The 52573-nt window shown below is 58.9% G+C and carries 49 protein-coding genes and 2 pseudogenes; 37 read left to right on the forward strand and 14 right to left on the reverse strand.

Annotation, left to right across the window (positions count from 1 at the left end):
- Positions 1 to 165 precede the first annotated feature (165 nt).
- The gene (locus ACRC4F_RS27300) at positions 166 to 1008 is read left to right on the forward strand and encodes an NAD-dependent protein deacetylase (protein WP_438662150.1); all 843 of its coding nucleotides are present in this window, start codon (positions 166 to 168) and stop codon (positions 1006 to 1008) included.
- 118 nt (positions 1009 to 1126) lie between these two features.
- Here the strand turns inward: ACRC4F_RS27300 and ACRC4F_RS27305 are convergent, their stop codons facing one another.
- Positions 1127 to 2029: a LysR substrate-binding domain-containing protein gene (locus tag ACRC4F_RS27305; RefSeq protein WP_438662151.1), complete on the reverse strand. Its 903-nt coding sequence runs from the start codon at positions 2027 to 2029 to the stop codon at positions 1127 to 1129.
- A 151-nt stretch (positions 2030 to 2180) separates the two neighbouring features.
- On the opposite strand from ACRC4F_RS27305, the gene ACRC4F_RS27310 reads away from it, so the two are divergent.
- From ACRC4F_RS27310 to ACRC4F_RS27320, 3 genes are read left to right on the forward strand one after another with little or no spacing between them, the layout of a single operon-like run.
- Positions 2181 to 2879 carry a CoA transferase subunit A gene (locus tag ACRC4F_RS27310; protein WP_438662152.1) on the forward strand — a complete coding sequence of 233 codons (699 nt, stop codon included), beginning with the start codon at positions 2181 to 2183 and terminating at the stop codon, positions 2877 to 2879.
- A gap of 36 nt (positions 2880 to 2915) precedes the next feature.
- Entirely contained in the window at positions 2916 to 3581 is a 666-nt protein-coding gene (locus tag ACRC4F_RS27315; RefSeq protein ID WP_007975748.1) for a CoA transferase subunit B, read from the forward strand.
- 11 nt (positions 3582 to 3592) lie between these two features.
- Positions 3593 to 4774 (forward strand): acetyl-CoA C-acetyltransferase, encoded by a 1182-nt coding sequence (locus ACRC4F_RS27320; RefSeq protein ID WP_438662153.1) that lies wholly within the window; start codon positions 3593 to 3595, stop codon positions 4772 to 4774.
- Between the two features lie 241 nt (positions 4775 to 5015).
- Here ACRC4F_RS27320 and ACRC4F_RS27325 read toward each other — a convergent pair whose 3' ends face one another.
- Positions 5016 to 5618, reverse strand: a complete 603-nt coding sequence (locus ACRC4F_RS27325) for an NADPH-dependent F420 reductase (protein WP_438662154.1) — start codon at positions 5616 to 5618, stop codon at positions 5016 to 5018.
- A gap of 111 nt (positions 5619 to 5729) precedes the next feature.
- Here ACRC4F_RS27325 and ACRC4F_RS27330 point away from each other — a divergent pair, with 111 nt between their 5' ends.
- Positions 5730 to 6623, forward strand: a complete 894-nt coding sequence (locus ACRC4F_RS27330; RefSeq protein ID WP_438662155.1) for a LysR family transcriptional regulator — start codon at positions 5730 to 5732, stop codon at positions 6621 to 6623.
- Between the two features lie 132 nt (positions 6624 to 6755).
- Here the strand turns inward: ACRC4F_RS27330 and ACRC4F_RS27335 are convergent, their stop codons facing one another.
- Entirely contained in the window at positions 6756 to 8075 is a 1320-nt protein-coding gene (locus ACRC4F_RS27335) for an Nramp family divalent metal transporter (protein WP_438662156.1), read from the reverse strand.
- Between the two features lie 281 nt (positions 8076 to 8356).
- Here ACRC4F_RS27335 and ACRC4F_RS27340 point away from each other — a divergent pair.
- The 4 genes and pseudogenes from ACRC4F_RS27340 (at position 8357) to ACRC4F_RS27355 (ending at position 12227) form a co-directional block, all read left to right on the forward strand.
- Positions 8357 to 9145: pseudogene (locus tag ACRC4F_RS27340) on the forward strand (hypothetical protein).
- A gap of 521 nt (positions 9146 to 9666) precedes the next feature.
- Positions 9667 to 10602: an aromatic amino acid exporter YddG gene (yddG, locus tag ACRC4F_RS27345; protein WP_438662157.1), complete on the forward strand. Its 936-nt coding sequence runs from the start codon at positions 9667 to 9669 to the stop codon at positions 10600 to 10602.
- Between the two features lie 81 nt (positions 10603 to 10683).
- Positions 10684 to 11355, forward strand: a complete 672-nt coding sequence (locus ACRC4F_RS27350; protein WP_438662158.1) for a glutathione S-transferase family protein — start codon at positions 10684 to 10686, stop codon at positions 11353 to 11355.
- A gap of 284 nt (positions 11356 to 11639) precedes the next feature.
- Complete coding sequence (locus tag ACRC4F_RS27355; RefSeq protein ID WP_438662159.1) at positions 11640 to 12227, forward strand: hypothetical protein; 588 nt, start codon at positions 11640 to 11642, stop codon at positions 12225 to 12227.
- Positions 12228 to 12230: 3 nt separating this feature from the next.
- On the opposite strand, the gene ACRC4F_RS27360 is transcribed toward ACRC4F_RS27355, so the two are convergent.
- The 3 genes from ACRC4F_RS27360 to ACRC4F_RS27370 form a co-directional block, all read right to left on the reverse strand.
- Positions 12231 to 12947 (reverse strand): alpha/beta hydrolase, encoded by a 717-nt coding sequence (locus ACRC4F_RS27360; protein ID WP_438662160.1) that lies wholly within the window; start codon positions 12945 to 12947, stop codon positions 12231 to 12233.
- Positions 12948 to 13131: 184 nt separating this feature from the next.
- A complete protein-coding gene (locus tag ACRC4F_RS27365) occupies positions 13132 to 14244 on the reverse strand; it encodes a succinylglutamate desuccinylase/aspartoacylase family protein (RefSeq protein WP_438662161.1) in 1113 nt (370 codons plus the stop codon).
- Between the two features lie 203 nt (positions 14245 to 14447).
- The gene (locus tag ACRC4F_RS27370) at positions 14448 to 15227 is read right to left on the reverse strand and encodes an ABC transporter substrate-binding protein (protein ID WP_438662162.1); all 780 of its coding nucleotides are present in this window, start codon (positions 15225 to 15227) and stop codon (positions 14448 to 14450) included.
- Positions 15228 to 15472: 245 nt separating this feature from the next.
- On the opposite strand from ACRC4F_RS27370, the gene ACRC4F_RS27375 reads away from it, so the two are divergent.
- Complete coding sequence (locus tag ACRC4F_RS27375; RefSeq protein WP_438662163.1) at positions 15473 to 16117, forward strand: type 1 glutamine amidotransferase; 645 nt, start codon at positions 15473 to 15475, stop codon at positions 16115 to 16117.
- Between the two features lie 156 nt (positions 16118 to 16273).
- On the opposite strand, the gene ACRC4F_RS27380 is transcribed toward ACRC4F_RS27375, so the two are convergent.
- Positions 16274 to 16705, reverse strand: coding sequence for a rhodanese-like domain-containing protein (locus ACRC4F_RS27380; RefSeq protein WP_438662164.1), 432 nt, complete (start codon positions 16703 to 16705; stop codon positions 16274 to 16276).
- A 102-nt stretch (positions 16706 to 16807) separates the two neighbouring features.
- Between ACRC4F_RS27380 and ftrA the strand changes: the two genes are divergently transcribed.
- Complete coding sequence (gene ftrA, locus ACRC4F_RS27385) at positions 16808 to 17782, forward strand: transcriptional regulator FtrA (protein ID WP_438662165.1); 975 nt, start codon at positions 16808 to 16810, stop codon at positions 17780 to 17782.
- A gap of 136 nt (positions 17783 to 17918) precedes the next feature.
- Here the strand turns inward: ftrA and cobF are convergent, their stop codons facing one another.
- Positions 17919 to 18674, reverse strand: coding sequence for a precorrin-6A synthase (deacetylating) (gene cobF / locus ACRC4F_RS27390; protein WP_438662166.1), 756 nt, complete (start codon positions 18672 to 18674; stop codon positions 17919 to 17921).
- Entirely contained in the window at positions 18674 to 19234 is a 561-nt protein-coding gene (locus ACRC4F_RS27395) for a histidine phosphatase family protein (RefSeq protein ID WP_438662167.1), read from the reverse strand. Before ACRC4F_RS27395 ends, cobF begins: the two co-directional genes overlap by 1 nt.
- A gap of 341 nt (positions 19235 to 19575) precedes the next feature.
- On the opposite strand from ACRC4F_RS27395, the gene ACRC4F_RS27400 reads away from it, so the two are divergent.
- The 7 genes from ACRC4F_RS27400 (at position 19576) to astA (ending at position 26776) form a co-directional block, all read left to right on the forward strand.
- Entirely contained in the window at positions 19576 to 20430 is an 855-nt protein-coding gene (locus ACRC4F_RS27400; protein WP_438662168.1) for a MurR/RpiR family transcriptional regulator, read from the forward strand.
- A gap of 2 nt (positions 20431 to 20432) precedes the next feature.
- Entirely contained in the window at positions 20433 to 21077 is a 645-nt protein-coding gene (locus ACRC4F_RS27405; RefSeq protein ID WP_438662169.1) for an isochorismatase family cysteine hydrolase, read from the forward strand.
- Positions 21074 to 22405, forward strand: coding sequence for a glutamine synthetase family protein (locus ACRC4F_RS27410; RefSeq protein WP_438662170.1), 1332 nt, complete (start codon positions 21074 to 21076; stop codon positions 22403 to 22405). The genes ACRC4F_RS27405 and ACRC4F_RS27410 overlap by 4 nt, the downstream gene beginning before the upstream one ends.
- The gene (locus ACRC4F_RS27415; protein ID WP_438662171.1) at positions 22389 to 23141 is read left to right on the forward strand and encodes an N-formylglutamate amidohydrolase; all 753 of its coding nucleotides are present in this window, start codon (positions 22389 to 22391) and stop codon (positions 23139 to 23141) included. Before ACRC4F_RS27410 ends, ACRC4F_RS27415 begins: the two co-directional genes overlap by 17 nt.
- Positions 23142 to 23197: 56 nt before the next feature.
- On the forward strand, positions 23198 to 24547 hold the full coding sequence (locus tag ACRC4F_RS27420; protein WP_438662172.1) for an APC family permease: 1350 nt from the start codon (positions 23198 to 23200) through the stop codon (positions 24545 to 24547).
- A gap of 119 nt (positions 24548 to 24666) precedes the next feature.
- Positions 24667 to 25683 carry an arginine N-succinyltransferase gene (locus tag ACRC4F_RS27425; protein WP_438662173.1) on the forward strand — a complete coding sequence of 339 codons (1017 nt, stop codon included), beginning with the start codon at positions 24667 to 24669 and terminating at the stop codon, positions 25681 to 25683.
- A gap of 58 nt (positions 25684 to 25741) precedes the next feature.
- A complete protein-coding gene (gene astA, locus ACRC4F_RS27430) occupies positions 25742 to 26776 on the forward strand; it encodes an arginine N-succinyltransferase (protein WP_438662174.1) in 1035 nt (344 codons plus the stop codon).
- Positions 26777 to 27335: 559 nt separating this feature from the next.
- On the opposite strand, the gene ACRC4F_RS27435 is transcribed toward astA, so the two are convergent.
- Complete coding sequence (locus ACRC4F_RS27435) at positions 27336 to 27575, reverse strand: hypothetical protein (RefSeq protein ID WP_438662175.1); 240 nt, start codon at positions 27573 to 27575, stop codon at positions 27336 to 27338.
- Here ACRC4F_RS27435 and ACRC4F_RS27440 point away from each other — a divergent pair, their 5' ends adjacent.
- From ACRC4F_RS27440 to ACRC4F_RS27460, 5 genes are all read left to right on the forward strand, one after another.
- On the forward strand, positions 27576 to 28445 hold the full coding sequence (locus ACRC4F_RS27440; RefSeq protein ID WP_438662176.1) for an isocitrate lyase/PEP mutase family protein: 870 nt from the start codon (positions 27576 to 27578) through the stop codon (positions 28443 to 28445).
- A gap of 249 nt (positions 28446 to 28694) precedes the next feature.
- Positions 28695 to 28874, forward strand: coding sequence for a hypothetical protein (locus ACRC4F_RS27445; protein ID WP_438662177.1), 180 nt, complete (start codon positions 28695 to 28697; stop codon positions 28872 to 28874).
- Positions 28875 to 29001: 127 nt separating this feature from the next.
- Positions 29002 to 29775 carry a hypothetical protein gene (locus tag ACRC4F_RS27450; protein WP_438662178.1) on the forward strand — a complete coding sequence of 258 codons (774 nt, stop codon included), beginning with the start codon at positions 29002 to 29004 and terminating at the stop codon, positions 29773 to 29775.
- Positions 29772 to 30413: a transposase gene (locus ACRC4F_RS27455; RefSeq protein ID WP_438662179.1), complete on the forward strand. Its 642-nt coding sequence runs from the start codon at positions 29772 to 29774 to the stop codon at positions 30411 to 30413. The genes ACRC4F_RS27450 and ACRC4F_RS27455 overlap by 4 nt, the downstream gene beginning before the upstream one ends.
- A gap of 36 nt (positions 30414 to 30449) precedes the next feature.
- The gene (locus ACRC4F_RS27460) at positions 30450 to 30626 is read left to right on the forward strand and encodes a hypothetical protein (protein WP_438662180.1); all 177 of its coding nucleotides are present in this window, start codon (positions 30450 to 30452) and stop codon (positions 30624 to 30626) included.
- Positions 30627 to 30871: 245 nt separating this feature from the next.
- Here the strand turns inward: ACRC4F_RS27460 and ACRC4F_RS27465 are convergent, their stop codons facing one another.
- Positions 30872 to 32110 (reverse strand): M20/M25/M40 family metallo-hydrolase, encoded by a 1239-nt coding sequence (locus ACRC4F_RS27465; RefSeq protein WP_438662181.1) that lies wholly within the window; start codon positions 32108 to 32110, stop codon positions 30872 to 30874.
- A 148-nt stretch (positions 32111 to 32258) separates the two neighbouring features.
- Positions 32259 to 33332 (reverse strand): diguanylate cyclase, encoded by a 1074-nt coding sequence (locus ACRC4F_RS27470; RefSeq protein WP_438662182.1) that lies wholly within the window; start codon positions 33330 to 33332, stop codon positions 32259 to 32261.
- Between the two features lie 277 nt (positions 33333 to 33609).
- On the opposite strand from ACRC4F_RS27470, the gene ACRC4F_RS27475 reads away from it, so the two are divergent.
- The 3 genes from ACRC4F_RS27475 to hglS all read left to right on the forward strand — a co-directional run bounded on the left by ACRC4F_RS27475 (position 33610) and on the right by hglS (position 37589).
- The gene (locus ACRC4F_RS27475) at positions 33610 to 35064 is read left to right on the forward strand and encodes a flavin-containing monooxygenase (RefSeq protein WP_438662183.1); all 1455 of its coding nucleotides are present in this window, start codon (positions 33610 to 33612) and stop codon (positions 35062 to 35064) included.
- Positions 35065 to 35086: 22 nt separating this feature from the next.
- A complete protein-coding gene (locus ACRC4F_RS27480) occupies positions 35087 to 36034 on the forward strand; it encodes an alpha/beta fold hydrolase (protein WP_438662184.1) in 948 nt (315 codons plus the stop codon).
- Positions 36035 to 36203: 169 nt separating this feature from the next.
- Positions 36204 to 37589, forward strand: a complete 1386-nt coding sequence (hglS, locus tag ACRC4F_RS27485) for a 2-oxoadipate dioxygenase/decarboxylase HglS (protein WP_438662185.1) — start codon at positions 36204 to 36206, stop codon at positions 37587 to 37589.
- 78 nt (positions 37590 to 37667) lie between these two features.
- Here the strand turns inward: hglS and ACRC4F_RS27490 are convergent, their stop codons facing one another.
- Complete coding sequence (locus tag ACRC4F_RS27490) at positions 37668 to 38345, reverse strand: type 1 glutamine amidotransferase domain-containing protein (RefSeq protein ID WP_438662186.1); 678 nt, start codon at positions 38343 to 38345, stop codon at positions 37668 to 37670.
- A gap of 414 nt (positions 38346 to 38759) precedes the next feature.
- On the opposite strand from ACRC4F_RS27490, the gene ACRC4F_RS27495 reads away from it, so the two are divergent.
- The 6 genes from ACRC4F_RS27495 to ACRC4F_RS27520 all read left to right on the forward strand — a co-directional run bounded on the left by ACRC4F_RS27495 (position 38760) and on the right by ACRC4F_RS27520 (position 48800).
- The gene (locus tag ACRC4F_RS27495) at positions 38760 to 39275 is read left to right on the forward strand and encodes an Hcp family type VI secretion system effector (RefSeq protein ID WP_033058787.1); all 516 of its coding nucleotides are present in this window, start codon (positions 38760 to 38762) and stop codon (positions 39273 to 39275) included.
- Positions 39276 to 39406: 131 nt separating this feature from the next.
- Positions 39407 to 41449 (forward strand): type VI secretion system tip protein TssI/VgrG, encoded by a 2043-nt coding sequence (gene tssI, locus ACRC4F_RS27500; protein ID WP_438662187.1) that lies wholly within the window; start codon positions 39407 to 39409, stop codon positions 41447 to 41449.
- Positions 41439 to 42179, forward strand: a complete 741-nt coding sequence (locus ACRC4F_RS27505; RefSeq protein WP_438662188.1) for a DUF4123 domain-containing protein — start codon at positions 41439 to 41441, stop codon at positions 42177 to 42179. Before tssI ends, ACRC4F_RS27505 begins: the two co-directional genes overlap by 11 nt.
- Positions 42176 to 47071, forward strand: coding sequence for a polymorphic toxin type 46 domain-containing protein (locus tag ACRC4F_RS27510; RefSeq protein WP_438662189.1), 4896 nt, complete (start codon positions 42176 to 42178; stop codon positions 47069 to 47071). Before ACRC4F_RS27505 ends, ACRC4F_RS27510 begins: the two co-directional genes overlap by 4 nt.
- 31 nt (positions 47072 to 47102) lie before the next feature.
- Positions 47103 to 47375, forward strand: a complete 273-nt coding sequence (locus tag ACRC4F_RS27515; RefSeq protein WP_438662190.1) for a hypothetical protein — start codon at positions 47103 to 47105, stop codon at positions 47373 to 47375.
- 1062 nt (positions 47376 to 48437) lie between these two features.
- Entirely contained in the window at positions 48438 to 48800 is a 363-nt protein-coding gene (locus ACRC4F_RS27520) for a DUF6463 family protein (protein ID WP_438662191.1), read from the forward strand.
- A gap of 132 nt (positions 48801 to 48932) precedes the next feature.
- Here the strand turns inward: ACRC4F_RS27520 and ACRC4F_RS27525 are convergent, their stop codons facing one another.
- On the reverse strand, positions 48933 to 49622 hold the full coding sequence (locus tag ACRC4F_RS27525) for a winged helix-turn-helix transcriptional regulator (protein WP_438662192.1): 690 nt from the start codon (positions 49620 to 49622) through the stop codon (positions 48933 to 48935).
- A gap of 105 nt (positions 49623 to 49727) precedes the next feature.
- Between ACRC4F_RS27525 and ACRC4F_RS27530 the strand changes: the two genes are divergently transcribed.
- From ACRC4F_RS27530 to ACRC4F_RS27550, 5 genes and pseudogenes are all read left to right on the forward strand, one after another.
- Positions 49728 to 50669 carry a carbon-nitrogen hydrolase family protein gene (locus tag ACRC4F_RS27530; RefSeq protein WP_438662193.1) on the forward strand — a complete coding sequence of 314 codons (942 nt, stop codon included), beginning with the start codon at positions 49728 to 49730 and terminating at the stop codon, positions 50667 to 50669.
- 48 nt (positions 50670 to 50717) lie between these two features.
- Positions 50718 to 51152: a GFA family protein gene (locus tag ACRC4F_RS27535; RefSeq protein ID WP_438662194.1), complete on the forward strand. Its 435-nt coding sequence runs from the start codon at positions 50718 to 50720 to the stop codon at positions 51150 to 51152.
- A 96-nt stretch (positions 51153 to 51248) separates the two neighbouring features.
- Positions 51249 to 51653 carry an antitoxin Xre-like helix-turn-helix domain-containing protein gene (locus tag ACRC4F_RS27540; protein WP_438662195.1) on the forward strand — a complete coding sequence of 135 codons (405 nt, stop codon included), beginning with the start codon at positions 51249 to 51251 and terminating at the stop codon, positions 51651 to 51653.
- Positions 51647 to 52339, forward strand: coding sequence for an RES family NAD+ phosphorylase (locus ACRC4F_RS27545; protein ID WP_438662196.1), 693 nt, complete (start codon positions 51647 to 51649; stop codon positions 52337 to 52339). The genes ACRC4F_RS27540 and ACRC4F_RS27545 overlap by 7 nt, the downstream gene beginning before the upstream one ends.
- Before the next feature lie 132 nt (positions 52340 to 52471).
- Positions 52472 to 52573 (forward strand): annotated as a pseudogene (locus tag ACRC4F_RS27550) (phage infection protein); the annotation flags it as partial.

A 52573-nucleotide genomic window follows, 5' to 3' on the forward strand; every position in this document is an offset into this window, starting at 1 on the left:
GTGAAACGAGGCTGCGATCTTTTGACTTTGGTTTTTTAAAAACAAGATCAAAAGATTGCAGCCTCGTTTCACTCGACAGCTGCTACAGGGGATCGAGGGGATCGCGCTCGGGCAGGTTGGCAAGTGCTACCCTGCAAACACTCAAGGTCCACCGGAGTGTTGAACATGCTCGACCGCCGCATCCGCGAACAACTCGATCGGCTCCAGCAGCTGATGGCCGATCAACCGTTTGTGGTGCTGACCGGCGCTGGCATCAGCACTCCGTCGGGCATTCCGGACTACCGCGACAACCAGGGCGTGCGGCGTGGCCGGCAACCGATGATGTATCAGGAGTTTCTGTCGGCCCCGGAATCACGCCGACGCTACTGGGCGCGGGCGATGCTCGGCTGGCCGCGGGTGCGCCAGGCTCAGCCGAACGTGGCCCACGAAGCCCTGGCCAGTCTGCAAAGCGCCCGGCAGATCAGCGGGCTGATCACCCAGAACGTCGACACCCTGCACGATCAGGCCGGCAGCCGTGACGTGATCGAACTCCACGGCAGCCTGCACCGGGTGCTGTGCCTGGACTGCGGGCAGCGCAGCGAGCGCGATTCGATCCAGCAACTGATGGAAGCGCAGAATCCCTATCTAGCCGGAGTCGATGCGGTGCAGGCGCCGGATGGCGATACGTTGCTGGATGCGGCGTTCGAGGCACGCTTTCAAGTGCCGCAATGTCCCCATTGCGCGGGTGAGCGGATGAAGCCGGACGTGGTGTTTTTTGGCGAGAACGTCGCGCAAGTGACGGCGGCCAAGGCGATGGCTGCGGTGGAACAGGCTGCGGGGTTGTTGGTGGTGGGGTCATCGCTAATGGCGTACTCGGCGTTTCGCTTGTGCCGGGTGGTGGCGGATCAGGGGAAGCCGTTGATTGCGATTAATTTGGGGAAGACTCGGGCGGATGATTTGCTGGATATGAAGATTGAAGCTTCATGCGAACAGCTGTTGCCGTTGCTGACCCAGCGCCTCTCTTCCTGACCCACCGCAAATCCGTGGGAGCCAGCCTGCTGGCGATTTGGTCGGCACATCCAGCATTCATGGTGACTGACACACCGCTATCGCCAGCAGGCTGGCTCCCACATCAGGTGGACGGTGATCAATCCATGGAAACCTGTTGGCCCAGGTTTTCTTCCTTCAGAATATCGAACAACGCCTGCGCCGCCGCCGACAATTCAATCCCCGGCTTGGTCAACACGCCAATCGCCCGCTCCACCACCGGATCGCGCAACGTAATACACCGCGCACCCAACTCGCGCATCTGCCCCGCGCACAACGCAGGCACAGCGCTCACGCCCAATCCACTGGCGACCATCCGCCCCACCGTCGCCAACTGATGGCTCTCGAACTCCACCGGCAATTTCATTCCTCGCGCCTGCAAGTGCTCTTCGAGCATCACCCGCACCGTCGACGGACGCTGCAAGGTGATGAACGGTTCCTTGAGCAAGGTCTGCCAATCGATGTCTTCCAGTTCGGCCAAAGGCGAATCTTTCGGCACCACCACAACGAAACGGTCCATGTACAACGGCGTGAATGCCAGCGATGAACTCTGAGTCGGTTCAAACGCCACCCCCAGCTCAACCTGCCGGTCGCGCACCATTTCCAGCACCTGCTCGTTGATCACGTCGTTCACCGTGACGTTGACATTGGGATAGCGGGCGCGAAAGGTCTTGAGGATCGGCGGCAGCAGGTTGCCGGCAAATGAGGGCATCGCCGCCAGGGTCACGCGTCCCCGCTGCAGGGTGAAACGCTGGCGCAGTTCATCCTCGGCGTTGTCCCAGTCGGCAATCAACCGGCGAGCCAATGGCACCAGCGATTCGCCTTCGGCCGTCAATGCCACATTGCGCGTGTTGCGGGTGAACAGCCGGCCGCCCAGCCCCTCCTCCAAGGCCTTGATGGTCAAGCTCAAGGCCGATTGCGACAGGTGCAACCGCTCGCACGCCACGGCGAAACTCAGGCTCTGCGCGACGGCCAGGAAGGCGCGGATCTGCTTGACTGTCATGACCGCTGGCTCCAACGTAGTACAGATGATTGATTGGTGAGTTTTATCTATCAATCAACCTTAAAAATCAACTTAACAAATAAATCCTCCAGCGAGACACTCCCATCCCATACGGCTAGCCAGCCGCCCACAAAGAATAAAAGAGGTGCATATGGCAGGTTTCGACAAGCGCGTGAGTTCCTATGAGGAAGCTCTGGCAGGTCTTGAAGACGGCATGACTGTGATCGCTGGCGGCTTCGGCCTGTGCGGTATCCCGGAGAACCTGATCGCCGAGATCAAGCGCAAAGGCACCCGTGAACTGACCGTGGTTTCCAACAACTGCGGCGTCGATGGTTTCGGCCTTGGTGTACTGCTGGAAGACCGGCAGATCAAAAAAGTCGTGGCCTCGTACGTTGGCGAGAACAAACTGTTCGAAGACCAACTGCTGAAAGGCGAAATCGAAGTCGTCCTGACGCCGCAAGGCACCCTCGCCGAAAAAATGCGCGCAGGCGGTGCCGGCATCCCCGCTTTCTTCACCGCCACCGGCGTCGGTACGCCTGTTGCCGATGGCAAGGAAGTGCGTGAATTCCACGGTCGCAAGTACCTGATGGAAGAGTCCATCACCGGTGACTTCGCCATCGTCAAAGGCTGGAAAGCCGACCATTTCGGCAACGTCATCTATCGCCACACCGCTCAGAACTTCAACCCGCTGGCCGCCACTGCCGGCAAGATCACCGTGGTCGAAGTCGAAGAAATCGTCGAACCCGGCGAGCTGGACCCGGCGCAGATCCACACCCCTGGCATCTACGTCGACCGGGTCATTTGCGGCACGTTCGAGAAGCGCATCGAACAGCGCACCGTGCGTAAGTGATCCCCTGCCCCCGGACCGAATGAAGGAATAACAACAATGGCACTTTCCCGCGAACAAATGGCTCAACGCGTCGCCCGCGAAATGCAGGACGGCTTCTACGTGAACCTGGGCATCGGCATTCCGACCCTCGTCGCCAATTACATCCCTGAAGGCATGGAAGTCATGCTGCAGTCGGAAAACGGCTTGCTTGGCATGGGTCCCTTCCCTACTGAAGAAACCATCGATGCCGACATGATCAACGCCGGCAAGCAAACCGTGACTGCGCGTATCGGCGCGTCGATCTTTTCCTCGGCCGAGTCCTTCGCGATGATTCGCGGGGGCCATGTCGACCTGACCGTACTGGGTGCGTTCGAAGTCGACGTGCAAGGCAACATCGCCTCGTGGATGATCCCCGGCAAACTGGTCAAAGGCATGGGCGGCGCGATGGACCTGGTGGCCGGCGCAGACAACATCATCGTCATCATGACCCACGCGTCCAAGGACGGTGAGTCCAAGCTTCTGTCCCAATGCAGCCTGCCGCTGACCGGCGCCGGGTGCATCAAGCGCGTGCTGACCGACCTGGCTTATCTTGAAATCGAAAATGGCGCATTTGTCCTCAAGGAACGCGCACCTGGCGTCAGCGTCGAGGAGATTGTCGCCAAGACTGCCGGTAAACTGATCGTGCCGGATCACGTTCCGGAAATGCAGTTCGCTGCCCAGTGAGGAATCATTCCATGCAAGAAGTCGTCATTGTTGCCGCCACGCGTACCGCGATCGGCAGTTTCCAGGGTTCCCTGGCCAACGTTTCTGCCGTTGATCTCGGCGCTGCGGTAATCCGCCAGCTGCTGGCGCAAACCGGCCTGGACGTTGCCGAAGTCGATGAAGTGATCATGGGCCAGGTATTGACCGCCGGTGCCGGGCAAAACCCTGCGCGCCAGTCCGCGATCAAGGCCGGCCTGCCGTTTACCGTACCGGCGATGACCCTGAACAAGGTCTGCGGCTCGGGCCTGAAAGCGCTGCACCTGGCCACTCAGGCGATTCGCTGCGGTGATGCCGACGTGATCATTGCCGGCGGTCAGGAAAACATGAGCCTGTCCAACTACGTCATGCCCGGTGCCCGCACCGGCCTGCGCATGGGTCACGCGCAAATCGTCGACACCATGATCAGCGACGGCCTGTGGGATGCGTTCAACGATTACCACATGGGTATCACCGCCGAGAACCTGGCGGAGAAGTACAGCCTCACCCGCGAGCAACAGGACGCCTTCGCCGCGGCCTCGCAGCAGAAAGCCACGGCCGCCATCGAAGCCGGGCGTTTTGTCGATGAGATCACGCCGATCCTGATCCCTCAGCGCAAGGGCGATCCGCTGTCCTTCGCCACCGATGAGCAACCACGCGCCGGCACCACCGCTGAAGCGCTGGGCAAACTGAAACCGGCCTTCAAGAAGGACGGCTCGGTGACCGCCGGCAACGCTTCGTCGCTGAACGACGGTGCCGCCGCCGTGATCCTGATGAGCGCCGAAAAAGCCAAGGCCCTGGGCCTGCCAGTGCTGGCGAAAATCGCTGCCTACGCCAACGCGGGTGTCGACCCGGCGATCATGGGCATCGGCCCGGTTTCTGCTACGCGTCGTTGCCTGAGCAAGGCCGGCTGGTCGATCGAGCAACTGGACCTGATCGAAGCCAACGAAGCCTTCGCCGCGCAATCCCTGGCGGTGGCCAAGGACCTGGAATGGGACTTGAACAAGGTCAACGTCAACGGCGGCGCCATTGCCCTGGGCCATCCGATCGGTGCGTCGGGCTGCCGGGTGCTGGTGACCTTGCTGCACGAGATGATCAAGCGCGACGCCAAGAAAGGCCTCGCGACCTTGTGCATCGGTGGCGGTCAGGGTGTAGCGCTGGCGATCGAGCGGGCGTAAAGCGTTCAACAGACTGTGCGGGGACCCACGAAGAGCTGCGCGGTCTGGTAACACTCCCGGTGTTTCTGAGTTGATCAGATACTTTGGTGGCGAGGGGATTTATCCCCGTTGGGTTGCGTAGCAACCCCAAAAAATCTCGGCAATTGTCCAGATTTTGGGAGTGCTACGCACTCCAACGGGGATAAATCCCCCCGCCACAGAAGCATCTGATCATCTCAGGTGCATCGGTTTTTTCTGGCCTTCAGGCAAATTTCACCAGGTTCAGCGTGGGCAATGGTCCGCCCGGAAACTGCGCCAGTCGCGCGCCAACACTCAATTCCCCAAGATCAATCCCGAAGAAGCCCAATCGCTCGGTCAACCCGATCACTTGAGCTTTCGCCTCGGCATCGTCGCCGGACACAAACAGCACTCGCTGACCGCCCTCCGCCGCCGGATCACTCTCCAGCAAACGCGCCGCCAGATGATTGAACGCCTTGACCACGCGCGCTCCAGGCACCCACTCGGCAAACACCTCGCTCGACATCCGCCCATTCAGATCAACTGCCTTGAACAACGGCGCCTCGATCGAATTGTTGGCGTCGATGACGATCCGCCCGGCGAAATCCGGCAGACCAGCCAACGCGACCGGCAGTTTCGACCAGTTGACCGCCACCAGCACGATCGCTTGTGCGGCCGCTTCTTCACGGGTTCCTGCGCGAGCCGTTGGCCCGAGTTCTTCCACCAATGAAGCCAGCGTTTCGGGGCCACGACTGTTGGCGATCACCACTTCAATGCCTTTGCGCGAAAGGGCCCGGGCAAACGCTGCACCGATGGCGCCGGCGCCGATAATTCCAATTTTTTGCATGATTATTCACTCCAAGAGGTTGTTGTTGGCGTGAATACTGCGCTTGCCATTAAGGCTTGATTAGACGGTAATGCCTTGAATGATTTTCAAGCCTTGCTATCAGGTGCAGCCATGGAAACCCTCGCCAACCTTGAGTCTTTTGTGCGCAGCGCCGAGACCGGCAGCTTTTCTGCGGCGGCCCGTTTGCTCGCGCTGACACCCGCCGCCGTCAGCCGCAACGTGGCAATGCTCGAACGGAACATCGGCGTGCGGTTGTTCCAGCGCTCGACCCGCCACCTCTCGCTGACCGAGGCTGGCGAGCGTTTCCTCGCGAGCATCAGCGGTAATCTGCTGGCATTACAGACGGCGATCAGCGCTGTGAGCAACGATCAAGGCGAACCTGCCGGCGTGCTCAAAGTCAGCCTGGCGCCAACGTTTGGCATCAGTCATGTGCTGCCGTTGTTGCCGGAATTCCTCAAGCGATACCCGCTCGTCAAACCGGAATGGCACTTCGAAAACCGTCAGGTGGACCTGATTGCCGAGGGGTATGACGCAGCCATTGGCGGCGGTTTCGAGTTGACGCCCGGGGTCATCTCCCGAACCTTGGCGGCGGCGCACGTCGTGGCCGTGGCCTCACCGGGCTACCTTGAGCAACACAGCCTGCCCGACAGCCCGGCAGACCTGGCCCGATTGCATGGCATCGTGATGCGCGGCACACGTACCGGACGGATCAGGCAATGGGTCATGCAGGATGGTGCGGGCAATGAGGCGCAGGCGATTCTCAACGAGAACATCGTGCTCAACGACCCGGCCGCCATGCGTGAGGCGGCGGTCCTCGGCCTGGGCGTGTCGCTGCTGGTGTTGCCGGACGTGGCGGCGAATATCCAGCGGGGCGAACTGGTGCGCCTGTTGCCGGACTGGCATGCCGACGCGGGGCCGATTTCGTTGTACTACCCGAGCCGGACGTTGATGCCGGCCAAGACCCGGGTGTTTATTGATTTTGTGGTGGAGGCGTTTCAGAAGTAGACCGCGTTATCGTTCATCGCGGGCAAGTCGAATCGTCGCACCGCCGCTCCCACAGGGATTTTGTATGCACTGGAAATCCATTGTGGGAGCGAGCCTGCTCCGGGCGGCGATCCGACGATGAGGCCAGCCCAGTCACCCCAAAAACTGAAAGATCAACCAGCTATTCGCCCCACTGATCACCACAAACAACCCCCACGCCAACACCCGCGTCGGCCAGCGATTCACCAGCGCCCCCATCAACGTGTGATCGTTGGTCATGCGAATCAACGGATACAACGCAAACGGCAACTGCAGACTCAACACCACCTGACTCAACACCAGCAACTTGCCGATCGCGTTATCACCCATCAACCAGACGCCGATAAACGCCGGGATCAGCGCCAGCCCGCGGGTAATCAGCCGCCGCTGCCAGCAGGGAATCCGCAGGTTCAGATAGCCCTCCATGATCACCTGCCCGGCGATGGTCCCGGTAAACGTCGAACTCTGCCCCGAAGCGAGCAACGCGACTCCGAACAACACACTGGCCAAGGCGCCGCCCACCAGCGGATCGAGCAAGTGATAGGCATCCTGGATGTCCACCACATCGGTATGCCCGCTCTGGTGAAACGCCGCCGCGGCGAGGATCAGGATCGACGCATTGACCAGCAGCGCCAACGCCAGGGAGCCAATGGTATCGATCCGCGCCAGTTTGACCGCATCCTGCTTGCTGGCCAGGTCCTTGCCGATCATTCGGGTCTGGACGATCGAGGTGTGCAGGTACAAGTTATGCGGCATCACCGTGGCCCCGAGAATGCCGATAGCCAGATACAGCGGCGCGGCATCGCCAAGGGCTGACAGTGACGGCGTGAAACCACGGGCGACGTCCGGCCAGTAGGGCTTGATCAGCAGCAACTCGACGAAGAAACACACGCCGATGGTGCTAACCAGCACCAGCATGATCGCCTCCAGTCGGCGGAAACCGCGGTTTTGCAGGGCCAGCACCAGCAGCGTGTCAAACGCGGTCAGCGCGATGCCGACGGTCAGCGAACAGCCCAGCAGCAGATGGAAAGCCAGCGCACAACCGAGCACTTCCGCCAGGTCGGTGGCGATGATCGAGATTTCCGCCAGCACCCATTGAGTCCGCGCGGTGCGGGTGCTGTAGCGCTCCCGGGACAGTTGCGCCAGATCCCGGCCCGTGGCGATGCCCAGGCGCGAACACAGACACTGCACCACCATCCCCGCGAGACTCGCCAGCAGCACCACGAACAACAGGCTGTAACCAAACCGCGAACCCGCCTCGATAGCGGTCGCCCAATTGCCCGGGTCCATGTAGCCGATGGACACCAGCAGACCGGGACCGGCAAAGCGCAGGACCCGTTTGAAGAACGACGCGCGCGGGTCAACGGCAACGCTGCCGGCCACTTCCGGAGGGCAAAACGGCGCCGTGCCGACGTTGGGCAAAGTGAATTTCACGCAAAACATCCAGAAACAAATGAGAGGAAGGCAGCTTAGACGTTTCAGCCGTTTCGGTGTACACGCAAAACCCTTTAGGAGCTGTCGAGTGAAACGAGGCTGCGATCTTTTGACTTTGATTCGTTAAAAAACAAGATCAAAAGATCGCAGCCTCGTTTCACTCGACAGCTGCTACAGAGACTGTAGTGCGACCGGGTTGTATACAAAACAGGGAAATCTGTAGAGCAATCCACCGCCAGCAATGCTAACGTTGCGGCCTCACTCAGGTCGGAGACGCGTGCGTGTTGATGCTTAAACTGCTGGTGATTCCTGGTTTTCTGTTGCTGATTTCCCTTGCGGGCAAACGCTGGGGCCCGAGCGTGGCCGGTTGACTGTCGGGGTTGCCGGTGGTGGTGGGGCCGATTCTGTTCTTCCTCGCCATCGAGCAGGGTGAAGCGTTCGCTGCTCAGTCAGCGACGGCGGCGTTGTCGGCGATGTTCGCGATGATCGCCTTCTGCGTGACCTACGCCCAGGTCGCGCAACGGGCGGGATGGCCGTGGGCATTGACGATCTCATTGTCAGTTTGGGCTGGCGTGGCAGTCGTGCTCTCACTGATTCCGCCCTCGTTGGTGTTCTCCGTGATCGCGGCCGCCACCGCACTGTTGGCGGCCCCGTACCTGTTCCCCAGCGTGCAACCCATCGTTTCCGGCCCGGCGCCGAAGTCCGACAAACTGCTGCTGCGGATGATTGCCGGCGCCCTGCTCACCCTCGCCGTGACGTTACTCGCCAGCACCGTCGGCGAACGCTGGAGCGGTCTGCTCGCGGTGTTCCCGGTGCTCGGCAGCGTGATGGCCGTGTTTTCCCAGCAAACCCACGGTCCGGCGTTTACGGCCGCATTGCTGCGGGCGACGGCGACCGGCATGTATTCGTTCGCGGCGTTTTGCCTGGTGTTGGCGTTGGCGTTGCCAAGGTTTGGGTGGCTCGGGTTTGTGCTGGCAGCGGGTGTGTCGTTAGCCATGTTGTTGATCACGAAACGACTGGCTGTGCGTCCTGAGCATCAAAGAGCCAAGAATAAGGAAAATATTGCTTAACTCGTTGCTAACTTCTGATGCTTTAAGTTGGGAAAGATGCCCGGAGGTTCCCACCGGACATCATCGTAAATACTTACAGGAATACCGGGTCAGACGTAAAGTCATTCGGTGGCGGCCCATCTTCTAAAGCACACACAACCACCTCAAGCTTACCCATGACATCTCTTGGCGGACTTGTTCGAATTGTGTATTCGCCGGGCCGCTCGTCTAGCATAGGAACAATCCCTGCACGTGCAAACTCCACCCATTCGGTACCTCTTTTGTAGTACGCGACGGCCATTGTCCCCCAACACAATCCGGAGAGTTCCAAGTCAAGAGCGTATTTCAGAATTGACGGCTTATTGATTGGCATATGTGTCGCTCCTTTCCTTACCGAAAACCGGCAAGTTTCGCAGCGATTGTTTTCGCCCTCGGTAACGCGGTCTAGCTGTCATATCTGACAGTTCAGACGAACGGTATGAGCGGATGCCAATATCAAGCTATACCGCATGGTGCCCGCTTATTGCCATGGAGAGGCGCTCATGACTGACTTGATCCCGGTATCCTCCACCCGAAAAACGCCCGGCTCAGCGACCGCTGTCGGCGTCGCCGCGATCATCCTCTGGTCCTGCCTGGCGCTGTTGACCACCCTCACCGAAGGCATTCCCCCCTTTGAACTGCTGACGCTCAGCTTCGGTATAGCGTTTGCGGCAAGCCTGGTGATTCTGGGTCGACGCGGGATCGCCGGCTTCAGCAGCTGGCGGCAGCCCTGGGCCGTGTGGGCGACCGGGTTCGTGGGCATCTTCGTCTATCACGCGCTGTATTTTTTCGCGCTCAAAGTCGCCCCGGCGGCCGAAGCCAGCCTGATCAACTACCTGTGGCCGCTGTTGCTGGTGCTGCTCTCGGCGCTATCGGCCGGGGAAAAGCTGCACAAACGGCAAATGCTCGGCGCGCTACTGGGACTGGCCGGCACTGCGTTCATCATGCAACAACACGGCCCGGAGGCTGGTGCAGCGATGCCCGTCGCCGGTTATCTCGCGGCGTTCGGCTGTGCGCTGATCTGGGCCGGTTATTCGGTGATCAACCGACGGTTCAGCGATGTGCCCAGCAGCATCATCGGCGGGATCTGCGGTATGTCGGCCGTGTCCGGCCTGATCTGTCACCTGGTCTTTGAAACCACGGTGCGGCCTGATCCCGGTCAATGGGCAGCGATTGTGGTGCTCGGCCTCGGACCGGTCGGGCTGGCATTTCTTGCCTGGGACCACGCCACCAAACACGGCAACCTGGCGACGTTGGGGGCGCTTTCCTACCTGGCACCGTTGATTTCGACGTTGTTGCTGATCGGCGTGGGACGCAGCGATGCCGGTCCGATCCTGATCGTCCCCGCGGTGTTGATTATTGCCGGGGCGGTGATCGCTACGACGCGAGCAAGCGAAAAAGCCCTCGCAATAACACGTTCGATTATTCCGAACGAGTAGAGCAAGAAGCTCGCACGTCAATCGAACAGGTTTGCCTCACCATCAGCCTCAGTTCCTAACCCACTGACTGAGGCCTACACCATGAAGTTCTTTTTCCACCCTTCGCCGAACCCGATGAAAGTTGCCCTGCTGCTTGAAGAACTGCAAACGCCTTACGAATTGATCGGCGTTGACACCTTCAAGGGCGAACAACATCTGCCAGCCTTTTTGGCGATCAACCCGAACGCCAAGGTTCCGGCCCTGGTCGACGGCGATGCCACCGTGTTCGACTCCCAGGCCATCCTGCTGCACCTGGCGCAAACGCATCAGCGCTTCCTGCCGACCTCCATCACCGGCCAGGCCGAGCTCCTGTCATGGCTGATGTTCATCGCCACCGGCCTGTCGCCGTTCTCGGGTCAAGCCGTGCATTTCCTGCACCACGCACCGGAAGACCTGGCCTACGCGAAAAACCGCTACCTCAAGGAAGTGGAGCGTCACTACCGCGTGCTCGACCAGCGCCTGGCCGATCATCAATACCTGGCTGGCGACACCTACAGCATCGCCGACATGGCGCTGTGGGGCTGGGCCAGCTACGCGCCGTACATCCTCGGCGAGAACGGCCTGGCGGCCTACCCGAACGTCAAGCGCCTGTTCGATGAAATCAGCGCCCGTCCGGCGGCCCAACGTGCGCAGGGTTTGAAAGAGAAACTGGTGTTGAAGGCCGAGTTCGATGAAGAAACCCGGCGCAACCTGTTTCCGCAAAACCAGGCGTAACCCTGCTGTAATCGCAGCGGCTCTGTGAGAGCGAACCTTTGTGGCGAGGGGATTTATCCCCGTTGGGCTGCGAAGCGGCCCCGAATCCAACACCGCGGTGCATCAGATACACCGCAGGCAATGGTTTTACGACTGCTTCGCAGCCGAACGGGGCGGTGCGACGTTTCGCTAAATCCCCTCGCCACTAAGGTTCACTTCCACAGGTCTCGCAGGCTCGGGAGCTGCTACAAATCGTGTTCCATGGGATGATTGCGGCGAATGCGCGATCATCCCTGGAGTTTCCGATGTCATTGTTGAGTAAAAAAGCCGTTGTCCTGTTGCTGACGGCGGCCGCCAGCCTGGGGGCTTTGAATGCCTATGCCGCCAAGGCCACTGCCAGCGACAAAGCGCCTGCACAAGAGGTGTCGATGCTCGGTGGCAAGTTCAAGTTCACCCTGCCCAAAGGCTTCATCGCCAACCCGTTGCCGGCCGGCGACGCGGCTGCCGGTACCGCCGGGGCAACGGGCACCATGTATACCAACGAGGCCACCAAAACCGTGGTGATCGCCGCTGAAAACACCATCCCCGGTGGCGCCAACGTCAAGGACAACGACGGTCCATTCCTCGACTCCGCGGCGGCCGACTTCGCCACCGAACAAGCCAAGGCACTGCCGGACTTCACCAAGCTCAGCGAAAAAAGCCTGACCCAGAAAGGCACCGGCCTGGGCCTGCGGCAGATCGACAGCACCGCTACCCAGGGCGGCGGCAAAACCCTCGACACCACACTGATGGCCGCGTCCAACACGCGCATGGCGATCGTTCAGGTGATTTCCCGCCTCAGCGACAATGGCGGCCACGAAACGCTGGTCAAACAGATCGTCACCGGCAAATAAGTTTCAGGGATTGAGGCGCTGCAACCAGGCGCTCAAATTCTGCATTTCAGTGGCACTGATGCTGTGACCGACGCCTGGGTAAGCGTGAAATTCAGGCTTGAGTGAGAGGCTCTGCAGCAGGCTGTCGGCCTCGGTGCCGTCGATGTACGGCAAGCGTTTGTCTGCCGTGCCATGACCGATAAAAATCGCCAGCTTCTGGCGTTTTTCATCCGGTTTGAGCTCGGATCTCAGCACCGGCAGAATCCGCCCGCTCAACGCCGCAATCCCGCCCACCGCCTCGGGATGACGCAGCGCCACCTCGTAGGACATGATCGCGCCCTGGCTGAAACCCACCAGGAACACCTTGTCGGGTTCGGTGTGATATTTCTTCGCCGCCTGTGCGATGAAGTCCAGTAGTACCTGGCCGCTGGTCTTCAAATCATCGGTCTCACCGTTGTAGGCGCCCTGGCCTTTCTGGCGAAACCACTGGTAGCTGCCCTCTTCCATCGTCATCGGCGCACGCACGGACAGGAAGTTGTATTGCGCTGGCAATTCATCCTTGATGTCGAACAGGTCCCCCTCGTTACTGCCGTAACCGTGGAGGAATATCACCAAAGGCTGATTGCGGGTTTCGGGGTTGGCCTGCTCCAGGTACTTGAGCGGCAGATCAGTGTGTAGCGGAGTTTGAGCGTGGACGGTGGCGGACGCCAGCAGCGTCAGCAGGGCGAGAAACTTCAACATAAACCTTCCTTCACGGAGCGCAGGATTCGGGGGAGAGCCTAACACTGTGAAGCTTGCCGAGGGACATTCGGCGCTGCTGATGCAGTCATCGCGGGCAAGCCCGCTCCCACAGGTTTTGTGAACACCGCAAATACTGTGGGAGCGGGCTTGCCCGCGATGAGGCCCGAAAGAACAGCGAGAATTCTCAATCGTTAATCAGTTTGCCAACCCGAATCGGCTCACGCCCCGCCACCTTCGCCTGCCACGTTCCCGGCTGCGTATACCGCCCGCGATCAATCGCAAACAACACGCCACTGGTCCCGGCGCGTACGGTGGTCACACGGTCGCTCAGCGGATCGACGACCTCAAACAGCGCCTCGCCCTTCTCCACCCACTCGCCCGAATCCCGCAGAAAACTCACCACCCCGTGATGCGGCGCGAACAGGTATTCGGTGCCCTCGAACGGCATGCCTTCGCAGCATTCGCTCGGTGCCGCAGGCCAGGTACCGCTGATGAATCCCTGCTCGGCGAGGAACCCGAGAATCGCTTCGCAATTGGCCTGAGCCTGTTCAACCCGGGTGTCGCCCATGCTGCCCAGTTCCAGCGTTGTGGCCAGGTTGGCCGGCGGAATCGCCGCTTCGGGGAAGACCCGCGCCAGACGCAACCAAGGCGAAGAACAGGACTCATCAAATGAACTGCCGCCGGAATCTTCACAGAGCAACGCCACCCCGGCCTTCAGACGCGCGGCCAGGGATTGCCACTGCGGCCAGTGTTGCGGCAAGGCATACAGATGAATCGCCGCATCGAAATCGCAATGCAGGTCCAGCGTGATGTCAGCCTCACAAGCATGGCGCAACAGCAGGCGGTGCATGGCTTCCAGCTGCGAGGCCGGTGCCGGCAAGTCGTCCAGGACGCGGCCCATGGTCTGGCGAATCAGCGCGATGTTGGCCTGCTCGTCTTTACCCAAACGGTCGCCAATCAACTCGGCCACCGGGGCGCTCAGTTCAACGAACGAACGGTTGAAGTTCTTGCCGCTGCCCAGTTCGAAGCGGCCCATGTGGCTGCCTTGCAGGTGCTGGTCGAGGCCGATCGGATTGGCCACCGGCACCAGCTCGATCACGCCCTGCAACTGGCCGTTGGTTTCGAGTTCGGACAGACGCTTCTTCAGCTCCCAGGCCGTGCGCATGCCGGGCAATTCGTCAGCGTGCAGGCTGGCCTGGATGTAGACCTTGCGAGTGCCCGCGCCATAACGAAACACGCTGAGGGTGCGTTCGGTGCCCAGGTGGCTCCAGGGCAGTGAATGGTCGATGCGTTGCATGGGGACTCCGATATTAGAGGCACTGATATCACCTGTAGGAGCGAGCCTGCTCGCGATGGCGGTGGGTCAGCTGGCATTGATGTGGACTGCCACGCCGCCATCGCGAGCAGGCTCACTCCTACAAGGGATCTCATTTCAACAGAGAGCGCGCATAAAAAAAGTGGCAACCGCGTCAACGGTTGCCACTTTTTTGAACGGCGTGATTAATGGCCGTAAACGTCAAAGTCGAAGTACTTGTCTTGCACTTGCTTGTACTTGCCGTTGGCGCGGATTTCGGTGATGGCGGTGTTGAATTTGTCTGCCAGCTCGGTATCGCCTTTGCGCACAGCAATACCGGCGCCGCCGCCGAAGTACTTGGCGTCTTCATAGGTCGGGCCGACGAAAGCGAAACCTTTACCGGCGTCGGTTTTCAGGAAACCGTCGTCCAGGTTGACCGAGTCGGCCAGCAGCGCGTCAACGCGGCCAGAGACCATGTCCAGGTTGGCTTCCTGCTGAGAGCCGTAGCGAACCAGCTCAATGCCGGCCGGCACCAGCACTTCAGTGGCGAAGCGGTCGTGGGTACTGGCGCGCAGCACACCGACTTTCTTGCCTTTGAGTTCGGTCAGCGGGTCTTTGATGTCGGTGCCTTGCTTCATCACGAAGCGAGCCGGGGTGTGGTAGTACTTGATGGTGAAGTCGACGTTCTTCTTGCGATCGTCCGTGATGGTCATGGACGACAGGATCGCGTCGATTTTCTTCACTTTCAGTGCCGGGATCAGGCCGTCGAACTCTTGCTCGACCCAGGTGCACTTCACCTTCATCTGCTCGCACAGCGCGTCGCCGATATCGACGTCGAAACCGGTGAGTTTGCCGTCAGGGGTTTTCATCGAGAATGGCGGGTAACCGGCTTCGATACCGATGCGGATCGGCTTGGCGTCATCGGCCACGGCGGTCAGGGACAACATCGACAGTGCCAGGGCACCAAACATCACTAGCTTCTTCATTTATAACTCCTGTGTGCGGAGGCTTTTATTGGCAGCTTTCGAATGACTTTCGGTCGGTGAAGATCGAAGTGGCCGGCAGTCTAGAGCGGCTTTCACAGGGCAAATTGTGTTTAAGCGACAAATACTTATAGAAAAGTGGCCGGCGAATTCAAAGCGCTTGAAGCGTGCGCCAAGGCGGTGCAAGGACTGTAGGACAAGCCCTTTTTTCAGACAAAACCTACACGCAAAAACTACAGAGAGCACCGATGCCGACATTGAATCTGATCCAGCACCACCCCGCCGAAGGTCCAGGCGCCATTGCCGATTGGGCCGATTCTCGAGGGGTGACGCTGAACGTTTTTCGCGCCGACCTCGGCCAGTTGCCGCCGGTGGGTGCGGCGCCCGTGATCGTTCTGGGTGGGCCTTATGAATCCAGTGCCGGGCCGGCGTGGCTGGAAGCAGAGCGGCAGTGGCTGGCCGCAAGCCTGGATCAAGGCGCGGCGGTGTTTGCGATTTGTCTGGGGGCGCAGTTACTGGCGCTGAGTCTGGGCGGGAAAGTGCGGCGGATGGATCGGAGCGAAACCGGCTGGACCCCCGTGACGTTCGTCGATGGCCAGACGTTGAAGGTGCTGGAGTGGCACGAAGATGCGTTCGACCTCCCGCCCAACGCGCAATGGCTGGCCAGCAGCGAACAATGTGAACAGCAGATGTATCGCGTGGGGCCGACTCGGGTGGGCTTGCAGTTTCACCCGGAGTGGAATGCGGAGTCGGTGGCGATGCTTAATGAACACTTCGCCGAGGAATCACCGCTGCCCCGCGGGCAACAGGACAGCGCCGCCCATGCAGCCGTGTTTGAGTGGTTGCAGGTGACGCTCGATGGGTGGTGGGCAGCGTCTACACGTCTTCGCTGAATTTAAGGATTAATGGGTATCTGTGGCGAGGGAGCTTGCTCCCGCTGGGTTGCGTAGCAACCCCAAAATCTCGGCAACTGTCGAAGTTTTTGGGAGCGCTTCGCACTCCAGCGGGAGCAAGCTCCCTCGCCACATTTGTTCAGTGATGTCCGAACGTCAGCATTCGCAACCGATGGCAGTAGCAGGCCGTGGCACCGCTACACTCAACTCAAGCCCTTCATCCAGCCACCCGGTCACGCCGCCGATCATTTCCTTGACCGGATAACCCAGCGCCGCCAGTTTCACCGCCGCCTTGTGCACGCCGTTACAGTGCGGCCCGGCGCAATACACCACAAACAAGGTGGATGTCGGGTAGTTCGCCAGGCGCTCGGCGGTGAGCAGGCGTCCCGGTATGTTGATCGCGCCCGGCACATGCCCGCGTTCGAACGCCAGCGGTCCGCGCACGTCCACCAGGACAAAATCCACTTCGCCGGCCTGTTGGCTGCTGTACACGTCGGAACAATCGGTTTCATAGGTAAGACGGTTGCTGAAGTGCATCAGGGCAATGGCCGAAGGGGCTGCGGGAATGGCGCGGACCAGGCTGGTCATGGGTGGTACTCCAACGTCTTGAGTGGGTGTGAGAAGACTTTATCCGCCTGCCACTTGCAGCTACAGTGGCGCACAAGACACTCACCGGGAACTTTCCGCCAAATGCAGCCCAACCCTGGATTGGTCGCAATTCTGGCCTACGACGGCCTCTGTACCTTCGAATTCGGCATCGCCGTGGAAATCTTCGGCCTGGCGCGGCCGGAGTTCGATTTCCCTTGGTATGCGCATCGCATCGTGGCGGTGGATCAGGGCCCGATGCGCGCCATGGGCGGCATTCAGGTCCTGGCCGATGGCGGCATGGAACTGCTCAAAGACGCCCGCACCGTCATCATTCCCGGCTGGCGCGACCGCAACGCGCCGGTGCCTGAACACTTGCTCGCTGCACTGCGCCAGGCCCATGCGCGGGGTGCGCGGTTGCTGTCGATCTGCTCCGGTGTTTTTGTACTGGCGGCGACCGGCCTGCTGGACGGTCACGGCGCCACCACCCATTGGCGCTACGCCGCAGAACTGGCTGAACGCTTTCCGAATATTCTGGTGGACCCGGACGTGCTCTACGTTGATTCCGGTCAGGTGATCACCTCGGCGGGCAGTGCGGCAGGGATTGATGCGTGCCTGCACCTGGTGGCGCGAGATTTCGGCACTCAAGTGGCCAATTCGGTGGCACGGCGCCTGGTGATGTCGCCTCAACGCACTGGGGGTCAGGCGCAGTTTATTCCGACGCCCGTCAGCCCGACGCCGCGCAGCGACTTGTCCCGCGTCATGCAGTGGGCGCGGGAGCGCTTGCATGAGCCGCTGGAGGTTCGCGAACTGGCGAGCGAGGCGGCCATGAGTGAACGGACGTTCCTGCGCCGGTTTACCGAAGCCACTGGCATGCCGCCCAAGGCGTGGTTGCAGCATGAACGGTTGGCGCGGGCGCGGGAGTTGCTGGAGAGCACCGGGCAAAACACCGAGCAGATTGCCGAGCAGTGTGGGTATCGGTCGGTGGAGAGTTTTCGCGTGGCGTTTCGCGGAGTGGTGGGTGTGCCGCCTTCGGTGTATCGGGAGCGGTTTGGGCGTGGGGTCAAAGCCATCATTTGAGGTGAGTTTCAGGGCGCCATCGCGAGCAGGCTCACTCCCACATTTGATCCGTGCTGGTCGCAAAATTTGTGTTCACAACAGATCCAATGTGGGAGTGAGCCTGCTCGCGATGACGTCAGCCCAGACACCGCTGCCCTTAAGGCTTACGCAACAGGTACGTATCCATAATCCACCCATTCTCCACCCGTGCCGCTTTTCGCACCCGCTCAATCTCATCCGCCACATCCTTGAGCTTGCCGCTGATCAAAATCTCATCCGGCGTTCCCAAGTAAGCCCCCCAGTAAATCTCCGTCTCCTGATCCGCCACCTGATGGTAGGAATCCTCGGCGTCGAGCATCACCACCAGGCTGTCGGCATCGCTCACCTGCCCTGCTGCCAGGCGCCGGCCGGTGGTGATTTCAATCGAGCGGCCGATGCGATTCAGCGGCACTTTATGCTGCGCCGCTAGCGCCTGAACGCTGGTGATACCGGGGATCACTTCATACTCGAACGCACAACGGCCCGAGGCCAGGATCGCCTGCAATATCCGCAGGGTGCTGTCGTACAGCGCCGGATCGCCCCACACCAGAAAACCGCCGCACTGGTCGTCGGAGATTTCCTCGTTGATCAGCCGTTCGAAGGTTTGCTGCTTGGCGAGATTCAGATCGTCGACACTGGTCCTGTAGTCCACATCCCCGCGTTCGCGCTCCGGGCTGTGGGCTTCGACAAAACGGTAGGCGTGATCGGTGATGTAGCGCTCGCAGATCTCACGGCGCAGGTCGATCAGCTTGTCTTTGCTCTGGCCCTTGTCCATCAGGAAAAACACGTCGACCAGGTTCAGCGCCTTCACGGCTTGCATTGTGATGTAGTCGGGGTTGCCGGCGCCGATGCCGATGACCAGAAGCTTTTTCATCAAATGACTCCTTCAAGCAAACGCAGCCGCCAGCGGCCGGTGAACCGTAATTCGATGGCCGACAACGGCTCGACGTCGATCAGGTTGAATGCCGACGCCTGCAACACCTGTGTCAGTGCCGCGCGAATGACAAACGGGTGAGTGATGGCGAGGATATGCCCCGGTGTTGCCTCGAGGGACTTGAGCCAGAGTGCCACGCGCTCAGCGAGTTGTACGACCGACTCACCACCATGCGGCGCCGAGGCCGGATCGTCGAGCCAGGCTTGCAGCGCCTCGGGCTCGGTCTTTTGCAGGTCATCGATCCGCGCGCCTTTCCAGCGTCCGAAATCGCAATCCCTTAGCGCCGAGACGATTTCAACCTCATTGCCGAACAGCTCGGCCGTCTGTCGAGTGCGCAACTCCGGGCCGCAGAGCAGCCGTGGCGTCCCCTTGAACGGGTCGCGACGCGAACCCTTCGCCGATTGCCAATCCATTTCCAACGGCTCATTCGTAGGAAACGTCGCCAATTTTTGTGCGACGGTTCGAGCGTGGCACGTCAGGGTCAAACGGGTTGCCTGCACGGATTATCACCCTGTCGATGAAATGGTAAACGGCACGACGCCGCGAATAATGACGCAATTGTGCCGCAAGACGCTTGATCCAGGGCGTTTCGTTTAAATCGACAACCATAGGGACGCGAGTCCAGTAACCATTGAAATTCGGCTATCTCTTACACCCTTATGGGTGATGGACTACAAAGCCAGTCGACTTCCGTGTAGCCCGCAGCGCACGGCCTTTTCGCCTCTTTTTTGACGCTGGAAAAACCATGGAAAAATTCGCTAGACATGTAGCGTGCGCTACATAAATACTGTTTTAGCAATTTATGAAACAAAACCGACATACCCATCCAGCAGGAGCCCGGATGCCCTCTCTCAGAGACCTGATCACCGATCCCGGCCTGGACCTTACGCCGTCGGAACGCAAAGTCATTCGTGCCTTGCTGGACCAGTACCCGCGTAACGGGCTGGGGCCGATGTCACGGTTGGCCGAGCATGCCGGTGTCAGCGACCCCACCATCGTGCGACTGGTAAAAAAACTGGGGTTCAGCGGGTACGCCGACTTTCAGGATGCCTTGCTCAGCGACATGGACCACCGCCTTCGGTCCCCCAGCACCCTGTTGCAGCTTCGCTCTCAGCTTCAGAAAGGCGACGCATGGAGTCATTACCTCGCGGACACCCATCGGGCGCTGGTGGATACGCATGCCCTGACCCAGCCCGAAGATGTGCGGATCCTGGCGGATTGGCTGCTCGATACCCGCCATCAGGTTCACTGCTTTGGCGGGCGCTTCAGCAGTTTCCTCGCCAATTATTTACTCAACCATTTGCGCCTGCTGCGCCCGGGCTGTTTCACCCTGGAAGACAACGCGCAACTGCCCGACCGGCTGTTCGACGTGCAGCGTCAGGACGTGGTGCTGGTGTTCGACTATCGCCGCTATCAATCACAGGCATTGCGCGTGGCCAACGCGGCGAAAAGCCGATATGCCCGCGTAGTGTTGTTCACTGACATCTATGCTTCACCGCTGCGGGAAATGGCCGACCTGATTATCAGTGCGCCGGTGGAATCGGTGTCGGCCTTCGACACCATGGTCCCGGCGCTGGCCCAGGTCGAGGCGCTGATTGCCTGCCTGACCCTGCGCAGTCCGGAGCTGGCCGATCGCCTGGAAGGCATCGATGCCCTGCGGACCGACTTCGACACCCACCTGCTGGAGGATAAATAAGGATGTTCACGCTCCCCCACCACTCGCCCCGGGACTTGCCGTTCAGTGCCGACCACACCGCGCTATTGCTGGTGGACATGCAGCGGGCCTGGCTCGAACCGCAGTACGACCCGCACCTCAACGGGCCGGACGGCGAATACTTCCTGACCCGCACCCACATGCAGGTGGTGCCCAATCAACGCCGGTTGCTCAGTGCCTTTCGCAGCGCGCGGCAAAACGTGCTGCACACGATCATCGAAAGCCTGACCGCCGATGGCCGCGACCGCTCGCTGGACCACAAACTCTCGGACATGCACTTGCCCAAGGGCAGCGCGCCAGCACGGATCATCGACGACCTGACGCCGGCAGAAAACGAAATGGTCCTGCCCAAGACCTCCTCTGGAGTATTCAACTCCACCAACATTGACTACGTGCTGCGCAACCTTGAAACGCGGCATCTGATCATCGCCGGCATCGTCACCGACCAGTGCGTGGACATGGCCGTGCGTGACGCCGCGGACCGCGGCTACCTGGTGACGCTGGTGGAAGATGCCTGTGCGACCTACACGCCGGAGCGTCATCAAGCCTGCCTGAACGCGATCAAGGGTTACTGCTGGATCACCGACACTCAGACCGTGATTGGCCGGTTGCAGGAGATGCAAGCATGAGCGAACGCCTGTCGCCGCTGCCCATGACCACCATCGTCACCACCGACCTGATCGGCGTGACACGCGGACGCTCGTTTCCGACGGACGAACTTGAACACTACGTGACGACGGGCTGCGGCTGGGTGCCGGCCAACAGCGCCCTGACCCCGCAAGACATCATTGCCTCCACCAACCCGTGGGGCGCTTATGGCGACTTGCGCCTGATGCCCGACCTGAGCAGCCGGGTGACGGTGAGCAATGGCCCGGATGCCACGGCGCCCGCGCTGGACTTCATTCACGGCGACATTTGTGAAACCGATGGACGCCCGTGGGGCGCCTGTCCGCGTACGCTGTTGCGCAATGAACTCGACCGATACCGCGCCGAGTTGGGTTTGCAGGTCAACGCCGCGTTTGAACATGAATTCAACCTCAGCAGCGGCGCGGTCGATCAACTGGCGTTCTCCCTCGAGGCCCAGCGTCAGGGCGCCGAGTTCGGTGGCTGGCTGCTCAGCGCCCTGCGCGCCGGCGGTGTCGAACCGGAAATGTTCCTGCCTGAATACGGCAAGCATCAATACGAAATCACCTGCCGCCCGGCACTCGGTGTGGCGGCGGCGGATCGTGCGGTGAACGTGCGCGAGATCACGCGCGAGATCGCCCGGCAGATGAGCCTGGACGTGAGCTTCGCACCGAAGACGTCCGAGCATGCCGTGTGCAATGGCGTGCATCTGCATGTCAGTCTGCTGGACCTGGACGGCCAACCACTGATGTACGACGCTGGCACCGTGAATGGCCTGTCGACCCTCGGCCAGCACTGGGCCGCCGGCATCCTGCATTACTTGCCGGCGCTCTGCGCGTTTACCGCGCCGACTCCGGTGTCCTACGAGCGACTGCAGCCGCATCACTGGAGCGCCTCCTACGCCTGCCTCGGTCAGCGCAACCGCGAAGCGGCGCTGCGGATCTGCCCGACCGTGAGCCTGGGCGGCAAATCCGTGGCGGCGCAATACAACCTGGAATTTCGCGCCATGGACGCCACGGCGTCGCCGCACCTGGCCATGGCCGCACTGCTGATCGCCGGTCGCCTGGGCATCGAACAACGCCTGGCCTTGAACGCGATCACCGATGATGTCCCCGATTCCCTGAACGAAGAACAACGCCAGGCCCGAGGCATCGTCGCCCTGCCCGCTTCACTTGCCCAGGCGCTCGAGTGCCTGCGCAACAGCGAGGCGCTGATCGAAGCCCTGCCGAGCGCGTTGATGGACACCTGGTTCGCCCTTAAAACCGAGGAACTGACGCTGACGGAACAGCTGTCGCCCGCCGAATGCTGTGAGCACTATGCACGCCTGTACTGAATCCGCCGAACTCGGTCTTTTTACCGAGCCCGCGTACACCCTGAGCCGCGAAGACTCGGCGCACCCGTTGATTCTGGTGTGCGAACACGCCAGCCGCTTCATCCCGGCGGGGTTGAATGACCTGGGCCTGAGTCACGACGCGGTGCGTGAGCATATCGCCTGGGACATTGGTGCCCTGGCGTTGGCCAGGTGCCTGTCTGAAACACTGGGGGCGACCCTGCTGGCCGCCAATTACTCGCGCCTGTTGATCGACCTTAACCGGCCACTTGATGCCCCGAGCAGCATTCCACCGCAGAGCGAGATTTATCAGATACCGGGCAACCAGCATCTGGACGAGGTCACGCGCGAGTACCGCCGCGAATGCCTGTTCAAACCGTTTCATGCCCGGCTGCAAACCTTGATCGACCAGCGTCTCGCACAAGGCCGACCTGTTCGGGTGGTCGGGATTCACAGCTTCACCCCTGTTTACCACGGCCAGCCGCGCGCACTGGAAGTCGGGGTGTTGTTTGGCGAAGCCAAGGGCTACGCCCAACGCTTGATTGACGGGTTGAGCCGGCATCCATTGAGGGTCGCCGGTAATGAGCCCTACAAAATCAACCCGCAGGGCGACATGACCGTGCCGGTCCACGGCGATGCACGGGGGCTGGAGTCGGTGTTGATCGAGGTGCGCAACGATCTGTTGCGCACCCCAGAGGACGTCAATCGCTGGAGCACTTTCCTGGCACCGCTGTTGTAACAAACCGCAGCAAACCCGCAGCGTGCAGCTGCTTTCATCCCAAGGAGTAGGGCTTCATGGAAATAGAAGAATTCGGCTACAAGCAAGAGTTGAAACGTAGCCTGTCGCTGACCGACCTGGTGGTGTACGGGATGATCTTCATGATCCCTATCGCCCCGTTCGGTGTGTACGGTTACGTCAACGCCGAAGCTCCAGGGATGGTGCCGCTGGCCTACATCATCGGCATGGTCGCGATGCTGTTCACGGCGTTGAGTTACGGCAGCATGGCCCGGGCGTTTCCGATTGCCGGCTCCGTCTATTCCTACGCACAACGCGGCTTGAACCCACATGTAGGGTTTATCGCCGGTTGGCTGATGCTGCTCGATTACCTGCTGATTCCGCCGCTGCTCTACGTTTATGCGGCCATGGCGCTCAATCACCTTTACCCGGACATTCCCAAAGTCGGCTTCATCCTGGCCTTTCTGGTCAGCGCTACCTTTGTAAACCTGCGGGGCATCACCTTCACTGCTCGTCTGAACATCATCTTTCTGCTGGCACAGCTGGTGGTGCTCGGGATTTTCCTGTTCTACGCCTGGAACGCGCTGCACAACGGCGGCGGCAACGGTCATCTGACCCTGGCGCCGGTGTACAACCCTGAAACGTTCAACTTCGCGCTGCTGATGCAGGCGGTGTCGATTGCGGTGCTGTCGTTCCTCGGTTTCGATGCGATCTCCACCCTCGCCGAAGAGATCAAGGGCGATCCGGGCCGCAGCGTCGGCAAGGCAGCGCTGATTACCCTGCTGGTGATGGGCGTGATCTTCGTTGTGCAGACCTGGATTGCCACTGACCTGGCGGCCGGCATGGGCTTCACCTCCGCCGACACTGCCTTCTATGAAATAGCTGAAATCGCCGCGGGCAGTTGGCTGGCTACCCTGACCGGTGTGGCCACAGCCCTGGCCTGGGGCGTAGCGGTCGCCATCACTTCGCAAGCGGCGGTCTCGCGCCTGCTGTTCGGCATGGCCCGCGACGGCAAGCTGCCGAAAGTGCTGGCCAAGGTTCATCCGAAACACAACACCCCATACCTGAGCATCTACCTGGTAGCGCTGCTGTCGCTGCTGATCTGCTACCTGTTCATCAACTCGGTGGACATCCTCACCTCGCTGGTGAATTTCGGCGCTCTGAGCGGTTTCATGTTGCTGCACCTGACGGTCATCAATTACTACTGGCGTCGGCAGAAGTCCGGACAGGTGATCCGTCACTTGATCTGCCCGGTGATTGGCTTCGTCATCGTCGCGGCCATCATGTACAACATGGGCGTTGATGCACAAAAGCTGGGCCTGATCTGGATTGCCTTGGGCCTGGTGTATCTGTTTTTCCTCAACAAGCTGGGCGCCAGCACGGCGCTGCCCGATCCGAGCAACGGCTGACAAGAAAAAGAGCGGCGTCTGACAAGAAATCAGGCGACCGCCGATTTAATGCGTGGAAACCGACAGTGATAGTCAGGTTCGGTACACATCGCCGAACCCTTTGATACAGGAGTACATCCATGCTGGTCTTACGCCCAGTCGAGTTAACCGACCTGCCTCAGTTACAGCAATTGGCGCGCGACAGTCTGGTCGGTGTCACGTCCTTGCCGGACGACACTGAGCGCCTGCGGCTGAGGATTCTCGACTCCTGTGCTTCGTTCGAAAAATACGTTGAGGTTAATGGCCCGGAGAACTATTTCTTCGTGCTGGAAGATCTCGCGGCCCGGCGTCTTGTGGGTTGCTCGGAAATCCTCGCCACCGCGGGCTTCGACGAACCGTTTTACAGCTTGCGTAACCGCCACTTCACCAGCGCCTCCCGCGAACTGAACATTGAGCATGGCGTGCCGGCGCTGTCGTTGTGCCACGACCTCAACGGCCACACCTTGCTGCGCGGCTTTCACATCGACGCCGCGCTGGTACGAACGCCATTTTCAGAGTTGCTGTCCAGGGCGCGGCTGTTGTTCATCGCCGCCCATCCGCCGCGCTTTGCCGAAGCTGTGATTACCGAGATCGTCGGTTTCAGCAGCGGCGACGGGCAATCGCCATTCTGGGATGCGCTGGGCAAGCATTTCTTCGACCTGCCCTACGCCGAAGCCGAGCGGCTGTGCGGTCTGGAGAGCCGGACTTTCCTCGCCGAACTGATGCCGCAATACCCGATCTACGTGCCGATGCTGCCCCAGGCCGCACAGGATTGCATTGGCCGGATCCACCCCGATGGCCAGGAGGCCTTCGATATTCTTGAGCGCGAGGGGTTTGAAACCAACAGCTACATCGACCTGTTCGACGCTGGCCCAACGCTTTACGCGCGCACGTCGAATATCCTTTCCATCGCCCAAAGCCAGACCGCCACGGCGCAACTGGCTTCGCCCAACGATGCGCGCGGAAGTTACCTGGTGAGCAACGACTCGCTCAAGGATTATCGCGCCATCGTCACCGAGCTGAATGTCCAGGCCGGGCAGCCGGTGGGGCTGAGCGCCGAGATGTGCGCCGCCCTGAACGTGACCGATGGCAGCCCGATCCGGCTGATTGCCCTGTGAGCATCAACCGGCCACGTGCCCAACGACAGCGCCCGAACTGGCGCGAAGGAGCTGCATCATGATTGTCCGCCCGGTTAGCGTGACCGACCTGCCCGCGTTGATGGATCTGGTGCAACAGGCCGGCCCCGGGTTCACCACCCTGCCGGCCAACGAAGAACGCCTGGCCCACCGGGTGCGCTGGGCCCAGCGCACCTTTGCCGAACAGGTCGAGCGTGCGGATGCCGATTACCTGTTCGTGCTGGAGGATGACGATCAGCAAGTGGTCGGCATCAGTGCGTTGACCGGCGCCGTTGGCCTGCGCGAACCCTGGTACAACTACCGGGTCGGGCTGACGGTCAGTTCGTCGCCGGACCTGGGCATTCAGCGGCAGATTCCAACGCTGTTCCTGAACAACGAAATGACCGGCCAATCGGAAATCTGCTCGCTCTTTTTGCGACCCGACCAACGCCATGGCAGTAACGGTCGGCTGCTGTCCCTGGGACGCCTGCTGTTCGTTGCCGAATACCGGCACCTGTTCGGCGACAAGCTCATCGCCGAACTGCGCGGCAGCGCTGACGACCAGGGCTGTTCACCGTTCTGGGACAGCCTGGGCCGGCACTTTTTCAAAAAGGATTTCAGCCACGCCGATCACTTGTCGGGGCTGGGCAGCAAATCATTCATCGCCGAATTGATGCCACGACAGCCGCTTTACACCTGCCTGCTCACCGAACAGGCCCAGGCCGTCATCGGCATGGCACATCCGAACACCGAACCGGCGTTGAAAATCCTCAAGGCCGAAGGTTTTGTGCATCAGGGCTACATCGACATCTTCGACGCCGGCCCGGTGATCGAGGCCACGGTCGCGAAAATCCGCACCGTACGCGACAGCCAACAGCTGGTGTTGGCCATCGGTACGCCTGACGAGCAGGCCCCGGTATGGCTCATCCACAACCGCCGCCTGGAAAACTGCCGCATTACCACCGCCCGGGCCAGGCTGGTGGGCAACACTCTGATCGTCGACCGACTCACGGCCAAACGCCTGCAACTGCAGCCGGGGAATACGGTGCGGGCGGTGCCGCTGCGCAATCAACTGCATCAGGCAGTGGCCGCATGAGTCAGGCCGGTTTGAAAGCGTTTTCCAGGGTCACCCAATAGCCGTTGGCCCGGCAGCCGGATTTGTTGTTCTTACCCGTCGCGGCCAGTACTTCGCCAAACCTCTCATTAGACATACCGGCCTACTTCGTTGACCTGTTGTACATGACCTGCTGTTTCACGCGAATCTTTCATAACAGGGCCTGACGTCCACCGAAAACATTCAACAACAACTCCTAACATTAAATAACAACTAACGATTTGCCATCAACCAGCCCCCTCACCATACTAATAACACCAATCACTACAACAACCGGGCTTTACCATGCGACACATAACAAACTCCTGGGCCAACACCCCGATTTTTCGTACCGCAACAAACATCATCAACACTTCAACACAAATAGATAATGTAATGAATTGCTGGGGTCCGACACCACGCTTGAATATCGGCAATATTCATGAGATCAAAAAATATTGGCTATTGGCGACAAACTCAATCAGCAAGTAACTCCAACGCCTGAAATCAACTTCGACCAAATAAAGTGGACTCGTTCATGATCGAGACAATATCCACGAAATCAAGAAAATCTGGAGTGCGCCAGCCCACGGCTGAAGCCGCTCTTGTTGAATGCACAATCGGGGCTGCCGACTGAAAAAGTCTGCAGCTTTTTTTTGCTCCGAGGGAGGCGTAAAGCAAAAGGGCGAATGTTCTGCAAAATCGTCATCCTCCTCCACCCGCCCGCGTGATAGCCTTTTGTTCCTTCGGCGTTGACACCTTTGCTCAAGCCTTTCCATTCCTTTGTATTGGTGGAACTCATATGTCCAGGCTTTCTCATCAAGATTTGCGCCGTAATTTCCGTGAGCTGTTTGCTTCCAACGCCTGCTACCACACGGCGTCGGTCTTCGACCCGATGTCGGCCCGCATTGCCGCTGACCTGGGGTTTGAAGTGGGAATCCTCGGCGGTTCGGTCGCCTCGTTGCAGGTCCTGGGCGCACCCGACTTTGCCTTGATCACCCTCAGCGAATTCGCCGAACAGGCTACCCGCATCGGACGTGTCGCCCAATTGCCGGTCATCGCCGACGCCGACCATGGCTACGGCAACGCGCTTAACGTGATGCGCACCATCGTCGAACTCGAACGTGCCGGCGTGGCCGCCCTGACCATCGAAGACACGCTGTTACCCGCTCAATTCGGTCGCAAATCCACCGACCTGATCGGCGTAGCGGAAGGTGTCGGCAAGATTCGCGCGGCATTGGAAGCCCGGGTCGATACAGAGATGGCAATCGTTGCTCGCACCAATGCCGGGATTCTGCCGGTGCAGGAAGTCATCAGCCGCACCCGGCAGTACCAGAAAGCCGGTGCAGACGGGATTTGCATGGTGGGCGTGCGTGACTTCGATCACCTCGAACAGATAGCCGAACACCTGAGCGTGCCGCTGATGCTCGTCACCTACGGCAACCCGCTGCTGCGCGACGACAAACGCCTGGCTGAACTGGGCGTGCGGGTGACCATTGATGGTCATGGCGCTTACTTTGCGGCAATCAAGGCAACATACGACAGCTTGCGCGAACAGCGGCAGATCTTTACCCAGGCGTCGGATTTGAGTGCTACCGAGTTGACTCATACCTATACGCAGCCTGAGGAATACATACGTTGGGCGGAAGAGTTTATGAGTGTGAAGGAATAAGTCCTCTCTGAATTCGGCTCCTGATGCCACTTGTAATTCGGCCGGTAGATGCAATGTCACCGGCGGAATTGCGAGCTATCCTAGGGCCATTGGCCACCCTCTGCTTCGACGCTCAAATACACAACTAAAAACAAACATCAATATTTAATAACAACTCCCACGTTGATATTAAATATCGCCCTCTATATTCTCCAAACCGCTAAACATTCGTCCATTGGCACTGCAAACTTAAACGCGTTGGAGATACCTATGAAAGTCGCTACCAGCAACTGGCAAAACACCCCTCTATTACACACCGAAGCTAAAGTCATCAGCACACCGACAAAGTCCACGCACGAAGCCAACTGCCCCGGCCTGGATGGACTTCGCTTTAACATAGGTAACATTCACGAAATAAAAAAATACCGAAACGGTTCCGCCAAGCATTAAGACCTTATAGCGTATAAGGTGCTGCAACCCTTCAGATACTCGTGACGGCCTGGCTGCACCACTCCTCTCTGTTAAACGGGCTCAAACATCCGTTTCACCTCACCATGAGAATTAAGCCGGATTTTTCATGATAAAAACGTTGCTGAATCCTGACTTGAAGCCTTCAGAAATCTTGACCAGCATCAAGGCACTCAATATGAGTACTGAAGTAAAAAACCTGGCAGATGAACTACCCAAACAAACAGCACACACTGGTGATTCGTCTCACAGTGCCGAAATCCTGCGACTGACAAACACCCATACCGGAACGTTGACATTACATTGCAACAAAAGTGGCAATATCAGCCTCAAGGCGCCTGATAACGCAGCGGCGTCTGAACAACTCTATTCTGTACCCGGCAACAGTATTTTATTTGCGATCAACGCAGAATCGTTTTCCGTTCAACTCTACGCGCTTGAAGAAGATCATCTGATTCGCGAAGAGTTGGTCGTCGTGGATTCCAGCAACCCGTTATTTATCGACGGCACGAAGGTGCTGTTCGACAGCAATCCGACTGGCAACGGGCATCCGGCATTTATCGGCAGCATCAACCTGCCAGACAGAAGCGCAGACATCAGCGTGTTCGACCGCGCCTCATTGAGCAAAGTCGGCTGGTTTCCACATGACGATAGCGCCGCACGGTACCTGGTGAGTCTTGAGCTGCTTGAAGCCGCGCAAGACCCTGAGGCATGCAGAGTGGCTGAAGAATTGGTTTATCACTATCACCCCGCTGTCGCCTGGAAGGCATTTCAGGTGATCCAGCAAACGGATCCGCAGGCCGCATTGAGTTACGTGCCGCTGCTGAGAAACCTGCAAAACAATCGCTTGGATTTTTTACTCGACCAGAGTGAAGCGGCATGAAATTGAAGACGTTTGTCGAGCGTATGACGGCTTACGATCTGAAGCGAGACAGGCTGAAGATCGTGGAAGATCTGCGTCAACTGGCTACAAACCGGACGTTGCTGAGCGAGCACCTTTACACCACTATTCAACAGGCGGGTTTTAGTACAAAAAACAGTCTGTATGGCGCTTATGCATTTGTACTGCACTACAACGACCTGTTTACTGTCCGTTTGGGTTTTTGGTCCCCGGTCACGTCACACGATGAAAGTGAAACGTTCATCTATGATTTGAATCACACCCATGACTTTGAAATCTATGCGGTCGGTTACGGCGGTGACGGCTACACCACTGTTTCGCGAAAGATACTGGATCAAACGCCGTTACAAGCAGGAAAAAGGCCGGCGCTCGGTGAAGAGCGAGTACTTAAACTTGCACCCGGGGAAGTCCTTCACATGCTTCCACTAAAGGAAATACACAAGCAGCTTCCACCGAAAACCATGTCCGCCTCGTTGAGTTTGCTTATTCATCCCCCGCAATCGGTTAAAACCGAAGAAGCCTGGTGTTTCGACGAAAACTACGTACCGACTTACCCCGGTATTGCCACGCAGGAAACAGCATTCTATGAAAATACGCTGTCACTGCTTGAACGGGCTTAGAAAACTGGCCCCCTCCAAACTGAAAAAGGAATCAACATGAACAAGCCAATGAACAACTGGAATAAATCTTCGCTTCTGCGCGCCGGAACTAGCGTAATCAATACGCCGGTCAAGACAACCATGGAAGCGCCGTGCAGCGGTTTTATTCCTCGTTACAACGTGGGCAATATTCACGAAATCAAGAAGTTCTGGAGCGTTCCAGTGCAAGGCTGAAGTTGTTCTGATTAACTGCATTAATGAGACTGCAGACTGACAAGGTCTGCAGTTTTTTTGAGTTTAGAAAGGGGGCTGACTGAAAGTCGCAGGCTTTTTACCCGCCCGTACGTTATTTCATCAACACCAGAAATCCCTGTGACGAAGGAGCCTGCTCCCGCGGACAGCGCAGCAGTCCCGTTTTTGGGGCTGCTTCGCAGCCCAGCGGGAGCAAGCTCCCTCGCCACAGGGGGAGATCCAGCCGCTTACTTGGCCAGTTCCATAATCATCCGCGACAGCAAGTAAATGCGCGGCGCCACGCTTTCTACTTCTGCGTACTCTTCAGGCGTATGAATATTGCCGCCAACAATCCCGAACCCATCCAGCGTCGGCGTGCCCACACCGGCCGAGAGGCTGGCATCCGCCGCCCCGCCGCTGCCTTCTTCTGTCAATTTACGCCCGATCTCTCCGTAAATCCCCTGGGCCATGGCCATCAGCCGATCCGACTCCGCCGTTTGCGGCATCGGCGGTAATCCGCGCTGGAGTGTGGTCGTGACCTCGGTATCCGCAATCAACTTGTCCTTGGATACCCGCGCCAGGTCTTTCTCGATCCGGTCAAACTCTTCCGGCACCGCTGCCCGCACGTCAGCCTTGGCCGTGGCCTGGTCCGGGATCACGTTGGTGCGGTCGCCAGACTTGATCACGGTGAAGTTGATGGTGGTTTTCTTCTCGGCGTCGCCCAGTTTGCCGAGCTGCAGAATCTGGTGCGCGGCTTCCATGGCCGCGTTGCGCCCCAGTTCCGGTGCGACACCGGCGTGGGCCGCCTTGCCTTTGACTTCGACCACGGCGGTGGCACTGCCCTTGCGCCACACCACCAGACCATCCGCCGGGCGGCCCGGCTCAAGGTTGAGGGTTACGTCGTGGGCCTTGGCGGTTTTCTTGATCAGGTCGGTGGCGATGTCCGAGCCGGTTTCTTCGCTGGCATCGAGCAGAAAGGTGATTTGCGCGTAATCCTTGAAGTCGAGGTTTTTCAGGACTTTCAGTGCGTAGATCCCGGCGACGATGCCGCCCTTGTCATCCATCACGCCCGGCCCGTAGGCGCGCCCGTCCTTGATGTGGAACGGGCGCTCGGCGGCCGAGCCTTCCTTGAACACGGTGTCCATGTGCGCCATCAGCAGGATTTTCGCCTTGCCGGTGCCTTTGAGGGTGGCGATCACGTGGCTGCTTTTATCCGGCGTATTGGGCACCAGTTCAATGGTGGCGCCGAGTTTTTTCAGCTCGTCGATGGCGATGGCGCGCACTTGCGTCAGGCCGGGCTCGTAGCCGGAACCGGAGTCGATGTTCACCAGCCGCTCCAACAGTTTCAGGGCTTCACCCTTGTATTGCTCGGAATCGGCGAGGACCTGTTTGTGCGGTTCGGCGAAGGCTGTCGGGGTGAATACGCCGAGGGCGAGGGTCAGGCCGAGGCTGGTGGCCAGCAGGGAACGAGGGAGATTGAGCGTCATGAATCGATCCTTGTTTCGTGTCGGGGAACCGAAACCCTACCCCACTGAGCTGCTTGACTCTATGCCCAATGCGACACCTATAGACCTGACACACCACAACTCCCTTTGTAGGAGCAGGCTTTTGTGGCGAGGGGATGTGTGCGGCCCTTCAGACCCGATCGAGCAGTTCGTGCTGGGGCTTGCCGCCAATGCGGCTAATGACGCGGTTACGGCCCGTGCTCTTGGCTTCGTAGAGCGCCTGGTCGGCATCGTTGAGCCACAAGGTGGCGTCGGTGTGCGCAGGGTTGAACGCCGCCAGGCCAATGCTCAGGCTGACTTTCAGCGCGGGATCCTGTTCGTAGCCCAGGGTGGCGAAGCGGTCACGCAAGGCGTCCATGGCAGCCGCCGCGCTATTGAGGGGAAAGTCCGGGAGGAGCACGCAGAATTCGTCACCGCCGTAGCGCCCCGCCACGTCAGTCGCTCGCAGGTTCTGCTTGAGCATTTTGCTCAGCTGTCGCAGCACGATGTCCCCGGCGACGTGGCCGTAGGTGTCGTTGATGGTTTTGAAATGGTCGATGTCGATCAATGCAATCGCCCCGCCCTGCTGCTGGCGTTGGCAACGCTGGAATTCAATTTCCAGTTGGTCTTTCCAGGCGCCATGGTTCAGCAGGCCAGTGAGGCTGTCGGTTCGACTCAGGGCCAGCAGTTCGCGCTTGTGGCGGCCGAGGGTGGTGGCCTGACGAAAACAGATCAAGCCCAACGCCAGGGGATACACGATCAACAGCGGTAAGCAGGCGTACAGCTGCATCGGACTGGTTTGCGCGAAGACGACCGGTGTGAAAATCAGCAGGCCGACACCGATCCCGAGAATCTGCGCGACCGTACCCACCAGCAGAAAACGCAAACCGCCGATCGCCACGTTGTTCATGGCCATCATGGACAGGGTCGCCGCGCTCGGCAGCGGATTGAACTGCATGGCGGCGACCCAGAAGCCGCCGAGAAAGGCGTCGACCAGGATGTTGCGATGCTCGGCATGAAAGGGCACCTTCGCCCGGCGCGCCCATTGATAGGCAACGTGCGGCCAGAGCACGCCATTGAACACCATCAGCACCCAGACCCAAGGCGCCGGTTTGAGCGGATACATCGCCGCGCCTACGCACAACAATCCCAGGGCCAGGCCCAGGGTGCGCGATGTATAAAGCCTCCTGGCCAGTGAAAGCCCTTTTCCTCCCGTTTTTCCCATAGAGGCCTCTGCGTCACAGAACGGAACCAGACACCACAAGGGTTGCGGGCGTGCTGGGAGTCTATCAGGGCAACGTTAAATAGCCATCACCGGCAGGCAGCCTGAATCCGACGCTACCTGTGCGAGCGTGGCTTGCCCGCGAAGAACGATGACGCGGTGTGCCTGATGTACCGCGGCGCTCCATTCGCGGGCAAGCCCGCTCCCACAAGTTATGTGTGCAGGGTTTGGGCTATACATGAAGGAAGGGTTGGATAAACAACGATAAAAAAGGAGGCCCATGCAGACCTTTCAAGTGTTGATCATCGGCAGCGGTTTTGGCGGTCAGTGTGCGGCGATCAATTTGCTCAAGGCAGGCATCGCTGATTTTCGCCTGCTGGAACGACGGGACTTCTTTGGTGGCACCTGGTGCCAGAACACCTACCCCGGAGCGGCCGTCGATGTACCCTCGCCGCTCTACTCACTGTCCTTCGCCCCTTACCGCTGGACACAAATGTTCGCCGGACAGGCTGAACTGCACCACTACACCCAGTACGTGGTGGACCACTTCGGCCTGCGGGACAAGGTCGAACTGGAGGCCAATGTCGAGCGCATCGAATGGGACGCCGACGGCCAGCGCTGGGCGGTGCACACCGGCGCCAAAGGCACGTTTCACGCGCAGTTCCTGATTAACGCGACGGGGCCGCTGAGTCAGCCGGTAGTGCCTCATTTCGACGGCCAGGAGCGCTTTCAGGGCAAGACGTTTCACACAAACAATTGGGATCACACCTTCGACTATCGCAACAAACGCGTTGCCATCGTCGGCAGCGGCGCCAGTGCGGCCCAGGTTATCCCGACCATTGCCCCCGACGTCGAGCACTTGCATGTGTTCCAGCGCACGCCGCACTGGGTATTGCCGCGCGCAGACCGCATCTTCGGACCTTTCCAGCGTTGGCTGCTGGGCCTCAAACCCGCGTACAAACTGCTGCGCTGGATGCTCTACTGGCAATTCGAAACACGGGTGATTGCCTTCAAATATTCCAAACCGGCCATCCGCATGGTCCAGCAACACGCCCTGCGCTTCCTCAAACGCCAGGTGCCCGACCCGGAATTGCGCCGCAAACTGACACCGGACTTCACCATCGGCTGCAAGCGCGTGATTGTCTCAAGCACCCTTTATCCGGCCCTCGGTCGCGGCAACGTGACGTTACACAGTCGTGAGCAGGGCATCGCGGCCATCGATGAAAACGGCATCGTCACTCAGGACGGTCAGCACATCGACCTGGACCTGATCATCTGGTCCACCGGGTACGACGCCACCGACGGGGTGATTTCCTACACAGTCACCGGCAAGAACGGCACGCGACTCAAGGACGTCTGGGCACAGTATCCGCGGGCTTATCTGGGCACCAGCCTGCCGGATTTTCCCAACTTGTTTATCGTCACCGGGCCCAACACCGGCATCGGCCACACCTCGGCGCTGTTCATCATCGAATCGCAGATGAATTACATACTCGACTGCATCCGCACGCTGAAAGAACACGGCTTGCGCAGCATCGAAGTACGCCCCGAAGCAGAACGTACCTACACTGAGATGATCCACCGCGAAATGGAGCGCACCGTGTGGAAGTCCGGAGGCTGCCACAGTTGGTATCAAAGCAGGAGCGGTCATGTGATTGCCATGTTTCCGGGGTTCAGTTTCAGCTATCACCGGTTGACCCGGACACTGAAACCCGCTGATCACATTTTGTCCTGATCACGTAGAAGGAAAATGCCCGATGCTTGTGTTGGTTGTCCTTATCGCAGTTTTTGCAGCCTGGAGCTGGCTGAGTTACCCGGCCATCGGTTACTGGCTCTATGACCTGAATATGGCCCTGGAAGCCAAGCTGTATCGGCTGCACAAGATCGTCGTGCCAATCACGGAAATGACCGTCTCGACCTGGCAAGGCGGGCCGTATGAAGCGTCCAGCAGTGTGCTGATGCTGCACGGGTACAGCGCCGACAAGAACATCTGGCTGCGCTTCGCCCGGCACTTTGTCGGCAACTATCGGGTGATCATTCCCGACATCGCCGGTCATGGTGAAACCGGGTTCAAGGCCGGTGGCGGCTACGATATCCCCCTGCAGGCCAAGCGGATGATTCAGCTGCTGGACGTTTGCGGGGTCGAAAAAGTCCATGTGATCGGCAACTCGATGGGCGGCTACATCGCGGCGTGGCTGGCGGCGACTTACCCGGAGCGGATTGCCTCCGTTGCCCTGATCGACCCGGCCGGCGTCACCGCCCCCGAACTCAGCGACCTGGAGCGGCATCTGGCCAAGGGTCACAACCCGTTTCTGATTCACTCACGGGAGGAGTTCCGGCGCCTCTACGCCATGACCATGGCCGAGCCACCGTGGGTGCCTGGCGTGGTAATGGACGCTATTGCGCAGCGCTATGAACAGAGTCGCGATGAGCTGGAAGAAATCTTCAACGACTTCCGTGCCAGCCCGCCGATGGAACCGAGACTCCCCGACATCAAGTGCCCCGCGTTGTTGCTGTGGGGGCACAAGGACCGCCTGATCGATGTCAGCAGCGTGGCCGTCTGGAGTAAAGGCATCGCTGATTTACGCGTGGATATCTGGGACCACAGTGGCCATATGCCGATGGTCGAGCAGCCGGCCAATACAGCGCGGTTGTATCGGGAATTCCTCGGATCGCTGCGCTCGGAAAGCCGTTCACACCTGTGATCCCCGGTTGGTGTAGCAGCTGCCTCGCGCAGTTCGGCAGCTGCTACACCGGCACAGTGAATGCAGTCCTTGGCAGAATGAAGTCCGTAAGATTCTTCGTTTGTCGGCGTTGCAGAAGGCTGCGATCTTTTCCGCATCCGTTACGTCACCCGCGCCAGGAATTTTTTTCATGAGCCACCCAAGCTTCGTCAGCCCTGACCTGATCCGCCAACGCTTCTCCAAAGCGATGTCCGACATGTACCGCGAAGAAGTGCCGCTGTACGGCGCGCTGATGAAGTTGGTGGAACAGACCAACCGTCACGTGCTGGACAGCGATCCGCAGGTGGCACGACAGCTGAACAGCACCGGCGAAATCGAGCGGCTGGACCTGGAGCGTCACGGGGCGATCCGTGTCGGCACCGCCGAAGAATTGGCCACCCTCGCCCGACTGTTCGCGGTGATGGGCATGCACCCCGTCGGCTATTACGACCTGACGCCGGCCGGCGTGCCGGTACACTCCACCGCGTTCCGCGCCGTGCACGAAGCTTCTTTGCAAGTCAGCCCGTTCCGGGTGTTCACCTCGCTGCTGCGCCTGGAGCTGATCGAAGACCTGGAACTGCGAGCCTTCGCCCAGTCGGTGCTGGACAAGCGCCAGATCTTTACTCCGACAGCGCTTGCACTGATCGACCGCGCCGAAACCGAGGGCGGTCTTACCGAACAGGAAGCCCAGGACTTCGTCGGACAGGCACTGGAAACCTTTCGCTGGCACCACAGCGCCACCGTCACCGCCGAGCAATACCAGACACTCAGCGCCCAGCATCGCCTGATCGCCGACGTGGTCGCCTTCAAAGGTCCGCACATTAATCACCTGACACCGCGCACCCTGGACATCGACATCGTCCAGGCGCAAATGCCCGCCCACGGCATCACGCCCAAAGCCGTCATCGAAGGCCCGCCCCGCCGGCAGTGCCCGATCCTGCTGCGCCAGACCAGTTTCAAAGCGCTCGACGAGCCGATCGCCTTCACCGATCAAGCCGAGACTCGCGGCAGTCACAGCGCACGCTTCGGTGAAATCGAACAGCGCGGCGCAGCGCTCACCCCGAAAGGCCGGGCGCTATACGACCGTTTGCTCAACGCAGCCCGCGATGAATTGAAAGACTTCCCCAACGAGGCCAATGCCGCACGTTACAACACGCTGATGACACAGCATTTTGGCGAATTCCCTGACACCTACGAAGGCATGCGCCGACAGGAACTGGCGTACTTTCGCTACTTCGTCACGGAAAAAGGCCTGGCGGCGGATGAGTTGAAATCGTTGCCGCTGGAAGACTTGCTCAGCGGTGGCTATTTGCGGGTTGAGCCCCTGGTGTATGAGGATTTTCTGCCGGTCAGCGCGGCGGGGATTTTCCAGTCGAACCTTGGGGATGCGGCGCAGACCCACTATGGCGTGCATTCGAACCAGCATGCGTTTGAACAAGCGTTGGGACGGCCGACGATCAATGAACTGGGGTTGTATGCCGAGACGCAGCGACGCTCGATCGAGCAGTGTTTTGCTGCGCTAAACCCCGCTACCTAAGGCACGACCCGGCCCTAAGGAGACACAGACCTGTAGCAGCTGTCGAGCAGCGCGAGGCAGCTGCTACAGGTCCTGTGGTTACTTCAGTTTTTTCAACAACGCTTCAGCGGCAGCTTCGGAAGATGCCGGGTTCTGTCCGGTGATCAGCAAGCCATCGGTCAGCACATAACTCGCCCAATCCGCACCCTTGGAATATTCACCGCCCTTCTCCTTCAGCATGTCCTCCACCAGAAACGGCACGACATTCGTCAGCTGCACAGCCTCTTCCTCAGAGTTGGTAAAGCCCGTCACGCGCTTGCCTTTGACCAGTGACTGGCCATCAGGTCCCTTGACGTCACGCAACACACCCGGCGCATGGCAGACCGCCGCGACAGGTTTTCCGGCCTTGATAAACGCCTCGATCAGAGCGATTGAAATTTTGTCTTCGGCCAAGTCCCACAGTGGACCATGACCGCCGGGATAAAACACGGCGTCGTAATCCTCGGGTCTCACGGTACTCAATACAGCCGTGGACGCCAGCGCTGACTGGGCTGCAGAGTCTTTGCGAAAGCGCTCGGTGGCAGCGGTTTGCGCGTCCGGCTCGTCGCTTTTCGGGTCCAGCGGCGGCTGGCCACCCTTGGGCGAAACCAGGGTCAGTTGAGCACCGGCATCCTTGAAGGCGAAATACGGTGCGGCGAATTCTTCCAGCCAGAAGCCGGTTTTCTTACCCGTGTTACCCAATTGATCGTGGGACGTTAAAACCATCAGGATTTTCATGTCGTTCTCACTCCACTTCGGGGTTGTTCGGGCGCTCGACGGCGCTGTTTTTATGGACCACTCAGCCTGTGGATTCGTTGCAGCGAATACCAGGCGTCTTTCAGTGATGGCGCAAAGCCTTGCTGCGCAAGAAGTTGCGCACTACTCGCTCCAAAAGCCCTTGCCGGATCGCTGATCGCCCGGCCTGTCAGGCCCTCCAGCCGAGTGCGCAAGTTCTTGCGCAATGCTGTGCAAGAACTTGCGCACATTCAGGCGGCAGCGCTTTCAACAATCCTCACCGCGCTTGAAAAAATGCCTCAACCCCCTGATTTATATGGGTAGAACCGTTTCTGGCACGGACCTTGATAACAGTCAGGCACCCACCGGGCGATACCGCCTCCCGGGCACCCTAAATTTTTAGCAAGGAGCACATCCATGGCTACACCAGCGTACATGTCCGTCACTGGCGAAAAACAAGGTCTGATCACTGCCGGCGCATTCACCGCCGACTCGGTTGGCAACACTTACCAGGAAGGTCACGAAGACCAGGTCATGGTTCAGGCTTTCAGCCACGACGTGATCATCCCGCGTGACCCACAGTCCGGCCAGCCAACCGGTCAGCGCGTTCACAAGCCAGTTGTCATCACCAAGGTGTACGACAAGGCTTCGCCACTGCTGCAAGCTGCTCTGACCTCCGGCGAGCGCATGAGCGAAATCGTTATCCAGTGGTACCGCACTTCGGCTCAAGGTACCCAAGAGCACTACTACACCACCAAACTGGAAGACGCGATTATCGTCGCCATCAACAACAAAATGCACAACTGCCAGGATCCGTCGAACTCCCACTTCACGCACCTGGAAGAAGTACAGTTCACCTACCGCAAAATCACCTGGACCCACGAAGTATCCGGTACTTCGGGTTCCGATGACTGGCGTCTGCCGGTCGCCTGAGTCAGGCCGACCGTCTAAAGCATCGGCCAGCTCTGCTGGTCGATGTTGTTTACGCCCTTCCAGAATTTTCGCGTCCGCAAGCGCCCTGCCCGGGTGTAGCGTACGCCGCTGCACTGCACAAGGAACAAGGGATGTTCGCGCCGGCCAATCAAACTCACTTTGCCCTGACCATCGAAGGTCTTTCCAGCGACTTCCAGGTACTGTCCCTGCAAGGTCGGGAAGCCATCAGCCAGCCTTTTGTGTTTGAGGTGGAACTGGTCAGTGAACAGCCGTCCCTGGACCTTGAGACCCTGCTGCACAAACCGGCCTTCTTGCAGCTCTCGCCTGACGGCAACGGCATTCATGGCCAGATCTATCGCGCCGCCCAGGGTGATTCCGGCAAACGCCTGACCCGCTACGCGGTGACCCTGCGTCCGCAACTGTCCTACCTGGCGCACCGCATCAACCAACGCATCTTCCAGAACCTCACCGTCCCGAAAATCATCGGCATGGTCCTCGAAGAGCACGGCATCCAAAGCAACGCCTATGAATTCAAAGTCGGGGCGATCTATCCCGAGCGCATCTACTGCGTTCAGTACGATGAATCGGACCTGCAATTCATCCAGCGCCTGTGCGAGGAAGAAGGTATCCACTACCACTTCCAGCACAGCGCCACGGCCCACAAACTGGTGTTCGGCGATGACCAGACGGTGTTCCCGAAACTCGCACCCGTGGCCTATCAGCAAGACTCCGGCATGGTCGCCAACGACCCGGTGATCAAGCGCTTCGATCTGCGCCTGGAAACCCGCACCAGCCGCACCACCCGCCGCGACTACGACTTCGAAAAACCGCGCATCACCCTCGAAAGCGAAAACCGTGGCGACGCCCTGCCCGACCTCGAAGACTACGACTACCCCGGTCGTTTCATCGACCGTGAGCGCGGCAAACATTTAGCCAAGCGCAACCTCGAACGTCATCGCAGCGACTTCCAGTTAGCCGAAGGCAAAAGCGATCAGCCGTTGCTGGTCAGCGGCCATTTCCTGGCTCTGACCCAACACCCAAAAGCCAAATGGAACGACCTGTGGCTGCTGACCGAAGTCCTCCACGAAGGCAAACAGCCGCAAGTGCTGGAAGAGTCGGTGACCAGCGACACCACCAGCCTCAAGGGCGATTTCCACCAGGGTTACCGCAACCGCTTCCAGGCCACGCCGTGGGACGTGCCGAACCGCCCGCCGCTGACGCAAAAGAAGCCGCGCATCCTCGGCAGCCAAAGCGCCGTGGTCACCGGGCCCAAGGGTGAAGAGATCCACTGCGACCAGTACGGCCGCGTCAAAGTGCAATTCCACTGGGACCGCGAAGGCCAGGCCGACGACAAGACCAGCTGCTGGCTGCGCGTCTCCTCCGCCTGGGCCGGCGCCCACTACGGCGGCATCGCCATTCCGCGGATCGGCATGGAAGTGCTCGTCACCTTCCTCGAAGGCGACCCCGACCAGCCGCTGATCAGCGGCTGCCTGTACCACAAGGAAAACGTCGTCCCGTACCCGCTGCCGGCGAACAAAACCCGCAGCACCTTCAAAACCCTGAGTTCCAAGGGCGGTGGCGGCTTCAACGAACTGCGTATCGAAGACAAAAAAGGTCAGGAACAAATCTTCCTGCACGCCCAGCGCGACTGGGACGAAAACGTCGAACACGACCAGAAAATCCGCGTCGGCAACGAACGCCACGACACCGTCGAGAAAAACAGCTACAGCGAATTCAAGGCCGAAGAACACCACACCGTCTACGCCGACCGCAAAGTCGAAGCCCGGGCGAACGACCACCTAACCGTGGGCGTGAATCAACACATCAAGATCGGCACCGGGCAATTCATCGACGCTGGCCAGGAGATCCACTTGAGCAGCGGCATGAAAGTCGTGTTGGAAGCCGGCAGTGAACTGACCCTGATCGGCGGTGGCAGCTTCATCAAGATTGATGCTGGCGGCGTGACCCTGAGCGGGCCGGTGATCAACATGAACTCCGGGGGTGGGCCGGGAAGTGGCACGGGAGCGGCGCCGTTGTTGCCGGGGGTGTTGAAACAGGCGGATGCCGACAAGGCTGGCGCGGTGTTGACCCCGGCGCAGATCAATACGCTGAAGCGCAATGCGCCGTTTTGTGAAGAGTGTGAGAAATGCAAGGCAGGTGCTTGTGCGATCTGATCTGTTGACTCCGCAGGCGTGGTTGGCGGACAAGCCATTGCAGGCAGGTGAACGCCTATACCTGATCGTCAGTGCTGCCAGCGATGCCGAACCGCTGAAGGCCTACTACCAGCAAGAGATGGCACCAGAACTGATACCTATCTGGGGTGGCACGCCTTACGCCGATTGGCAGCCAGTCATGCCCTATCTCGCCGAGCTGAAGCCAACTGCCGGTTTTTTGCAATGGATTACCGAAACCGATGCCCAGGATTGGGGTTGGCTGGCGGTGTCCACCAGCACAGCGGACGTGGTGTTTGAACATCTGCGCAGTTTGACCCAAGTGCGGACACCCGACGGTACCGAGGTGTTCTTCCGGTTCTGGGACGGGCGGCATATTCACCCGATTCTTGAAGGACTGGACGCCAGCGCTGGCGAGGTGCTGCCGGTGTTCGATCGTTACTTGATCAACGGGCAGAGCCTGACAGTAGGACCAAGGTCCGTACCTCCGGCGAAGGAGTGGCCGTGGTGGGAAGTGCCACAGAAGCTGCTCGATACGCTGGCGGAAAAAGACCACACCACCGTCGTCGACAACCTGATGCAGTGGCTGGGTGAGGACTGCCCGGAGCTGTTCTTCGCGTTCCCCGAAAGTAACTTGCGCCACAAGGTCGAGCGCTTCGTCCGCCAACAACCCAACACAGAAGATATGGCAGAGCGTCTTGCGGCTCAGCTGACAAAGGAAGTCACGTCATGAATACCCCGATTGGTACCTTGGTCCTGCGCGTGCTGGACGCCAAAACGCCTGACGTGAACCTGATTCTCAAAGACTTCAAGAACTGCCTGAGCGATTACAAGGAGTGGGCAGACGGGTTTCTCACTGGCTGGGCACTCGATGTCGACCAGACATTCAAAGTCGGCAACGAAGTCAGCGTCACCAAACGCAAGACCAAAACCGGTGCGGTCGAGACCTACGCAACTTGCCCCCTGGCGGGCGACTTCACCCTGATCCACATGTTCGAGTCGGCACGTTTCGTCCCCATCGGCAACACGCCAGTGAAACTGGAGCCCGTCACCAAAGGCACGCTCTACGACGACGTCACCGGCCCTGCCATTGAAACAACCATCGGCCCCAGCGGCATCAAGGTGATCGACGGCTGCAAGAAAGGCCAGATGTACCGCATCACCTTTTTCCCCAACGTCTCCCAGAGCAACGTCAAAGCGCTCTACGACTCCTATCAGGGCGTAATCGGCAATCTTGAAGGTTGGTTGCAAAGCGAGTGGTCGGGCAAGTTTCAGCCACAGTGGGCCAGCTACTCGGCGGCCGACCGCATGGGCCGTTCGGTCATCCTGTTGAAACAAGCGATGGATGGCCTGGAAAAAGCGTTGCTCAGGCTGTGGGACGACATCAAAAGCCTGTTCGAACTGCTCGCACATCCGAAGGAAAACCTCGAAAAGCTGCGCAAATACCTGTCGGATGTCGAAATCGACAAGCTCTATGCCGCATCCAAGGAGTCCATTGCTTCAGGCCTGTTGATCCTCAGTGACGAACCCCTGATGTTCATCTACGTTTCTGCAATGGTCGCCTGGGTCGGCATGCTGCCTCCGCAGGTCGTTGTGGACGTGGTGACGGCGATTGCAGCAGAGTTCCTGATCAACGTGGTGCTGGGCATTTGCCTCACCGGTGGCGCGGGGATCGCGGTGCGAGTGGGCACCAAAGCGCTGTCCACCGTCAAGTCCGGTACAGCCATCAAGTACCTCGAAGAACTGGCCGCGAAACTGATGGCGTTGAGCGGCAAACACAGCCTGCCGGCACACGCTGAAGTGTCGAAACCGTTGATTGCCAGCGCCAAAAATGTGCCGATGAAGCCGACCAAAACAGCGGCGATTAAAATCGACGAGGCTGCTGCCAACGGGTCAAAAAGTCAGGTGCCGAAAACCACGGATACGCCGAAGCAGGAAGTGAAAGATGCTTCTTCGTTTCCGCGCGGCAAGAAAGAAAAACAGACCACTCTCACCCCCAAGGAAAAGGTTGACGACGTTTCCACGCAGTCGAAGACGCCCGACGATAAAAGCGCCACCTGCGCCAAGAAAACCTGCACCAATGGTTGCCCCGTGTCGATGGTTACGGGCGAAGAGCTGCTTACCCTGACCGATGGCGAACTCGGTGGTTTATTGCCCTTCAGCTGGACGCGCCTCTATCGCACCAGCGCCGCACAAATCGATTGCGGCCTCGGCTACGGCTGGAGCCATGCCTTGGCCCAACGCGTCGACATCCTCGAAGACGAAGTCATCTGGACCGACCACGAGAACCGTATCACCACGTTCCCGCTGCCAAGCGTGCAGCGTCCGGCGATCACTAACAGCCTCTCGGAAGCGGCCATTTTCATCGGCGATGATCCTTCCGAACTGGTCCTCACGCAGGCCGGCGAACGCAAACAGTTCTACCACTTCCGCTACAACAGCAAGGGCGCCACGCTGATCGCCATCAGCGACGATTACGGCAACCGGCTGCACATTACCCGTGACATCCACGGGCGAATCAAGCGTGTCGATAACGGTGCCGGTCGCGCCCTTCTCGTGCGTTACGACCGCAAGCACATCGTCGCCATCGACTATCAGCAGTTCAGCCCGGCGGACAATCTGGAAGATGCCTGGAGCACCGTTCAGACTCTGGTCACCTATGGCTACGACGCCCAGCACCGCCTGATCGAAGCCCGAAACGCAGCCGGCGAAGCAGAACGCTATGCCTACAACGATCAAAACGTCATCCTTGAGCGCCAACTGGCCGGTGGCGCGAGTTTCTACTGGGAGTGGGAAAAGGAAGGCAAGTCGGCACGCTGCATCCATCACTGGGCGAGCTTCTCGCAGATGGACGCGCATTACGCCTGGGATGACAAGGGCAGCGTCACGGTTACCAACGCCGACGGCAGCGAAGAAATCTACACCCACGACGATCAGGCCCGACTGGTCGCCAAGGTTGACCCGGATGGCGCCGAACACCTCAAGGCCTACGATGACAAGGGCCGGTTGATTGCCGAAAAAGATCCTCTCGGCGCAGTCACCGAGTACCAGTACAACGAAGCCGGCCGACTGGTCGCGGTGATTCCACCGGAAGACGCTCCCACCACTTACGAGTACTACCACGGGTTCGTCCGTGTAGTGAACCGTGGTCCGGCAACCTGGACCTACTGGCGTAACGATCAGGGCGACATCACCGAACAAATCGACCCGGACGGCAACTCGACTCACTACAGCTACAACCGCCAGGGCCGCCTGCTGGAGATCCGTCATCCTGATGGCAGTCGCCATCAACTGGGTTGGAACAACCTCGGTCAACTGCTCGAAGAACAGCTGCCCGACGGCGGCCAGCGCAAGTATCGCTACGACGCGTTGGGCCGACAGATCACCCGCCAGGACGAAAGCGGCGCGATCACCCACTATCAATGGGACGCGGCGAACCGCCTCGCGCAAATCACTCTGCCCGGCGGTGCAACCCGTGCGTATACCTACAACGCTTATGGCAAAGTCACCGCCGAGCGCGATGAACTGGGCCGCGTCACCCGCTACGAGTATGCGGATAACCTGCATCTGGTCAGCCGTCGCATCAACCCGGACGGCAGCCAACTGCGTTACCGCTACGACAACTCGCGCCTGTTGCTCAGCGAGATCGAAAACGAACGTGGCGAGCACTACCACCTCGATTACTACCCGAATGGCCTGATCCAGCAGGAAACCGGCTTCGACGGTCGCCGCACCGCCTACGAGTACGACCTCAACGGCAAACTGCTGAAGAAAGCCGAATTTGGCGACGACGGCAGCGAACTGATTACCGAGTACCAGCGCGACGCCGCTGGCCGCTTGCTGGTAAAAACCCTGGCCGATGGCGAAGAAATTCACTACAGCTACGACGCACTGGGTCGCCTGGTAAACGTCGACGACGGCCACTGGCCTCTCGCCTACGAATACGATCTGCAAGACCGCCTGATCACCGAACACCAGGGCTGGGGCACCACGCGTTACGAGTACGACAAACTCGGCCAACTGAGCCACTGCCGCCTCCCCGATGGCAGCAAACTCGACTACCGCCACCAGTCCGGTGGCCGCCTGAGTAGCATCGACCTCAACGGCTCGCGCCTGACCACTCACCAGTTCAGCGCCGGCCGCGAGCAGCAACGTCAACAAGGCCTGCTGCTCAGCAAATACCAGTACGACGAACAAGGCCGACTGCAAGCCCACACGGTGGGTCAGCAAGATCGCAACTTGTTCCACCGTCGCTACGCCTACGACGCCAATGGCAATCTCGCGGGCGTCGACGACAGCCGCAAAGGCAATCGCAGCTACCACTACGACCCGCTCGACCGACTGATCAACGTCCGCGGCACCACCCCGGAAAGCTTCGCCCACGACCCGGCGGGCAACCTCCTGGGCCAGGGCGACCAGCCAACCGCAAACCTCGCCAACGTCAAAGGCAATCGCCTGCTCATGCAGGGCGACCGCCACTACGACTACGACGCCTACGGCAACCTGGCGCGCGAACGTCGAGGAACCGGACAGAAACTCGTCACCGAATACCATTACGATTGCCAGCACCGCCTGATCGGCGTCAGCCTCCCCGGTGGCAGCAATGCAACCTACAAATACGACGCCTTTGGCCGCCGCATCGCCAAAACCGTCGATAGCCACACCACGCAATTCCTGTGGCAAGGCGAACGCCTGATCGCCGAAAGCGCCGACAACCGCTATCGCAGCTACATCTACGAACCGGGCACCTTCCGCCCATTGGCCATGCTCGATGGCGAAGGCCCGCTCAAAGCCGAGCCGTTCTACTACCAACTCGACCACCTCGGCACCCCACAGGAACTCACCGACTACAGCGGCCAGATCATGTGGTCGGCGAAATACCGCGCCTACGGCAACCTCGCTACCCTCGACATTGCTGAAATCGACAACCCGCTGCGCTTCCAGGGGCAGTACTTCGATGGGGAAACGGGCTTACATTACAACCGGCATCGCTACTACAATCCGGGCACTGGACGGTATCTGACGCCGGATCCGATCAAGCTTGCGGGTGGGTTGAATAACTACCAGTACGTGCCTAACCCTACGGGGTGGGTGGATCCGTTGGGGTTGAGTTGCGTTCCAAGCGACTGCCCAGATGACAGACGAGCTGAACTTAATCAAAAATACGGTCGGACAGGGGATATCAATAACGATATCAACGCCCGTGGAAGAAAAGAGACAGCAACCGAATTCTATCGGACACAAGGCTTCGAAGAGACGAGCATTCCGGGTCACTTAAATGGTATCGATTTTAACCAACCTGTGAATGTAGAGACGTTGAATCGGGGAAAAACCGTTTATCAATTTCAATCGCCCGGCGCCCCTCAAGGCAACTACTATTCGCTGAACCCTGCGACAACCCCATCAGAGCTTGGGATTGGTCCACTCGGGGATAATCGTGCAGCGGGCACGGTAGAACTTAAACTACAAGGCGTTTATCGCACGGTCGAAAAAACTCCCGTGTTGAAATCGACAGCCAAACCGATAGATGATACTTGGTCTGTGAGAGGGGTGACGCAACCGTCATCAGGGGGCGGCACTCAAGTCTTTAGCAGTGCTAAAGGGAACTTTGAAAAAACCCAGTAACTTCATCTGACGCACATCTAGGAGGTCACGAATGAAACAATCCGACTTATATGACATGGCAAGTCGATGCGGCTTTACGGTGACAGTGTTTTCGGATCATCCAGATTTTTTTTCTTCCTGGACATTAAATGTCAGAAGAGACGAAAAAAAATTTATGATAGAACACGATGGCAGGGACGGCTGGCTTATGTTCTATCAAGAAAACGAACCAAATAAATTCAAAGAGATTGACAAAAAAATATCTCACGCAATGAACGAAAATGAAAAGCTAAACCAATGCGAGTCCTGGCTATTAAGCGTTTAGAAAGCTCGCTATAAGCGACCGCACCTAGTGCAAAACAAAAATGGCGGAATAAACATATTTTCACGATAGAAACTAATTTCCGCTACATTTATTATCTATTTATGCTCTGTAGACACTACATACGGAGTTAAAAATTTGGCTTTCGATTCCCCACACCGGTCAACCGATGGACATTAAACATACGCTGTTCATCCTCCTGACTATTTTTTCAGAAAAAAAGGGGACGGATTTATTTGCTCTGATGAAAATAAATCCGTCCCCTTTTTATTCAAAAATGGCCAAGATGTCAATAATGGAAAGCCATGGAAAGTCATTGATATGGGCAAGACCATAGGCGCCAACGATGGCAAGGAAACACAATTTATGAGGGTCGAGTTAAGTGCAAACACTATCCACGGCCACCCTATTTCCGAAGACGCATTTAAAAAGCTCACAAAAGCGAAGAAAAACTAAATGGACACAAAAAAAATAATTGAACTCGGCGGAACAATCACACTTGATGATATTTAAAACGAGACTATAGGAAAGCCACTTTACCCACTGATTCCAAAGGATTTTTGAGCCATGACGAAGATAGGTATTGCTTCAGCATCCCCTACTGGCGACCTTGAAGTTGCAAAATTTTTGCATCAGCGATTTAAGATGTCGCTGATAGGCTTACAAAAAACTTGCCATGGGCAATAAGTATTTTTTATACCTGTGGCCTCTATGAAAATGACCATGTTCAACGCGAAAGAGATATTCGACACATAATCACCTTATTTAATCAAAAAAACCTTCGCTGTTTCTCTTGAAAATAGAAGATGACCAGGAGTGGAGTGATTTAGATACAGACAACCTTAGTCAACACTCAATACCTGTAGACGAACTGCTGAATGCTCTGAATTCATCCAAGGGACCTCACCGGCAACTTCGGCCGTCAATTGACATGTACGGAGTAAAAGGGGACGGAGTAAAAGGGGACAGATTTATTTTCTTTGATGAAAATAAATCTGCCCCCTTTTTTGTTCTAACCTATGCAAGGCATTTATCCAACCTTACCATTTATGGAGCCAATAAAAGATGTCAAACATCGCCGCATGGACCCTGTTCACCTTGGGCCTCTTACACATCCCCTTCGGCATCATCAAGTTCAAAACAGCATTCGCCGCCGCTGTAGATTCTGGCTTCGTTGACCAGTTCAAAGCCCACGAGGATCGGCGTGCTGCCCTCTGGTTTACCCTGCTGGGGCCGCTTTTCATGCTCGCAGGGCATACAGCGATTCACGCCGTGGCGGTTGGCGATCTCGCGCTACTTAAAATTGTGGGTCTCTATGTGCTTATGATCTCGATCATTTGTGTCATTGCTGTGCCTAAATCGGGGTTCTGGGCAACGCTGCTGGTTTCTCCACTGATCATCGCCGCGGGGTATGGCTTGTACGCCTGACAAACCGTTCAAGTCGTTCGCTTCGCTCACGCGCACAAAATAAATCAGTCCCCATTTAACGCAAAATAAATCAGTCCCCATTTAACGCACCATTTAACGCAGGCCGAATGCCGAAGCAGCAAGCCTGCGAAACTACCGAGTCACTGCCGCGCTCCGGGTCCCCGCAAACGCACTCGTCCCCAGCCAGCGCCACAGACTTTCCGCATCCTTCACTGCGCCATCCACACGCAGCTCTCGCGACTGAAGCACCTCTTTCGGTGTGCGGTCGCCCGCCCACACTTCGGTCAAGGCGCGCACGCTGGAGTCCACGACCAGCGTCAGTTCGCGGCCGGGGTCATCGCGGCATAGATCTGCCACGCCCTGCTCCACCACCAGCCACCACGCTTGCTCGCCGGGCCGCGCGTCGCGGAAGGTGAACTGGATGACCACCGGTCGTGACGGGAAGGTTTCGATACGCACGAACCGGCGTACGTCCCACATCAGCAGGCCGGCGTCGAGTTCGTCATCGCGCAGGCGGCTGCCGATCCAGCGTGCGCCCCAATGCCCCAGCGCCATGATGATGGGGCGCAATTCCTCGCCCGCCTCGGTCAGGCTGTATTCCCAGACTTTGCCGGTGGCCGTGCGGTGGATGACGCCGATTTCTTCCAGATGGCGCAGCCGTTGTGCCAGCAGGTTGGTGGACATTCGGGGGACGCCGCGGTGCAGTTCGTTGAAGCGTTTGCTGCCGCACAGCAGCTCGCGCACCACCAAGGGTGTCCAGCGCTCGCACAGGGCTTCCGCACCGCGGGCGACCGTGCAGAACTGACCGTAGCCTTCTTCCATCGTCTGGACTCCCGCAACTGCAACGCTTCACTTTTTGAACTAGCCCAGCCCTTTCGCCACGCGCACGCTCAAGCCTTCGAAAGCCAAATCTCAAAGGAGAACGCCATGATCACGGTAGCCATCATTCAGCGCCCGCCCGTGCTGCTCGACCGCAGTGCGACGATTGCCCGGGCCGTGGAATCGGTCGCAGAAGCTGCGGCGGCGGGAGCCTCGCTGATCGTTTTGCCTGAATCGTTCATTCCCGGTTATCCGTCGTGGATCTGGCGCCTGGCGGCGGGAAAGGACGGGGCTGTCATGGGCCAGTTGCACTCGCGGCTGCTGGCCAACGCCGTCGATATCACCAACGGTGACTTGAGCCAGTTGTGCGAGGCCGCCAGGGTTCACGCCGTGACGATCGTGTGCGGCATCAATGAATGCGACCGGCGCAATGGAGGCGGAACGCTCTATAACAGCGTAGTCGTTATCGGCGCGAACGGCGCCATGCTAAACCGCCACCGCAAGCTGATGCCAACCAATCCCGAGCGCATGGTGCATGGCTTCGGCGATGCGTCCGGGTTGCGTGCGGTCGATACCCCGGTCGGCCGCGTGGGTGCGCTGATCTGCTGGGAAAACTACATGCCGCTGGCGCGCTATTCGCTGTATGCCCAAGGGGTGGAAATCTACGTCGCGCCGACGTACGACACCGGTGAAGGCTGGATCAGCACGATGCGTCACATTGCACTCGAAGGCCGCTGTTGGGTAATCGGCAGTGGCTCCGCGCTGCGCGGCAGTGACATTCCCGAGGACTTCACGGCGCGTGCGCAACTGTTCGCCGATCCGGACGAATGGATCAACGACGGCGACTCGGTGGTGGTCAGTCCGCAAGGCCGGATCGTGGCCGGTCCACTGCACCGGGAGGCCGGCATTTTGTACGCGGAGATCGACGTCGCACTCGTGGCGCCGGCGCGGCGAGCGCTCGACGTCACCGGGCATTACGCGCGCCCGGACATTTTCGAACTGCAGGTGCGGCGCACACAGGCGACTGCGGTGCGCTATATCGACGAGTGAAGACAGGCAACGGCGGTATCGCCAGACCAGTGATTAAGGAGTCATGCCATGAACAATGAACGGTCTTACCAGGGCAGTTGTTTTTGCGGCGCGGTCGAGTTCACCGTCAGTGGCGACCCGGCCGGAATGGGCTATTGCCATTGCGAGTCGTGCCGGCATTGGTCAGCAGGGCCGGTCAACGCCTTCACGCTGTGGAAACCCGAGGCGGTGCAGGTGACTCGGGGCGCCGACAACATCGGCACCTACAACAAGACATCGCGCAGTTACCGCAAGTGGTGCAAGACGTGCGGCGGACACCTTTTCACTGAACACCCTGAGATGGGGCTGATCGATGTGTATGCCGCAGTCATTCCGGATCTCGAGTACTCGCCAGGTGTTCACGTGCACTATCAGGAGACGGTGCTGCGGATCAAGGATGGATTGCCGAAGCTAAAGGATGTCCCCGGCGAATTAGGCGGATCGGGTATCAGCGTGGAGGAATAGCGCCGTCGTTGAAGATCCCACTGGTCGGGCCTGCCTTGCTCTGTAGATTCAATTTCTATAGTTTTGAATCTATGGATTCATAGCGAGGCACAGAACATGGCAGTCCCCCTCCAGGAACAAGCCTTCACCAAGGCCCAATGCGTTACCGGTCTGCGCGCAGCCGTCAGCATTCTCGAAAAATGGAGCGCATCCAGCGATCAGGCTTGTCGCATCCTGCGCATTTCCCGCAGCACCTACACCCGCGCCCGGCAGCGCGATCCTTCGTGGTCCGTGACGCTGGATTCAGACCAGATGCAACGCATCAGTTTTGTCCTCAACATCCACGCCGCCCTGCGCCTGGTCTTCGATAATCCGGATAACGTCTACGGTTTCCCGTCGATGGACAACCACAACGAATTTTTCAATGGCCGTAGCCCGCTGGAGATCATGGCTCAGGGCGACATGATTTCCTTGTATGAAACCTTCAAGCGCATTGACGTGCTGCGTGGTGCGCAATGGTGACGGTGGGCGAACTGGCAGAACTTGCCGGCGAGCAGTTGCAGGCCTACCGACTGGTCAATTCGAAGTTTCCACCCATTGCGATGTTTGATGACGTGGCGGACGCGGAGGAGTTTGAAGTGCTGTATCAGATTCAGGCGCTGACCAATCCCAGGCTTAAAAATGAAGTGGGTCATCTTGAGTTGATTGCGCGGGATCAGATCCCGTTCGGCATTCCTGGCTGCTCGTACGCGACGGCGCCTTTTACCCACGTCAACCCGGCGGGTTCGCGGTTCAGCGATGGCAGTTTTGGGGTGCTGTATCTGGCGGATTCAATGGAAACGGCGTTGGCCGAGGTGCGGCATCACCAGGGTCTGTACTGGTCGAATGTCCCGGGCCTCAACTATGAGCGGTTTGTATTCCGGGGGTTGTCCTGCTCTTTCGTGGATGCAGCGATGAGGGATGCTGCCGCCATTGCCACGACCGATCCTGTTTACGATCCTGACGATTACACAGAGTCGCGGCGCTTGGGAAGGTCCGTCAAGGAGGCGCGTTATCCTGGGATTCGTTACCACTCCGTGCGGATGGCGGGCAGTTATTGCTGGGCGCTGATGACACCCAGACCGGTTTTATCGATCGTTCAAACCGCGCATTACGAGATGGTCTGGAATGGACAGCTCACGAGCGTTAGCAAGATCAGCGAAGCCTGAAGCGTCTAAATCGGTGCTTTTGCACTCATTACCGGCGTCGATAGTCACCATCGACTCAATGAAGTTCTCATAAAAAATCCGCGGCGTAAGATCGGCTCCATACCAAACAACTACACCCCGGAGCACACCATCATGAAACGCCAAATCCTTCTCAGCATCGCTTTCTCGGTTTTTGCAGTTAACGCTTTCGCCGCTTCTTCTGCTCACCCGGTTGTCGCTGAAGGCGGCTCGGAT

Source organism: Pseudomonas sp. (assembly GCF_051660785.1).
Taxonomy (GTDB): domain Bacteria; phylum Pseudomonadota; class Gammaproteobacteria; order Pseudomonadales; family Pseudomonadaceae; genus Aquipseudomonas.

Excerpts from the sequence above, each read along its gene's own strand:
- ACRC4F_RS27465 (WP_438662181.1), bottom strand. The coding sequence starts at position 32,110 with ATGACGCTCAATCTCCCTCGTTCCCTGCTGGCCACCAGCCTCGGCCTG.
- ACRC4F_RS27545 (WP_438662196.1), top strand. The coding sequence starts at position 51,647 with ATGGTGACGGTGGGCGAACTGGCAGAACTTGCCGGCGAGCAGTTGCAG.
- ACRC4F_RS27445 (WP_438662177.1), top strand. The coding sequence starts at position 28,695 with ATGAAAGTCGCTACCAGCAACTGGCAAAACACCCCTCTATTACACACC.
- ACRC4F_RS27330 (WP_438662155.1), top strand. The coding sequence starts at position 5,730 with ATGGAAACCCTCGCCAACCTTGAGTCTTTTGTGCGCAGCGCCGAGACC.
- ACRC4F_RS27540 (WP_438662195.1), top strand. The coding sequence starts at position 51,249 with ATGGCAGTCCCCCTCCAGGAACAAGCCTTCACCAAGGCCCAATGCGTT.
- ACRC4F_RS27410 (WP_438662170.1), top strand. The coding sequence starts at position 21,074 with ATGAGCGAACGCCTGTCGCCGCTGCCCATGACCACCATCGTCACCACC.
- ACRC4F_RS27460 (WP_438662180.1), top strand. The coding sequence starts at position 30,450 with ATGAACAAGCCAATGAACAACTGGAATAAATCTTCGCTTCTGCGCGCC.
- ACRC4F_RS27350 (WP_438662158.1), top strand. The coding sequence starts at position 10,684 with ATGAAGTTCTTTTTCCACCCTTCGCCGAACCCGATGAAAGTTGCCCTG.
- tssI (WP_438662187.1), top strand. The coding sequence starts at position 39,407 with ATGTTCGCGCCGGCCAATCAAACTCACTTTGCCCTGACCATCGAAGGT.
- ACRC4F_RS27310 (WP_438662152.1), top strand. The coding sequence starts at position 2,181 with ATGGCAGGTTTCGACAAGCGCGTGAGTTCCTATGAGGAAGCTCTGGCA.
- astA (WP_438662174.1), top strand. The coding sequence starts at position 25,742 with ATGATTGTCCGCCCGGTTAGCGTGACCGACCTGCCCGCGTTGATGGAT.
- ACRC4F_RS27495 (WP_033058787.1), top strand. The coding sequence starts at position 38,760 with ATGGCTACACCAGCGTACATGTCCGTCACTGGCGAAAAACAAGGTCTG.
- ACRC4F_RS27450 (WP_438662178.1), top strand. The coding sequence starts at position 29,002 with ATGATAAAAACGTTGCTGAATCCTGACTTGAAGCCTTCAGAAATCTTG.
- ACRC4F_RS27515 (WP_438662190.1), top strand. The coding sequence starts at position 47,103 with ATGAAACAATCCGACTTATATGACATGGCAAGTCGATGCGGCTTTACG.
- ftrA (WP_438662165.1), top strand. The coding sequence starts at position 16,808 with ATGCAGCCCAACCCTGGATTGGTCGCAATTCTGGCCTACGACGGCCTC.
- ACRC4F_RS27420 (WP_438662172.1), top strand. The coding sequence starts at position 23,198 with ATGGAAATAGAAGAATTCGGCTACAAGCAAGAGTTGAAACGTAGCCTG.
- ACRC4F_RS27380 (WP_438662164.1), bottom strand. The coding sequence starts at position 16,705 with ATGACCAGCCTGGTCCGCGCCATTCCCGCAGCCCCTTCGGCCATTGCC.
- ACRC4F_RS27320 (WP_438662153.1), top strand. The coding sequence starts at position 3,593 with ATGCAAGAAGTCGTCATTGTTGCCGCCACGCGTACCGCGATCGGCAGT.
- hglS (WP_438662185.1), top strand. The coding sequence starts at position 36,204 with ATGAGCCACCCAAGCTTCGTCAGCCCTGACCTGATCCGCCAACGCTTC.
- ACRC4F_RS27490 (WP_438662186.1), bottom strand. The coding sequence starts at position 38,345 with ATGAAAATCCTGATGGTTTTAACGTCCCACGATCAATTGGGTAACACG.
- ACRC4F_RS27530 (WP_438662193.1), top strand. The coding sequence starts at position 49,728 with ATGATCACGGTAGCCATCATTCAGCGCCCGCCCGTGCTGCTCGACCGC.
- ACRC4F_RS27425 (WP_438662173.1), top strand. The coding sequence starts at position 24,667 with ATGCTGGTCTTACGCCCAGTCGAGTTAACCGACCTGCCTCAGTTACAG.
- ACRC4F_RS27355 (WP_438662159.1), top strand. The coding sequence starts at position 11,640 with ATGTCATTGTTGAGTAAAAAAGCCGTTGTCCTGTTGCTGACGGCGGCC.
- ACRC4F_RS27400 (WP_438662168.1), top strand. The coding sequence starts at position 19,576 with ATGCCCTCTCTCAGAGACCTGATCACCGATCCCGGCCTGGACCTTACG.
- ACRC4F_RS27480 (WP_438662184.1), top strand. The coding sequence starts at position 35,087 with ATGCTTGTGTTGGTTGTCCTTATCGCAGTTTTTGCAGCCTGGAGCTGG.
- ACRC4F_RS27325 (WP_438662154.1), bottom strand. The coding sequence starts at position 5,618 with ATGCAAAAAATTGGAATTATCGGCGCCGGCGCCATCGGTGCAGCGTTT.
- yddG (WP_438662157.1), top strand. The coding sequence starts at position 9,667 with ATGACTGACTTGATCCCGGTATCCTCCACCCGAAAAACGCCCGGCTCA.
- ACRC4F_RS27520 (WP_438662191.1), top strand. The coding sequence starts at position 48,438 with ATGTCAAACATCGCCGCATGGACCCTGTTCACCTTGGGCCTCTTACAC.
- ACRC4F_RS27475 (WP_438662183.1), top strand. The coding sequence starts at position 33,610 with ATGCAGACCTTTCAAGTGTTGATCATCGGCAGCGGTTTTGGCGGTCAG.
- cobF (WP_438662166.1), bottom strand. The coding sequence starts at position 18,674 with ATGAAAAAGCTTCTGGTCATCGGCATCGGCGCCGGCAACCCCGACTAC.
- ACRC4F_RS27365 (WP_438662161.1), bottom strand. The coding sequence starts at position 14,244 with ATGCAACGCATCGACCATTCACTGCCCTGGAGCCACCTGGGCACCGAA.
- ACRC4F_RS27315 (WP_007975748.1), top strand. The coding sequence starts at position 2,916 with ATGGCACTTTCCCGCGAACAAATGGCTCAACGCGTCGCCCGCGAAATG.
- ACRC4F_RS27525 (WP_438662192.1), bottom strand. The coding sequence starts at position 49,622 with ATGGAAGAAGGCTACGGTCAGTTCTGCACGGTCGCCCGCGGTGCGGAA.
- ACRC4F_RS27455 (WP_438662179.1), top strand. The coding sequence starts at position 29,772 with ATGAAATTGAAGACGTTTGTCGAGCGTATGACGGCTTACGATCTGAAG.
- ACRC4F_RS27415 (WP_438662171.1), top strand. The coding sequence starts at position 22,389 with ATGCACGCCTGTACTGAATCCGCCGAACTCGGTCTTTTTACCGAGCCC.
- ACRC4F_RS27440 (WP_438662176.1), top strand. The coding sequence starts at position 27,576 with ATGTCCAGGCTTTCTCATCAAGATTTGCGCCGTAATTTCCGTGAGCTG.
- ACRC4F_RS27510 (WP_438662189.1), top strand. The coding sequence starts at position 42,176 with ATGAATACCCCGATTGGTACCTTGGTCCTGCGCGTGCTGGACGCCAAA.
- ACRC4F_RS27370 (WP_438662162.1), bottom strand. The coding sequence starts at position 15,227 with ATGAAGAAGCTAGTGATGTTTGGTGCCCTGGCACTGTCGATGTTGTCC.
- ACRC4F_RS27470 (WP_438662182.1), bottom strand. The coding sequence starts at position 33,332 with ATGGGAAAAACGGGAGGAAAAGGGCTTTCACTGGCCAGGAGGCTTTAT.
- ACRC4F_RS27305 (WP_438662151.1), bottom strand. The coding sequence starts at position 2,029 with ATGACAGTCAAGCAGATCCGCGCCTTCCTGGCCGTCGCGCAGAGCCTG.
- ACRC4F_RS27435 (WP_438662175.1), bottom strand. The coding sequence starts at position 27,575 with ATGAGTTCCACCAATACAAAGGAATGGAAAGGCTTGAGCAAAGGTGTC.
- ACRC4F_RS27405 (WP_438662169.1), top strand. The coding sequence starts at position 20,433 with ATGTTCACGCTCCCCCACCACTCGCCCCGGGACTTGCCGTTCAGTGCC.
- ACRC4F_RS27535 (WP_438662194.1), top strand. The coding sequence starts at position 50,718 with ATGAACAATGAACGGTCTTACCAGGGCAGTTGTTTTTGCGGCGCGGTC.
- ACRC4F_RS27375 (WP_438662163.1), top strand. The coding sequence starts at position 15,473 with ATGCCGACATTGAATCTGATCCAGCACCACCCCGCCGAAGGTCCAGGC.
- ACRC4F_RS27300 (WP_438662150.1), top strand. The coding sequence starts at position 166 with ATGCTCGACCGCCGCATCCGCGAACAACTCGATCGGCTCCAGCAGCTG.
- ACRC4F_RS27360 (WP_438662160.1), bottom strand. The coding sequence starts at position 12,947 with ATGTTGAAGTTTCTCGCCCTGCTGACGCTGCTGGCGTCCGCCACCGTC.